Genomic DNA, 55,633 nt, shown 5'->3' with positions numbered 1-55,633 from the left:
ATGCGCCATCCGGGCACTGGCAGCCCGTGATCAACCGTTGGTGGCGGTGCTGTGGGGTCGCGATGCCGCCACTCTCAAGCCATGGCTGACGCAGCACTGCGCGGTGATCGAATCAGCGCATCCGTCGCCTCTGTCGGCGAGCCGGGGGTTCTTCGGGTCGCGGCCGTTCAGCCGCGCCAACGAATTACTGCGGGGGATGGGCGCCGAGCCGCTCGACTGGCGACTGCCCTGAGACGATGCGGGTCGCATGGCGACCCGAGGAGGAGCAGGGCGACCAGATCATGCCCTGAGACGATGCGGGTCGCTTGGCGACCCGAGGAGACAGACGACGAGACAGAGACGATAGGGGCGGGTACTAGCCCCGGCTGACCTTGCCGGCCTTCAGGCAGGAGGTGCACACGTTGACACGGTGCTTGTTGCCGCCCGGGCGGTCGGTGGCGCGGACGCTCTGGATGTTCGGATTCCAGCGTCGGTTGGTCCGGCGGTGAGAGTGCGACACCGCTTTGCCGAACCCGGGACCTTTCCCGCAGACATCGCAGACGGCAGCCATGACGAACTCCTCAAATCTCGAGAGGCCAGCTACCGCACGCACGGGTGGCCTGGGAACTGGACCAGAATACCGTCGTCGGGATTCGAATGCCAAAATGCCCCCTCCGCGCCGCCCCGGACCCCGCGCCGCGACGTGGGTGAACGCCTGCATAAAAGCGTCGCCCGATCTGGCTAGGCTGACGCCGACGGGGTGACCAGGGCAGCAGACCCGCCCAGCGAGCAGGAGGTGCCGATGCCGGATCGGCGGCTGGACTCCTCGGCCCTGTATGACTGGGCGGATTCCGCCGTCGGCTCGCTGATCGCCCATACCGACGAGATCAACCGGCTCAATGTCTTCCCGGTCGCCGATGCCGATACCGGGACGAACATGCTGTTCACCATGCGTGCGGCGGTCGCCGAGGCCAAGACTGCCGGGGCCGGTGATCCGACCGGGATGACGGCGGCGCTGTCCCGGGGGGCGGCGCATGGCGCCAGGGGTAACTCCGGGGTGATCCTGTCCCAGATCCTGGCCGCACTGGCGGATGTGACCGCGGCCGCAGCGGCCCAGACCGACCTCGCCGACCTCGGCCCGGCCCTGCTGGGCGCGGCGCTGCGACACGCCGTCGCCCTCGTGGTCACCGCGATGGGCGGGCAGCTGGTGCCCGGAACGGTGGTTTCGGTGCTGCACGCAGCCGCCGAGGCGATCGAGACCCGCGCCGATGAGGATGCCCCGCTCGGTGAGGCCCTGGTGGCCGCGGGTGAGGCCGCCGCCACCGCCCTGGACCACACCCCCGAACAACTCGACGTGCTGGCCGACGCGAACGTGGTGGATGCCGGCGGACGGGGGCTACTGGTGCTGCTCGACGCCCTCACAGCCACCGTCACCGGGGACGTCCCGCACCGGCGGGTCTATCCCGGTGCGCGCATCCCGCACGCCGTCGAGGGGGTCGGCGCGGCTGAACAGGCGCCCGAGTTCGAGGTCATGTATCTGGTCGGCGAGTGCGATCACGATGCGCTGACCCGGTTGCGCGGCGCACTGGAGGAACTGGGCGATTCGGTCGCGGTCGCGGCGGCCGCGGCCGGACGGCACTCGGTGCACGTCCACACCGACGACGCCGGGGCCGCGATCGAGGCCGGTATGGCCGCCGGGGCGGTCAGCCGGATCCGAGTCTCGGCACTGACCGGTGGCCGGGTGTCGCCGGGTGGCTGGTCCCGGGAGCGGGCTGTGCTGGCCGTCGTCGACGGCGATGGCGCCGCCGAATTGTTCGGATCCGAGGGCGCCTTCGTGGTGCGCCCGGACGCCGATCTGGTGGACCCGGCCAACGGGGTCAGCGCCGCCGAACTGTTGCGGGCGGTGGTCGACACCGGCGCGGCGCAGGTGATGGTGCTGCCGAACGGCTATGTCGCCGCCGAGGATCTGGTGGCCGGTTGCACCGCCGGCATCGGCTGGGGGATCGACGTCGTACCGGTGCCCTCTGGGTCGATGGCGCAGGGCCTGGCCGCACTGGCGGTCCACGACCCGAGCCGGCAGGCCGTCGACGACGGTTACGCGATGGCGCGGGCCGCCGCCGGATCCCGGCACGGTTCGGTACGGGTGGCAGAAGAGAAGGCACTGACCTGGGCCGGCACCTGCGAACCCGGGGACGGGCTGGGTATTGCCGGTGACGAGGTGCTGGTGGTGGCCGACGACGTCGGCGCTGCCGCCATCGGGCTGACCGACCTGCTGCTCGGCTCGGGTGGTGAGTTGGTCACCCTGCTCATGGGCGCCGGTGCCGACCTGGCCGTTGCCGACGCATTGGCCGAACACCTGCGCCGCCGCCATCCGGGAACCGAGTTCACCAGCTACCGCACCGGCCACCGCGGCGACGTCCTGCTGATCGGGGTCGAGTAGCGATGGCGACTCTCACCGATCGGCTCGACGGGTTGCTCGGCGCCAAGGCTGCCGGGGCGCTGGCCGAGGTCTTCGGCATCCGCACCGTCGGCGATCTCCTTCGTCACTACCCGCGCAAGTACAGCCAGGGCATGACGGTGCGGGGCGAGGACGACGAACTGCCCGAAGAGGGCCAGCACATCACCTTCGTCGGCGAAATCGAGAAGGCCGAGGCGCGCTGGACCAACCGCACACCGAAGCGGGAGTACCTCGTTGTCACGCTGAGCAATCGCCGGCCCAAGGTGACCGCCACCTTCTTCAACGCCAAATACCTGAAGAAGCAACTGGTGGAGGGCACCCGGTTGATGCTGTCCGGGGAGGTCGGGTACTTCCGCAGCACGATGCAGCTCACTCACCCGGGGTACCTGGTGCTCAATGCCCCGTCGGGCCGCATCGGCGGCACCAAATCCTTGCGCACCATCGCCGCGACGGCGCAGAGCGACGACGGCGAATTCGACATGTCGGTGTTCGAGCGGGATTACTTTCCGATCTACCCGGCCAGCGCCAAATTGCAGAGCTGGGATATCTACGCCTGTATCCGCCAGGTCCTCCAGGTACTCGACCCCATCGATGATCCGCTGCCGGAATCCTTTGTTGCAGAACATGATCTGGTCTCCGAGGACACCGCGCTGCGGGCCATCCATATCGCGGAGAAGGAGGTCGACCGGGATCGCGCCAGAGTGCGGCTGACTTTTGACGAGGCCGTCGGAATGCAGTGGGCGCTGGCGCGCCGGCGCCACAGCGAGCTGTCCCAGTCCGGGCCCCAAGCGCCGCGGCGTGCCGACGGACTGACAGCGGCGCTGCTGGATGGCCTGCCATTCGAATTGACCGCGGGTCAGCACGAGGTGCTCGATGTCATCGCGGGCGAACTTGGCACCGCCAGGCCGATGAACCGTTTACTTCAGGGCGAGGTCGGGTCCGGCAAGACCATCGTCTCGGTGCTGGCCATGCTGCAGATGGTTGACGCGGGATACCAGTGCGCCCTGCTGGCGCCCACCGAAGTTCTTGCCGCCCAGCATTCCCGGTCGATCCGCGATGTGCTCGGTCCGCTGGCGATGGCCGGTCAGCTCGGCGGTGCGGACTCCGCCACCCGGGTGAGTCTGCTCACCGGGTCGATGTCGGCGGCGCAGAAGAAGCAGGTTCGCGAGGAGGTGGCCTCCGGAGCGTCCGGCATCGTGATCGGCACGCACGCACTGCTCCAGGATGCCGTCGAATTCCACCGGCTCGGCCTCGTCGTCGTCGATGAACAGCACCGCTTCGGAGTCGAGCAGCGAGACCGCCTGCGTGCCAAAGCCCCCGAGGGCCTGACGCCCCACCTGTTGGTGATGACCGCGACCCCGATCCCGCGCACCGTCGCGTTGACAGTGTTCGGTGACCTGGAGACCTCGACGCTGCGTGAGCTTCCGCGCGGTCGTCAGCCGATCGCCACCAACGTCATCTTCGCGAGGGAGAAGCCTCAGTGGCTACCGCGGGCGTGGCAGCGGGTGGCAGAGGAGGTCGCCGCCGGGCGGCAGGCCTACGTTGTGGCATCGCGCATCGACGAATCCGATAAGGAAGACACTGCTGAATCGGCGGAAGAGAAAGGGCCGCCGCCGATTCCGGTCACCACCCTCTACGAGCATCTTCGGCATGGGCCGCTGGCGGGTCTGCGGCTGGGGCTCATGCACGGGCGCCTGCCGGCCGATGAGAAGGACGCGGTGATGGCCGCCTTCCGGGCCGGCGAGATCGACGTGCTGGTGTGCACCACCGTGATCGAGGTCGGGGTGGACGTACCCAATGCGACTGTGATGGTGGTGATGGACGCCGACCGGTTCGGCATCAGTCAGCTCCACCAGCTGCGCGGCCGGATCGGCCGGGGGTCCCATCCAAGCCTGTGCCTGCTCGCCACCAAGTTGCCGGAGTCTTCCAAGGCCGGTGAGCGACTCAAGGCGGTGGCCCGCACCCTGGACGGTTTCGCCCTGGCGGATCTTGATCTTGCCGAGCGGCGCGAAGGAGATGTTCTGGGGCACAGCCAGTCCGGTCGTCCCATCACACTGCGGTTCCTTTCGCTGGCAGAGCATCTCGATGTGATCCTCGCCGCCCGGGAATTGTGCGAGTCGGTCTACCCGGTCAGCCCGCAGGACCGGGGACTGGCCGTTCTGTCCGAGCAGTTCACCGGAAGTGACCGGATCGATTTCCTGGACAAGTCGTGAAGCGTGGAACGCTGCTCCTGCTGGCCGCAGTCGCGTCGATCGCCGTGATCGTCGCGGCACAGGTGCTCATCGGCGAGCGCAGCCGTTCCGCCTCATCCGATCCGGTCACCGGCCCCCCGACCGTGCGCCCCGGCACCGACGTTCTGGCCGGGGTCGCGACGGTTGATCAGCGGGTGCGCGGCGGTGATTACCGGCGGACAGCGTTCGGCGACGCGTGGGACGACAACACGACCGCGCCGGGTGGGCGCAACGGCTGTGACACCCGCGACGACATCCTCGACCGCGATCTGACCGATAAGGCTTTTGTCGTCACCAAGCGGTGCCCGCAGGCGGTGGCCAGCGGGTCGCTGCGCGACCCGTACACCAACGCCACCATCGCGTTCACCCGGGGCAATCAGGTCGGCGCCGCGGTCCAGATCGACCACATCGTGCCGCTGGCCTATGCGTGGGATATGGGCGCCCGGGACTGGACCGACGATATGCGCAAGCGGTTCGCCAACGATCCGGCCAATCTGCTGGCGGTGGCGGGACGGGCCAATCAGGACAAGGGCGATCTGCCGCCGGGGGAGTGGATGCCGCCCAACACCGCGTTTCACTGTCAGTACGCGATGGCGTTCATCGCGGTGATCCGCGGGTATCGCCTTGCGGTGGAGGAGCTTTCAGTCCACCGGTTGCGCGACGCGGCCGGTAGCTGCCCGGTCGGCTGAATCAGCCCGCACGGCGCGACGCGGTGGCCGAACCGGCAGCACGTTTTGCGGGGCTCTTGGCGATGGTCGCGGCGCCGCTGCGGTCTGCCTTCCGGGTCGCTGCGGCCCGGCCCGGGATCTTCCCCGCGGCCGGCACGACCGGTGTCACGGCGATCGCGGTGGCGACGGCGTTGGTCATGGCGATCATCGAGCCCACGATGCCCGGGCCGGGCCCGGCACCGATGTAGACGGGCACCGCCGGCAGGAACGGGTCGACTACGACCAGGGCATCCAGTCCCAGGGCGTTGAAGAGCGAGGAGCCGGTGCTCAACAGGCCACCGACGGAGATTCCGGCGCTGATCAGCGTCGAGGGAGCCGGAATCAACGGGGCCACAAGTGAAGTCAGGTCGATCGTCTGCCCGCCGTTGAGGAACGCATTTGTCATGGCCGCCGGAATGTTGATCACCTCGTTGAGTGCGCCGATGAAATCGGCGGTCTGCAACGCCGCGACAGCGCTGCTGATGCTGCGCTGCAGGGCCAGCGCGGGGCCGATCACCGGGCCGAGGAATCCCATGAACAAGCCGCTGGCCGAGCTCGTCGTGAAGTCGAGCTGGGGAAAGCGGGCCAATTGCGACAGCAGTCCGTACGCGGTCAGGTGCGTCAGGTCGAGGGTGTTGATATCGGCGGCGGCCGGTGCGTTGACGGCATTGGACGCGTTGGCGCTTACCTGCTCGAGGATCGTTCCGATGTCGGGAAGCTCGGAGAAGTACACGCCGAGGTTGGTGATGACCTGTTCGGCGATCGGGAACGGCGTCGCCGACCAGGCTGCGAACAGACCGGACAGGTTGGCCGCGGCAGTCTGGACTGTCTGCACCCACGGGGTGATCGGGTCGAACGCCGCGACGAGGTTGACGGGCTGAGTCGAGGGTGCCGCGAAGATCGGGGCGGCCCTCGCGGTCAACGGCTGCACGGGTCCCAGGGCGATGGCGCCGGCGCCGATCACCGCCACCGCTGCGGTGCGATACGAATGTCGGGATATGTGCATGGTGTGGCCCCCTGATGTGGTGATTACCCCGGCGGTTCCGGAACGCCTACGGACTCGGCCGGAACCGGGTGCCGTCGTCGAGTCCGTTGATGGTGTCCATCTCCGCATCGGTCAGAGCGAAGTCGAACACGTCGAGGTTCTCGGCCAGCCGGACCGGAGTAGAGGCCCGCGGGATCACCACATTGCCCAATTGCAGGCTCCAGCGGATCAGCACCTGCGCCGGCGACTTACCGTGCGCCGCAGCCACTGACGCGATCACCGCATTGTCGAGCAGCTTGCCGGTTCCCAGCGGGGCGTAGGCCTCGGTGAGGATGCTGTGCTGGGCGTTCGCGGCCCGCAACGCCGACTGATTGAGCAGCGGATGCAATTCGATCTGATTGACCGCGGGGGTGAAGAAAGTCAGGTCGATGAGGTCAGCGAGGTGCTCGGGCGTGAAGTTGGCGACCCCGATCGAGCGGGTGAGTCCGACCTCCTTGGACTTCATGATCCCGCCCCAGGCGTCGATGTACTTGCCGTTCTCCTCGACCGGCCAGCCGACCAGATAGAGATCGACGTAGTCCAGGCCCAGCCGCTCCAGGCTCGCCGCCAACGCATCCTGGGAGGACTGGAAACCCTGATCGGCGGGTGCCATCGTGGAGGAGATGTAGAGCTCCTCGCGCGCGATGCCCGACGCCGCGACAGCCCGTCCGACCGCCTCCTCATTGCCGCCACCCGCGGCGGCGTCGATCAATCGGTAGCCGGCCGCCAGCGCTGCGGCCACCGCCGCCTCGACCTCGGCCGGCGGCAGGTCGGCGACAGCGACCCCCAGGGCGGGGATCGCATGGTCGTCGTTGAGCGGGACGGTGGGAATCGCGGCCGTCGTCGTCATGTCACCTACCTGTGTTTACGGTGAATCTTCGAGTCACCGATTCGGGTGCGATAGTACCCAGCGGGAAATAGATTTGGTCAGCGCCTGCGCTCCCCGCGTCGTGACTCGCCTGATCCGCACCAGAAGGAGATGACCGTGACAGTCAAGGACAGGGCCCTGGCCGTCGGAAACCGCTTGGGCGTCAAGCTGATTCCGCGCCTCCCCAACGCCGTCAAACGACTGCTCTCCGGCGGCAAGGCGGTGACGCTGGACGGCAACACCCTGGATCCGTCCATTCAGATGATGCTGGCCGCGCAGCGTGCCACCGGTATCAACGGTTTGGTCGTCGCCGGCGATGCGGTCACCACCCGGCTGAAGAATCGTGAACTCACCGCCAGCCTCGATGAGCCCGGCCTGCGGGTCGCCGAGATCCGGGATATCACGATCCCGGGACCGGCCGGGCCGATCGGCGCCAGGCACTACCGCCCGCACACCGCGGACGGTGAGCGGCCGCCGCTGGTCGTCTTCTACCACGGTGGCGGGTTCGTCTTCGGTGATCTCGACACCCACGACGCGGCCTGTCGGCTGATCTGCCGGGACGGCGCGGTGCAGGTGCTGGCGATCGACTACCGGCTGGCTCCGGAGCATCCCGCCCCGGCCGCCGCCGATGACGCGCACGCGGCCTACCTCTGGGCGCGCGCCCACGCCGAGGAACTCGGCGCCGACCCCGACCGGGTCGCGGTTGCCGGCGACAGCGCCGGTGGCAACCTGGCCGCCGTGGTGAGCCGGATGGCCCGGGACGCCGGCGATCCGCTGCCGACGCTGCAGTGGCTGATCTATCCGGTCACCGATATGCGCGGCGGGAGCCGATCGCGGAGCATGTTCTCCGACGGCTTCCTGCTGACCAAATCCGACATGGATTGGTTCCAGGACTCCTACCTGGAGAAATCCGGTCTGGACGTCACCGACCCGATGGTGTCGCCGCTGCTGGCCGCTGACCTGTCGGGGTTACCGCCGGCGCTGGTGACCACCGCCGGCTTCGACCCGCTGCGCGACGAAGGCGAGCAATATGCGGCGAAGATGCAGGAAGCAGGGGTCACGGTGGATCTGCGCCGGGCACCCGGGATGACCCACGCCTTCCTGAACCTCAACGTGCTCGGCGGCGGGGTGGCCGACGCCAACGCCCGGATGATCTCCGCGCTGCGGGCCCACCTGGCACGCGCCTGACCCAGGCATTTCCGGCCGCTACGGGACGCGCCGGTACTCTGGAAGCGCCCGTAACCATCGACAGCGAGGATCAGCCGAGCCGTGGCCAGCAATAAGAAAAGCGCACCCCGCTACGACCTGAACGCCCAAACCCGCAAGCGTGACCTGGCCGTCCGGCTGGGTCTGACGGCGGTCGTCGTCCTGTTCGCGGTCGGATTGGTGCTCTACATCGTCATGGGCCGCGAGAAGGTCAATGCCGATGACTCCCGGGCCGTGCAGATCTCGTCGGCCGCGCTGATCAAGAAGCCCGACAGCACCGAGCCGAAGGCAGTGCTGGCCATCTACGAGGACTTCCAGTGCCCGCACTGCCGGGACTTCGAGAAGACCTTCGGCGCGACGATCAACAAGATCGTCGAGAGCGGCGCGGCGGCCGTCGACTACAACTTGGTCGCGATCCTGAACAAGTCCAACGGCGGATACTCCGCACGGGCCGCGAACGCCGCGTACTGCGTGGCCGATGAGAACAAGGACGCCTTCGTACGGTTCCACTCCGCACTGTTCGCCCAGCAGCCCGAGGAAGGTTCCGGCACCGGACCCGACAACACCGCGCTGATCGAGACTGCCCGGCAGGCCGGCGTCACCGGGGGCGTCGCGGACTGCATCAACAAGGGCAAGTACTCGGATATGGCCAAGGGACTCGCGGCCGCATCCAAGATCACCGCCACCCCGACCATCCGGCTCAACGGCCAGGACATCAGCCCGGCCACGCCCGAGGAGTTGATCGCAAAGATCACCCAGATCGTCGGACCGGTGCCGGCCCTGAAGGCTCCCGCGCCCGCAGGCGCATCGCCGGCCCCCGGGGCGCCGGCGCCCGCCGCGCCGAAACCGTGAGCACGGTGACCGCGGCGGACGAGCAGTCCGGGCCCGCGGGGTCGGTGCACGACACGGGTGCGCGGGTGTCGCGCGCCAGCGCGTGGTGGATCCTGACCGCCGGAGTGATCGGCCTGATCTCATCGGTCACGCTTGTGGTCGACAAGATCGCAATGCTCAAGGACCCGACGTTCGTGCCGAGTTGCAGCATCAACCCGGTGGTGGCCTGCGGATCGGTGATCAACACCCCGCAGGCCTCGGTGTTCGGACCACCCAACCCGCTGATCGGTGTCGCGGCGTTCTCCGTCGTGATCGTGACCGGGGTGCTGGCGGTGGCGAAGGTGGCGCTGCCGCGGTGGTACTGGACCGGCCTGATGATCGGCACCGGTCTGGCTACGGCGTTCGTGCAGTGGCTGAAGTACGAGACGCTCTACGAGATCGGGGCGCTGTGCCCGTACTGCATGGTGGTTTGGGCGGTGACCATTCCGCTGTTCGTGGTGGCCACCTCGATCGCGCTGCAACCGCTCGCCGGTAACCGGGTTGCTCGCACCCTGTACGACTGGCGCTGGCCGCTCGTGGCGCTGTGGTTCACCGCGGTGATCCTGGAGATCCTGGTCCGGTTCTGGGACTACTGGTCGACCCTCATCTAGAACCGTGACGCGGATCGTCGCCGGGGCAGCGGGCGGGCGCCGCCTGATCGTGCCTCCCAGGGGCACCCGGCCCACCACCGACCGGGTGCGAGAAGCCGTGTTCAACGTGCTGTCGGCCCGGATGGATTTCGGCGGAGTGCGGGTGCTGGACCTCTACGCGGGCTCCGGGGCACTGGGACTGGAGGCGCTGTCCCGCGGCGCCGCATCGGTGATCTTCGTCGAGAGCGACCGCCGGGCAGCCGACGTCATCACGCGCAATATCGCCACCGTCGCCCTGCCCGGTGCGGTGGTCCGGCGCGGCGCGGTCGCCACCGCCCTGGCGGCCGCCGGAACCCCGATGGATCTGGTGCTCGCCGATCCGCCCTATGACATCCCGGCCGGCGAGGTCGAGGCGGTGCTGTCGCTGCTGGACCGCAACGGATGGGTGGCCGCCGGCAGCGTGGTGATGGTGGAGCGACCGGCCGCCTCGCCGGTACTGGCCTGGCCCGCGGGCTGGACGGTCTGGCCGGAGCGTCGCTACGGGGACACCCGCATCGAGGCGGCTTCCTGCTAGCGTTCACCGTCATGAGCGGCGCGGTCTGCCCCGGGTCCTTCGATCCGGTGACGCTGGGACATATCGACGTCTTCGAGCGTGCCGCCGCACAGTTCGACGAAGTCATCGTCGCGGTGCTGTTCAACCCCAACAAGTCGGGCATGTTCGACGTCGACGAACGCATCGCGATGATCGAGGAGTCCACCGGCCATCTGCCCAACCTGCGCGTCCAGCGTGGTCGGGGACTGGTGGTCGACTTCGTCCGGTCATGCGGCTTCACCGCCATCGTCAAGGGCCTGCGTACCGGGACCGATTTCGAGTATGAACTGCAGATGGCCCAGATGAACAAGCATGTGGCCGGCGTGGACACCTTCTTCGTGTGCACCGCGCCGGAGTACTCCTTCGTCTCGTCGTCATTGGCCAAAGAGGTGGCGGGTCTCGGCGGTGACGTCTCGGCTCTGCTGCCGGAGGCCGTCAACAAGCGCCTGCAGGCCAAGCTCTCCGGTCGCTGAGCCTCGACTTCCCCCGAGGTTGATCGGCGACACACCGCGCCGCCATCGCATTCACAGGCGTAACACCAGGCACACTGGTCACTACCAACAACCGCCGGGAGGGCGCCGTGTACCGAGTTTTTGAAGCGCTCGACGAACTGAGCGCCATCGTCGAAGAGGCCCGTGGCGTGCCGATGACCGCCGGGTGCGTGGTCCCGCGCGGCGATGTGCTCGAGCTGATCGATGACATCAAGGACGCCATCCCGGGCGAGCTCGACGACGCCCAGGACGTGCTGGACTCGCGCGACTCCGTGCTGCAGGAGGCCAGGGAGCACGCTGACTCGACCGTGGGCGGCGCCAACGCCGAGGCCGAGTCGTTGCTCAGCCATGCCCGCGCCGAGGCCGATCGCCTGCTGGCCGACGCGAAGTCCCAGGCCGACCGGATGGTTTCCGAGGCCCGCGCGCACAGTGAGCAGATGGTCGGTGAGGCCCGCGAAGAGGCGTCCAGGCTCGCCACGACCGCCAAGCGTGACTATGAGGCGGCGACCAGCCGGGCCAAGGCCGAGGCCGACCGCCTGGTGGAGAACGGCAACATCTCGTACGAGAAGGCCGTCCAGGAGGGCATCAAGGAGCAGCAGCGGCTGGTCTCGCAGACCGAGGTCGTCGGAGCTGCCAACGCCGAGGCCACCCGTCTGATCGACACCGCTCACGCCGAGTCCGACCGGCTGCGCGGTGAGTGCGATATCTACGTCGACAACAAGCTGGCCCAGTTCGAGGAATACCTCAATGGAACCCTGCGCTCGGTGAGCCGCGGCCGGCATCAGCTGCGCACCGCTGCGGGGACCCACGACTACGTGCAGCACTGACCCGCGTCGGCCCTGACCTTTCGGGTGCGTCGCTCGCCGTAGAATCCCCCCATGGCGACGCACCCGAGAACTCCGCAATCGCCATTGATGTTCGATGTCTCCCGGCTCGGACGGCGCCCCGGATCGATGATGGTGGTGCAGGAGACTGTGCAGAGTCCGGCCCGAATCGGGCTGGACCTCATCGCGATCCAGCCCGGTGATGACATCGACCTCGATCTGCGTTTCGAGGCGGTCTCCGAAGGTGTGCTCGTCTCCGGAACCGTGTGTGGCGCCACCAGCGGGGAGTGCTCGCGCTGCCTGGGCCCGGTCACCGGTGACATCGAGATCGAGCTCACCGAGCTGTTCGCCTACCCGGAGAGTCTGACCGAGTCCACCACCGAGTCCGACGAGGTCGGCCACGTCATCGACCACACCGTCGACCTCACCCAGCCCATCGTCGACGCCGTCGGCCTGGCCGTCCCGTTCGCGCCGGTGTGCGCGGAGGACTGCCCGGGACTGTGTCCGAAATGCGGCGTCGCCCTGGCGGCGGCCGAGCCGGGCCATCATCACGATGAGATCGACCCGCGCTGGGCCAAGCTGGCGAACATGCTGCCGCCCGACCCGGAGAGCCCCGCTCCATGACCGCGCCGCGGGAGAACCTGCTGGACGCACTCGGCGTGGAGTTGCACGGCGACCTGCTGACCCTGGCGCTGACCCACCGAAGTTATGCCTACGAGCACGGCGGTCTGCCGACCAACGAACGCCTGGAGTTACTCGGCGACGCGGTCCTGGGCCTGGTGATCGTTGAGGAACTCTTCCGGCGCCATCCGGAGAACTCCGAGGGTGACCTGGCCAAGCTGCGCAACAGCATCGTCAACAGCCAAGCGCTGGCCGGGGTGGCCCGGGGCCTCACCGACGAGGGCCTCGGCGCGTACCTGCTACTGGGCCGCGGGGAGCTCAACACCGGCGGTCACGCCAAGGCCAGCATTCTCGCCGACACCCTGGAGTCTCTGATCGGTGCGATCTACCTGCAGCACGGACTCAGTGGAGCCCGGGCGGTCATTCTGCGGCTGTTCTCCTCGCTGCTGGCGACCGCGCCGACGCTGGGTGCCGCCCTGGAATGGAAGTCCAGTCTGCAGGAACTGACGTCGACACGCGGCCTGGGTGTGCCGCGCTACGAGGTCAGCGCCGAAGGTCCCGATCATGACCGCCGGTTCAATGCGGTGGTCTACGTCGGCGGTGAGCCGTACGGCAGCGGGGAGGGCAAGTCGAAAAAGGCTGCCGAGACCGACGCCGCCGCTCAGGCCTGGACCGCTCTGGACGCCGAATCTCTTCCGCACACCGCCGACCTGGATGCCTAGGCTTGCCTGAGCTTCCCGAGGTCGAAGTGGTGCGCCGCGGACTGCAGGCACATATCGCGGGTAGGACCATCACCGCGCTGCAGGTGCATCATCCCCGCGCGGTCCGTCGGCATGAGCCCGGCGCTGCGGACCTGACCGCACGACTGCTCGGCGCCCGGATCGCCGGCACCGACCGGCGCGGGAAGTACCTGTGGCTGAACCTTGATGACGGTGACACCGCACTCGTCGTGCATCTCGGGATGAGCGGTCAGATGCTGCTCGGTCCGATCACCAGGACCGAGCATCTGCGCATCGCGGCAACCCTCGATGACGGCACCGCGCTGAGCTTCGTCGACCAGCGCACCTTCGGCGGCTGGCAGCTGGCGGAGGTGGTGACGGTAGACGGAAATCGGGTGCCCGAGCCGGTGGCCCATATCGCCCGGGATCCGCTGGACATCCTTTTCGATCGTGAATCCGTGGTGAATGTGTTGCGCCGCAAGCATTCTGAGATCAAGCGGCAACTGCTGGATCAGACCGTGGTGTCCGGAATCGGCAACATTTACGCCGACGAGGCACTGTGGCGGGCCGGGGTCAACGGGGCGCGCATCGCCGAGAAGCTCACCCGGCGTCAGCTCGGCGAGGTGCTCGGCAGTGCTGCGGACGTGATGCGCGAAGCGCTGCGGGAGGGCGGCACCTCGTTCGACTCGCTCTATGTCAACGTCAACGGCCAGTCCGGCTACTTCGACCGCTCACTGAATGTCTACGGTCGCGAGGACCGCAACTGCCGGCGCTGCGGCGCTGTGATCCGCCGGGAGAAGTTCATGAACCGGTCGTCGTTCTACTGCCCGGTCTGCCAGCCCCGGCCGCGGGCGGGTGGAACGCGGGCGGGTAGAACAAAGCCATGACAACGGAGCTTTGGGTCGAGCGCACCGGGATTCGCCGCTACACCGGGCGCAGCAGTCGGGGTGCGCAGGTGCTGATCGGCTCGGATACCGACGAGGGCGTCTTCACGCCCGGCGAGCTGCTCAAAATCGCCCTGGCCGGTTGCAGTGGGCTGTCCAGCGACCAGCCGTTGCGCCGGCGCCTCGGGGACGACTACCCGGCCGTCATCCGGGTCTCCGGTGATGCCGACCGCGACGCCGAGCGTTACCCACTGCTGGCCGAGCGGCTCGAGATCGATCTGTCCGGGCTGACAGCTGAGGAGAAGGACCGGCTTCTGCTGGTGGTCAACCGGGCCATCGAGCAGGTCTGCACGGTCGGCCGGACGCTGAAATCCGGCACTGAGGTCACCCTGGAGGTCGTGGAGACCGCCCGGTGACCGACCAGGCCCGGCTGACGGCCTGGGTTCACGGGCACGTCCAGGGCGTCGGTTTCCGCTGGTGGACCCGGTCCCGGGCGCTTGAACTGGGGCTGACCGGCTACGCGGCCAATCAGGTTGACGGCCGGGTGCTGGTCGTCGCGCAGGGCAACCGGGCGGCCTGCGAGCAGTTGTTGAGCCTGCTGCGCGGCGGGGACACGGCTGGTTCGGTGGACACCGTGGTGGCCGAACTCGGCGATCCGGGCGAACCGCTGCAGGGGTTCCGCGAGCGCTGATCCGCTCGCCGGTAGGGTTCTGCGACGTGTACCTCAAGAGTCTGACGCTGAAGGGCTTCAAATCCTTCGCATCGCCGACGACTCTGCGTTTCGAGCCGGGTATCACCTGCGTCGTGGGCCCCAACGGCTCCGGTAAGTCCAATGTGGTCGACGCGCTGACCTGGGTCATGGGTGAGCAGGGCGCCAAGACGCTGCGCGGCGGCAAGATGGAGGACGTCATCTTCGCCGGCACCTCCTCGCGTGCCCCGCTGGGCCGCGCCGAGGTCACCCTGACCATCGACAACTCCGATAACGCGCTGCCGATCGAGTACTCCGAGGTATCGATCACCCGGCGGATGTTCCGCGACGGCGCCGGTGAGTACGAGATCAACGGCCAGAGTTGCCGTCTGCTCGACATCCAGGAACTGCTTTCCGACTCCGGTATCGGCCGGGAGATGCACGTCATCGTCGGTCAGGGTCGGCTGGCCCAGATACTGGAGTCCCGTCCCGAGGATCGCCGCTCCTTCATCGAGGAGGCCGCCGGCGTCCTCAAACACCGCAAGCGCAAAGAGAAGGCGCTTCGCAAGCTCGACGCCACCTCGGCCAACCTGTCCCGGCTGACGGACCTGACCACCGAACTGCGTCGTCAGCTCAAGCCGCTGGGCCGCCAGGCCGAGATGGCGCGCCGCGCCCAGACCATCCAGGCCGACCTGCGGGACGCCCGGCTGCGGCTGGCCGCCGATGACCTGGTGGCGCGTCGCGCCGAGTTCACCGGCGTCGACGATATCGAGACCACCCTGCGCCGTGAGCACGACGAGGCCGTTGCCCGGTTGGCGCAGGCATCCGAGCAGCTGGCCGCCGATGAGGCCGCGGTGGCCTCACTCTCGGAGCGCACCGAGGCCGCGCAGCAGACCTGGTTTCGGCTCTCGGCCCTGGCCGAGCGGGTCAGCGCCACCGTCCGCATCGCCACCGAGCGCGCCCAGTACCTGGAGACCGAGCCGGCGGCCACCACCGGACCCGACCCCGATGAGCTCGATCTGCAGGCCGACGAGATGGCCGAGCAGGAGCGCCAACTGGTCGCCGAACTCGCTGAGGCGCGGTCCCGGCTGGATTCCGCCCGCACCGAACTGGCCGCGCGGGAGAGTGCGGCGACCGAATCCGAGCGTGCGCATCTGGCCGCGGTGCGAGCCGAGGCCGATCGACGCGAGGGTCTGGCCCGGCTGGCCGGGCAGGTTGAGACCGCACGCGCACGGGTGGAGTCCATCGACGAAGGCGTCGCCCGGCTGAGCACCGCCATCGAGGAGGCCTCGGCCCGCGCGCAGCAGGCGCAGGCCGAGTTCGAGATCGTGCAGAGCAAGGTCGACGAACTCGACCAGGGCGAACTCGGCCTCGACGAGCACCACGATCGCACCATCACCGCGCTGCGCCAGTCCGACGCCCGGGTTGCGGAGTTGCAGACCGCCGAGCGCGCCGCCGAACGGCAGGTTGCCTCACTGCGGGCCCGTATCGAGGCCCTCTCCGTCGGCCTGGACCGCAAGGACGGCGCTGCCTGGCTGGTCGAAAATCGCAGCAGTGCAGGACTTTTCGGCAAGCTTGCCAACCTGATCAAGGTCAGGTCCGGCTATGAGACCGCGCTGGCTACGGTGCTCGGTGCCGCGGCCGACGCGGTGGCAGCAGACGGTTCCGGATCCGCGCGTTCGGCTGTACGCGCGCTCAAAGACGCCGACGGTGGTCGCGCGGCGATCGTGCTGGCCGATTGGCCGGCACCGCCCGGCCGCGACCATGGCGTCCTGCCGGCAGGTGCGCACTGGGCCATCGACCTGGTCGAGCCCCAACCGCGGTTGCGCGGTGCGATGACCGCGATGCTCTCCGGTGTCGCAGTCGTCGACGATCTGGAAGCCGCACTGGATCTGGTGGCCGCCCGGCCACAGTTGCGTGCGGTGACCGCCGACGGCGATCTGGTCGGGGCGGGCTGGGTGGACGGCGGCTCGGATCGCAAGCCGAGCACGCTGGAGATCATCGGCGAGATCGAGAAGGCCAAAACCGAACTGATCGCGGCTGAAATCCAGGTCTCTGAGCTCAACGCCGCACTTGCCGGTGCGGTCACCGAGCAGACCAGCCGCCAGGACGCCGCCGAGGAGGCGCTGGCAGCGCTCAACGAGTCCGACGCCACCATCTCGGCGATCTACGAACAGCTGGGCAGGCTCGGCCAGGACACCCGGGTGGCACAGGAGGAGTGGCGGCGTCTGCACACCCAGCGCGCTGAGCTCGAGGCCGGACGTGAGCAGACCGTCGAGGAGCTCACCGGTCTGGAGAACAGGTTGCACGCGGCGCAGGAGACGCACTCCGGCGTCGAGACCTCACCGGGTGAGCGCCAGCAGATCCAGGCCGCGGCAGAAGCCGCCCGCGGCGTCGAGGTCGAGGCACGGCTGACCGTGCGCACCGCCGAAGAGCGGGCCAATGCTGTTCGCGGACAGGCTGATTCGCTGCGCCGCGCGGCTGCCGCAGAGCGTGATGCGCGAGTACGCGCGAGTGCGGCACGTGCCGCCCGTCAGCATGCCGCCGAGGTGGCGGCGGCGGTGTCGGAGGCAGGGCATCGGGTCGCAAGCCATCTGAGCGGAGTCGTTGCGGCATCCTCGAGGGTGCGCGATCAGTTGGCCGCGGAGCGCCTGCAGCGTGCCGGCGGGATGACGTCCGCTCGCGAAGAGGTCACTGCGCTCAACGCGAAGATCGCCACGCTGACCGAATCCCTGCACCGCGATGAGGTCGCCAAGGCGCAGGCCGAACTGCGTATCGAGCAACTCGAGTCAATGGTGCTCGAGCAGTTCGGCATGGCGGCCGACGACCTGATCGCCGAGTACGGTCCCGAGGCGACGCTGCCGCCCTCGGAACTGGAGATGGCCGAGTACGAGCAGGCCCGTGAACGCGGCGAGCAGGTGAGCGCGCCGGCTCCGATGCCCTACGACCGGGCGACCCAGGAACGCCGCGCCAAGCGAGCCGAGCGGGAACTGGCCGAACTCGGGCGGGTCAATCCGCTCGCACTCGAGGAGTTCGCCGCCCTGGAGGAGCGCTACAACTTCCTGTCGACCCAACTCGAGGACGTCAAGGCCGCCCGCAAGGACCTGCTCGACGTCGTCGCGGAAGTCGACAACCGGATCCTGGAGGTCTTCACCCAGGCCTACGTCGACGTCGAGCGTGAGTTCTCCCAGGTGTTCGCGACGTTGTTCCCCGGCGGCGAAGGCCGCCTGCTGCTGACCGATCCCAGCGACATGCTGACCACCGGTGTGGAAGTCGAAGCCCGCCCGCCCGGCAAGAAGGTCAAGCGACTCTCGCTGCTCTCCGGTGGCGAGAAGTCGCTGACCGCGGTGGCGATGCTGGTGGCGATCTTCCGCGCCCGGCCCTCGCCGTTCTACGTCATGGATGAGGTCGAGGCGGCGCTCGACGATGCGAACCTGCGCCGGCTGATCGGATTGTTCGAGCAGCTGCGGACGCAATCCCAGCTGATCGTCATCACCCACCAGAAGCCGACCATGGAGATCGCCGATGCGCTGTACGGCGTGAGCATGCAGGGTGACGGGATCTCGGCGGTGATCTCGCAGCGGATGCGCGGGGAGAATCTCGCCGCTGGGGTCTAACCCTCCGAGATCGACATCACGGTTGTGGTGGCCGCCTCGGCGCGCAGCCCTCAGGTCGGTTTCGGTGTGAGGCTATTTGGACGTCGAGGTCGAGTTCTTCGTATTCGTGCCGCCGCTGCCACTGGTAGTGCCCCCGCTGCCGTTGGTGGTCCCGCCAGTGGTTTGGCCCCCGCTGGTGGTGCCGCTACTTCCGTTGGTGCTGCCCGCACCTCCGGTGGTTGTCCCGCCGGTGGTTGTTTTGCCGCCGCCGCTGGTGTTGGTGTTGGTGTTGGTGTTGGTGCTGGTATTGGTACTGGTGTTGGTGTTGGTGTTGGTGGGGATCTTGTCGGTAGGACTCGAAACGGTCCCGGTGAACGTACCGGGGGAGGGCGAAACGATTTTCGGACCCGGGCCTGGAAGGGGATCGAGGTTGATCGGGCCGCCAGGGGTGGCGGGGGCATCGACGATCCTCGTGGGGGCGGTGACGACGGGCGCGGTGTCGACCTGGGGGTCAGGGGCGGCGCCGTTCGGATCCGATTCCGGGACCATCACCGAGCCGATTGGGGCAGGAGGCGGAGCGACGTCCGGATCGGTATTCGGAAGCACATGCACCGGTGCCGAGCCGGGTATCGCGCCGCTGCGAGTCGGCGCGGCCTGCTGGGTCGGCACCGCCGGCAGAACCGTGCCGGCAACCGGCACCGATTGCGAACGGCCAACTGCCGGAGGGGCATTGACGGCCCGCGGTATCACCGGAAGCGGTCCTTCACTCGAATCGGTGCCGACGTCGACCACCTTGGAAGCCGGGTCCTCAGGCCGCGCGAACCAGCTGATCACCAAACTCAGGCACAGCAGCGCGATGCCGACGATGGCGACCCGCTTTCCGATCTGCGGGGAAGCCCCGGAAGTACCGGACGATTCGGCGGCGTGGCCGGACGCCTCGGCCAGGGCCGAACTCGCGGAGGTCAGCTGCACGCGGTCCAATGTCTGATGACGCAGCCAGACCGGGGCAGGGATGAAGACCGCGGATCCGCCGAGCAGGGCGACGGGGTTTACGTGCCTGCTCTGTTCTTGCTCGCAGGTTGCGCAGGAGTCGATATGGCGGGCCATGCGCTTGCGCATGAGAACGGAGAACTGTCCGTCCCAGCCTTTGAGGATCACTGCCAACTCGGGGCACGCATTGGGATCGGCTTGCGCATTGCGGGCCACTAAGAGGGCGCCCAGACAACGTTCGACCGTCTGGCGCAGCCGGAACATCATGGTGTTCGCACTCGTCAGCGTCACGCCGAGGGCTTCCGCGAGGTCGGGGCCGTCCAGGCCGTGCCGGTAGGACAGATCCAGCAGTTCGCGGTCGCGATCTGAAAGTCCCCCCGCAGCATCGGCGACCAGGCGGGCTAATTCGCTCTGTCCGGCGAGTGTTTCCGGGCTTGCATCGTGAGAGACCATGTCAGGCAATTCATCAGAGACCTCCTCGCGGTAGCGATGCCGAAGACGGCGCATCGCATGATGGCGGGCGATCGAATACAGCCAAGGGCGAAGTTTGTCGGGTTCGCGCAGACCTGTGAGTCCCGTCGCGGCGGCGCAAAAGGCATCCTGCACGCAGTCTGCTGCGGCGTCGCGGTCCCCGATCAGTCCGACACAGAAGTCATAGAGTCGGTCCGCGTAGCGGTCGTAGATTTCAGCGAATGCCGGTCGATCGCCATCGGCGGCCGCGCGCGCCAGATCGCCATCGCTGACGCCGGTGTGCAACTCGAGTGCCTCGGTCATGACGCGGACCCCCTGTCCGACTTTGCTTCCAAATAGCGTAAACCCGCACCCGGTCCGGTACCAGCGAACATCGCCCGCCGATACCGGACCGCAGTGCTTTCACCAGACGAGCTGGGAGATTTGCGGTGCCGCATTGGGGCACTCGACGGTGATGTTCCAGGTCGAGTGGGTGGGAAAGCTGGGGAACCACAGGCGGGACTGGCTCACGGCCCCTGGTCCATTCTCCGGCAGGTAGAACGGGACGTTGATCGCCGGCAGAGGCTTGCCGATCGGGTTGCCCACCACCGAGGAGTTGAACAGGCACCAGCCGCTGGGTGCGGACTCTCCTGCGGCGTTCGGCCAGGTGGTGACCATGACGTCCACGCCGCCGGGGCTGGGATTGGCACCGGCGTTCATGCTCGCCTGCGCCGTACCCGCTCCGGGGAACAACATCGCCGGGGCCGCCACGACGGCGGTCATCGCGGCGACCTTGGCAAGGATCGAGGTGGTGGTCATGGGGTTCTCCTTATTCGTCTTCGTAGCCCCGGTTGGGCTGCTTTCACAGGTAGGTGCACGAACCCCGCACGAATCGCACACTTTTTCGGAAATGTTTTTCCGGTCGCTTGAGCAGCTGTTTTCAGCCGGGGTCCGAGCGTGGGTGAAAAAGCCCAAAAAAGCGTGCGAGTAGCACTCCTTGGTTGCACCTACCTGTGAAAGCAGCCCAACCGGGGCTGCCAACAGGCACAGGAGAACCCCAGGATGAGCTTTTCCATGACAGATCAAACGGCCGATTCAACAGCCGCAAACCCGAGCGCGTGGGCCGCGGAGCGTGCAGAAGATACCCAGTCGGCGACTTTCAGGGCGTTGGCGTGGTCGCAGGATGACGACAGCGCCGCCGAGCCGCTGCAGTACACCGGTGAGGAACACCAGCGGTACACGGAGCCGGAGGCGGACCCCGCCGAATCGCCGTCAGCGGCGCGGTCCCACCGGGCGACGCTGCTCTATGGAATCGTCGCGGGCTTTGCCGCGGCTGCGGTCTCCGGATTGTTGTTCACCGTGATGAACAACGAAGATGCACTCCCGCCAATGTCCACGAACGGCAGCCAGCCCGTGACGAATTTCGTGAACTCGCAGCCCGAGATCGAGACCGTCCCGATCCGGCCGTCCTCACCGGCCCCGCTAAAGACCGCGGCAGCGACGGCACGGGTCGTATCGCCGGTAGCCGTGCCCTCGCGCGCTTTCGCCGCCCCGGCACCCGAGCTGCAGACGTCGTCTGCTTCGGAGCCCGACGTGCCCGCGGCCACGGCCCCCCTAACCGATGCTCCCGCGCCCGAGGTTCGGGCACCCGCGCCCGCAGCCCCCGCGTCGGCAAAGCCCGAGTTCACCCCGCCGGGCACCAAGCCACCGGTGTGGGTGCCGCCGGTCACACCGCAGAATGTTCCGCATCCGGTGGGTCCACACACCTTCGACATCCCGGACCTCCATCTGCCAACGGGGACCGATTTCGGAGTCATCGCGCCGGCCACGCCCACCGCACCGGCAGAGTCGGACTCGGTACTTACCTTGAATCTGGGCGCCATGCCGGTGGTCATCCCGACGCTCGCCGCCGGGGGCGTTCGTTAGTCCGGACGCATCGGTGTGAGGCTGATCCGGCGGAGTTCAGCGATATCGGACGCGCCCGCGCAGTGCAGGCTGATCTGCAGTTCCTCAATGAATCCGCCCAGGACGTCGACGACCGCTGCCGCCGACTCGATCGCCGGCGCCAGCAGGGGCCGGGCAATCGCCACCACATCGGCGCCCAGGGCGATCGCCTTGGCGGCGTCCATGCCGGTGCGGATTCCGCCGGAGGCCATCAGTGGCATCCCGGGCAGAGTCGCGCGCACCTCCATCAGGGCCTGAGCGGTCGGCACGCCCCAGTCGGCCAGCGCCGGGTTACGCACCTCGCCGTAGCGCACCACCTGCTCCACCCGCGCCCAGGACGTGCCGCCCGCGCCGGCCACGTCGACCGCGGCGATGGGCAGGCCGCGCAGCTGCTCTGCGGCGGCCGCACCGATCCCGTGACCGACCTCCTTGAGGATCACCGGGTAGTCAAGGTCTGCCGTCAGCCGGGCCAGCCGGTCCACCGACCCGGTGAAGTCGGTGTCGCCGCCGGGCTGCATGGCCTCCTGCAGCGGATTGGTGTGCACCGCCAGTGCGTTGGCGCCGACGACGCGCAGTGCGGCATCGAGTGCGGGGGTGATCGCCGCCGACACCTGGGCCAGCCCGATATTGCCGATCAGCAGCACATCCGGGGCCAGGTCGCGGATCTCGAAACTAGCCGACGCGGCGATTGCGGCGGGGGCATCACCGAGCATGATCCGCTGAGAGCCCAGCATCATGCCGACCCCGAGCTTCTGGGCCGCCTCGGCCAGGTTGCGGTTGATGGTGCGGGCGAGTTCAGCCCCGCCGGTCATGGCGCCGATCAGCACCGGGGCCCGCATCGGCACGCCGAGAAAGCGGGTGCTCAGATCGACGGCGGCCAGGCTGGTCCGGGTAAGCGCGTTATACGGCAGGTCGAACCGTTCGAAGCCCGTGGTGAGCGTGCCGTGGTCGACCGGACCGGTCAGGCAGGCGTCGATATGACGGAGTTTGCGGGCGCTGAGCCGGTTGTCGGCGTTCATCGTGGACCCTGAAACAATGGCGACGTGTCCCAGGGTCTCTGGATCGCTATCGCGGTCATCGCTGTCCTCATTGTCGTCGGGCTGGTCATCGGGTCGTTGCTGTACCGGCGGCGCCAGGTTAGCTTGCGCCGTGGTCCGGATGCCATCGAGGCTGCCACACCGGTGGACAGGTCCGGCGGGTATACCGCCTCCTCAGGCATATCCTTCACACAATCGTCAGGACCTTCGCCGGTCCCTTCGCCGGCCGCCAAGCCGGTCGCTAAGCTCGACACCACCGGTTTGCCAGGAGTCGGTGACGACGCCGCCATCCCGCGTGATTCGCTCAAGCGGCCGATAGCGCAGGTCCACCTTCCCGAGCCCCCGGTCATCGAGGAGCCCGCTGCCGCGCCCGCTGTCGTTGATGCCGGCGCCATTGCGCCTCCGGTGTCTGATGTCGGCGCCATTGCGCCTCCGGTGTCTGATGTCGGCGCCATTGCGCCCCCGGCCGGCCGGCTGGAGCGACTGCGGGGCCGCCTTGCGAAATCCCAGAACGCGTTCGGTCGCAGCATGCTGGGCCTGCTCGGCGGCGGCGATCTCGACGAGGCCTCCTGGGACGAGGTCGAGGACACCCTGCTGATCGCCGACCTCGGGCCGACCGCCACCACCTCGATCACCGCCCACCTAAGGGAAAAGCTGGCCAGTGGCAACGTTCGCAGCGAGGCCGAGGTGCGTGCCATCCTGCGCGAGGTGCTCATCGAAGCGCTCAATCCGGGGATGGACCGTTCGATCAAGGCCCTGCCGCACGCGGAGAAGCCGTCGGTGCTGCTGGTGGTCGGCGTCAACGGAACCGGTAAGACCACCACGGTGGGCAAGCTGGCCCGGGTGCTGGTGGCCGACGGGCGCCGCGTCGTACTCGGTGCGGCCGACACCTTCCGCGCCGCCGCCGCCGACCAATTGCAGAGTTGGGCTTCGCGGGTCGGCGCCGAGGTGGTGCGTGGCGCGGAGGGCGCCGATCCGGCGTCGGTGGCATTCGATGCCGTCGACCGCGGGATCGAAATCAGTGCCGACGTCGTCGTCATCGATACGGCCGGGCGGCTGCACACCAAGACCGGACTGATGGACGAACTCGGCAAGGTCAAGCGGGTCGTCGAGAAGCGCGCCGCGGTCGATGAAGTGCTTCTGGTCCTGGACGCGACGATCGGTCAGAACGGACTCGCTCAGGCCCGGGTGTTCGCCGACGTCGTCGACATCACCGGGGTGGCGCTCACCAAGCTGGACGGAACGGCCAAGGGCGGCATCGTCTTCCGCGTTCAGCAGGAACTCGGCGTGCCGGTCAAGCTGGTCGGGCTCGGCGAGGGTCCCGACGATCTGGCCCCATTCGAGCCTGCGGCGTTCGTCGACGCCCTGCTCGGCTGACCCGTGTAACACAACGGCAACCTAAGCCGGCAATCCGTTCACATCAGCGAAACACCAAGGCAGTCCCACGGATACAACCACTGCGCATTGTCTGGTCTAAGTCGTCGGTGCTAGGCCGCGACGCGAAGGAAAGGGACAGCGAGTGGATGGATTCCCGGTAATGGGAGCCCCGGACACCGGTGACACCGCGTGGTTGCTTGCGAGCGCCGCGCTGGTCTTGCTGATGACTCCGGGCCTGGCATTCTTCTACGGCGGCATGGTGCGCGCCAAGGGCGTGCTCAACATGATCATGATGAGCATCAGCGCCATGGGTGTCGTAACGGTGCTCTGGGTGCTGTACGGCTACTCGCTGGCCTTCGGCAATGACGTCAACAATCTCTTCGGCGATCCAGGCCAGTATTTCGGGCTCAAGGGACTGATCGGCGGTAACGCCGTAGTTGAGGTGATCGCTGATCCGAGTGCCGGCATTGAGGCGGTCGAAGCGATCGGCATTCCACTGGCCGGCACGATTCCGCAGACGGTGTTCGTGGCCTTCCAGTTGATGTTCGCCATCATCACCGTTGCCCTGATCTCCGGCGCGGTGGCTGACCGACTGAAGTTCGGCGGCTGGCTGGTCTTCGCCGGACTGTGGGCCACGTTCGTGTACTTCCCGGTTGCGCACTGGGTCTTCGCGTTCGACGGCGTCACCGCCGAGACCGGTGGCTGGATCGCCACCAAACTCAAGGCTATCGACTTCGCCGGTGGCACCGCGGTGCATATCAACGCCGGTGTCGCCGGTCTCGTGCTGGCCATCATTCTCGGTAAGCGCGCGGGCTGGCCGGGAATCCCGATGCGTCCGCACAACCTGCCCTTCGTGATGTTGGGTGCGGGCCTGCTGTGGTTCGGCTGGTACGGCTTCAACGCCGGTTCGGCGGTCTCCTCCGGTGGTCTGGCGGGCACGACGTTCATCACCACCACGATCGCCACCGCTGCTGCAATGCTGTGCTGGCTGCTCACCGAGCGTATTCGTGACGGTCATGCCACCTCGTTGGGTGGGGCCTCGGGTGTGGTGGCCGGTCTGGTCGCCATCACTCCGGCCTGCTCGTCAGTGAATGTCGTCGGCGCTCTGGTCATCGGGGCCACCGCAGGTGTGCTCTGTGCCCTGGCGGTCGGTCTGAAGTTCAAGTTCGGCTTCGATGACTCTCTCGACGTTGTCGGCGTACACCTCGTCGGCGGTCTGGTCGGCACCCTGATGATCGGTCTGGTCGCGGCTCCCCAGGCTCCCGCTGCGGTGGCCGGCCTCTTCTACGGTGGCGGCACCGACCAATTGTGGCGACAGGCGGTAGGCGCCTTCGCGGTTCTGGGGTACTCGGCGGTTGTCACGGCTATCTTGGCCTTGCTCCTGAAATTCACCATCGGACTGCGGCTTGACCGCGAGGACGAGGCGGGTGGCATCGACGAAGCCCAACACGCGGAAACCGCGTACGACTTCGCGATCACGTCCACCGGTTCCGTCTTCCCACGTCAAGGCTCGGAGGTTTAAGGGTTATGAAGCTGATCACTGCGATCATCAAGCCGTTCACGCTGGAGGACGTCAAGACCGGCCTGGAAGAGATGGGTGTCCTGGGTATGACGGTCAGCGAGGTCCAGGGCTACGGACGTCAGAAGGGCCATACCGAGGTCTACCGCGGCGCGGAGTACTCGGTGGATTTCGTCCCGAAGGTCAGGGTCGAGGTCATCGTGGACGACGCCGCGGTGGACAAGGTGGTCGACGCCATCGTGTCCGCTGCCCGCACCGGCAAGATCGGTGATGGGAAGGTCTGGGTGAGCCCGGTGGAGACCATCGTCCGAGTCCGGACCGGGGAGCGGGGAACCGACGCGATCTAGGTCCGGCCGCGCAGGCGGGCCGCGTACGTCACGACACGCGAGGGGACGCCAGATGACAAAGCGAACGGAAGGTTCGGTGGCGGGGTCACAGCACCCCGCCACCGACCTCGCGGCGGCCAACCGCCAGTTGCTCAACGGCAGTCAGCGCCATCTCGATGCCGCTGAACTACGCGAGGCACTGCTGGATCTACACGAACTGTGGCTGACCGCCAAGGCTGCCGAACTGGGGATCACACCGGGGAGCGGCTTCGCTCTGGTGGCCACCGGAGGCCTGGGACGCAGGGAGTTTGTTCCCTACTCGGATCTCGACCTGATGCTGCTGCATGACAACCAGCCCGCGGATGTGGTCAGTCAGGTCGCCGAATCGCTGTGGTATCCGTTGTGGGACGCCAATATTCGGCTTGACCACAGCGTGCGGACGGTCTCGGAGGCTCTGCAGGTGGCCGCCACCGAGATCTCGGCGGGTATGGCCATGCTGGAAGTGCGGCACATCGCCGGTGACAGTGATCTGTCCTCACTGCTGATCGGCGGCGCCCGTCGTCAGTGGCGCGCCGGTATCGCCGCGCGTTTCGACGAGGTGGTCGAACACAACCGAGCTCGCTGGCAGCGCAGCGGGCAGATCGCCCACCGCGCCGAGCCCGATCTCAAGAGCGGGATGGGCGGCCTACGCGACGTCCAACTTCTCAATGCGCTGGCGATCGCCCAACTCGCCGATGTCTATCCGAGCCTTGCTGCGGACTCGCCGGCCGGGTCCCTGGCCAGCGCGCATCTGGCACTGCTCAATGTCCGCACCGAACTACACCGGGTGTCCAAGCGCGGCCGTGACCAACTGATGGCCCAGTTCGCCGACGAGGTGGGCGCGGCGCTGCGTATCGGGGACCGGTTCGATCTGGCCCGGATGCTGTCGGATTCCGCCCGGACGATCAGTTACTACGTGGAGGCCGGACTGCGCACGGCTGCCAACGCGCTTCCGAAGCGGGGCCTTTCCGCGCTGCGGCGGCCGGTCCGGCGGCCGATGGACGAGGGTGTCGTCGAGCAGTCCGGTGAGGTGGTTCTTGCGCGTGACGCGCGTCCGCAGCGCGACCCCGGTCTGACACTGCGGGTGGCTGCGGCCTCCGCGAGCACCGGCATCCCGATCGCGGCATCCACACTGGGCAGGCTGGCCGACACCGCGCCGGAGTTGCGCGCGCCGTGGCCGCGCGACGCGCTCGAAGACCTGCTGGTGCTGCTCAGTTCCGGTCCCACCGCGGTGACCACGATCGAGGCACTGGACCGGACCGGCCTGTGGGGTCGGATCTTCCCGGAGTGGGGGGCGGTGCGCGATCTGCCGCCGCGGGATCCGGTGCATACCTGGACCGTCGACCGTCATCTGGTCGAAACAGTCTCCAGGGCAAGCGCTTTCACCACCCGGGTATCGCGCCCCGACCTTCTTGTCCTTGGTGCGCTGCTGCACGATATCGGCAAGGGCCGCGGCGGCGATCACAGTGTGATCGGAGCGGAACTCGCCGAGCGGGTGGGCACTCGGCTGGGCCTGTGGCCGTCGGACGTCCGGGTGCTCTCGGCGGTCGTGCGTCACCATCTGCTGCTGCCGACCGCCGCAACCCGGCGCGATCTGCAGGATCCCGGCGTCATCGCCGATGTTGTGGAGGCACTCGGCGGCGATCCTGTGCTGCTGGAGCTGCTGCATGCGCTTGCCGAGGCCGACTCCCTGGCGACCGGGCCGGGGGTGTGGGGCGACTGGAAGTCGGCGCTGATCGGCGATCTGGTGCGTCGCTGCCGGATGGTGATGGGCGGTGAGCCCGACCTGGAGCCCGAGCCGATCGCCGATGAACTCCTCGCGCTGGCAGGCGATGGCACCGTGCACGTCGAGATGAAGCCGGGTGAGTGCCCGCACACCTACGAGGTCGCGATGATCGCGCCGGATCAGCGCGGTCTGCTGTCCAAGGCGGCCGGTGTGCTCGCGCTGAATTCGCTGGCGGTGCATTCGGCGTCGGTGAACAGCGCCCTGCTCTCCGATCGGGCCTCGGCCATCAACTCCTTCGTGGTGTCGCCGCAGTTCGGTGAGCCGCCGGTGGCCGAGTTGCTGCGCCAGCAGTTCATCGGGGCCCTCAACGGCGGGCTGGACGTCATCGGAGCGCTGGAGAAGCGCGACCGGGAAGCCGCCCAGTACGGCACCGGCCGCGTCGGTGAACACAATCCGGCAGTACCGGCAGCGCCGGTGGCGCCACCGCTGATCCGCTGGCACGAGGGCACCGGGCCCGACCGTCCGCTCGTCGAGGTGCGGTCGAGTGACCGAACGGGTCTGCTGGCGGTCCTGACGGCGGTGTTCGAGCGGGCCGGGGTCGACATCGACTGGGCCAAGATCACCACGTTGGGTGCGTCGGTGATCGATGTGTTCGCCATCTCCGCGCCGGCGTCCGACGCGGCCCGTGAGGCGCTGGAGAGTGAGCTGTACGCGGTGCTGCCCACCCCGCCGCGTGCTGAACCGGCCCAGGAAGCGGGCTGAGCTATCCGCTAAACGCGCCGGTCGCGCTCACAGTTAGGCTTGCCGGGTGTTTGAATCGCTCTCCGACCGGTTGACCGGTGCGCTGGCCGGCCTGCGTGGCAAGGGTCGGCTGACCGACGCGGACATCGACGCGACCGCCCGCGAGATCCGGCTGGCGCTGCTCGAGGCCGACGTGTCGCTGCCCGTGGTCCGAGACTTCATCAACCGCGTCAAGGAGCGGTCCAAGGGCGCCGAGGTCTCCGGGGCGCTCAACCCGGCCCAGCAGGTCGTCAAGATCGTCAACGACGAACTGGTCGGAATCCTCGGTGGCGAGACCCGCCAACTGGCGTTCGCCAAGACCCCGCCGACGGTCATCATGCTGGCCGGTCTGCAGGGCGCCGGTAAGACCACGCTGGCCGGGAAGCTGGCCAAGTGGCTCAAGGGGCAGGGCCACACCCCGCTGCTGGTGGCCTGCGACCTGCAGCGGCCCGGCGCGGTCAGTCAGCTGAAGATCGTCGGTGAGCGCGCCGGAGTCAGCGTGTTCGCCCCGCACCCCGGGACCAGCGCCGATGTGAGCGAGAGCGATGCGGCCGGAGTGGATGCCCCGGTCGCCGTCGCCGCCGCCGGCCTGGCCGAAGCGAAAGCCAAGCATTTCGACATCGTCATCGTCGACACCGCCGGCCGCCTCGGTATCGATGACGTGCTGATGGCCCAGGCCGCCGCGATCCGGGATGCCGTGACACCCGACGAGACGCTCTTCGTCCTCGACGCGATGATCGGCCAGGACGCGGTGGCCACCGCCGAGGCCTTCGGCGCCGGCGTCGGCTTCACCGGCGTGGTGCTGACCAAGCTCGACGGCGATGCCCGCGGCGGAGCGGCGCTGTCGGTGCGGGAGATCACCGGCGTACCGATCCTGTTCGCCTCCACCGGCGAGAAGCTCGAGGATTTCGACGTCTTCCATCCGGACCGGATGGCCAGCCGCATCCTCGGGATGGGCGATCTGCTCTCGCTCATCGAGCAGGCCGAGCAGGTCTTCGATGCGCAGAAGGCCGAGGAGGCCGCCGCCAAGATCGGCTCCGGAGAGCTGACGCTGGAGGACTTCCTCGAGCAGATGCTGGCGATCCGCAAGATGGGCCCGATCGGCAACCTGCTGGGAATGCTTCCCGGCGCGGCAGGCATGAAAGATGCCCTGGCCGCCGTCGATGACAGCCACCTCGACCGGCTGCAGGCCATCATCCGCGGCATGACGCCTGCCGAGCGCGCAGACCCGAAGATCATCAACGCCTCCCGGCGGCTGCGAATCGCCAACGGCTCGGGGGTGAACGTTTCGGAGGTCAACCAGCTCGTCGACCGGTTCTTCGAGGCGCGAAAGATGATGTCGCAGATGGCCGGTGCGATGGGAATGGGATTCGGCCGGCGATCGTCGAAGAAGAGCGCCAAGGGCAAGAAGGGCAAGAAGGGCGGACGGGGGCCGACGCCGCCGAAGGCCCGCAATCCGTTGCTTGGTGGCGGCATGCCGGACGGTTTCCCCGATCTGTCGCAATTGCCCGAGGGCCTCAACGAACTGCCGCCTGGTCTGGCCGGCTTCGACCTGTCGAAGCTGAAGTTCCCCAAGAGCTAAGCCCCCCATGCACGTTCTGCACGTCCGCGGTCGCGGACTTCCCGATGGCGAGCCGGTTGAGTGGTGGATCGCCGACGGAATCCTCACGTCCGAGCGGGTTGCCGGAGCACAGACGATTTTCGACGGTGGTTGGATCATTGCGGGACTGGTCGACGCGCACTGCCATGTCGGCCTGGGGCCGCACGGGGCCATCGATTTCGACGAGACGATCACCCAGGCCGAGACAGAGCGGGATGTGGGCGCGCTGCTGTTGCGCGACTGTGGTTCACCGGTCGACACCCGGAGTCTCGACGGACACGCTGATCTACCCGAAATCATCAGGGCCGGAAGGCATTTGGCCCGACCGAAGCGGTATATGCAGGGCTATGCCATCGAACTGGAAGACGAGTGGCAGCTTCCCGATGCGGTGGCCGAGCAGGCCCGCCGTGGCGACGGATGGGTGAAACTCGTCGGTGACTGGATCGACCGCTCGGTGGGCGATCTGGCTCCACTGTGGTCCGATGACGTCCTGGTTGCGGCGATCGCAGCCGCCCATGCCGAAGGAGCCAGAGTCACCGCGCACGTCTTCGGTGAGGACGCACTGCCCGGTCTGATCAGGGCCGGTATCGACTGCATCGAACACGGCACCGGGTTGACCGAGGACACCGTCGCGCTGATGGCCGAGCACGGCACCGCACTGGTGCCCACGCTGATCAACATCGAGAACTTTCCCGACTTCGCCGATGCCGCAAGCAAGTACCCGGTCTATGCGACCCACATGCGTGATCTCTACACGCGGTGTCCGGGCCGGATAGGCGCGGCCCGCGAAGCCGGGGTGCCGATCTATGCCGGTAGTGATGCCGGCGGCAATATCGCGCACGGGCGTATCGCCGAGGAGGTGGCGGCGCTCGCCGGGATCGGGATGACTCCGACGGAGGCTCTCGGTGCTGCCAGCTGGGATGCTCGAAAGTGGTTGGGGCGTCCGGCATTAGCCGATGGTGCACCTGCAGACCTGTTGTGCTTCATCGATGATCCGCGCGGTGGGCCGCAGGTGCTGTCCCGGCCGGACCGGGTGATCCTGCGCGGTCGCGTTTACTGACTGAAGCCCCAGTCCAGCAGCGCCCGGCCTTGATCCCACAGATCGTCTTTGCCGTACATCATCACCGCGACCAGTAGCCGGCCGTCGCGCTGCGCCATCGCAACGTAGGTCTCCTGGGCGAGATTGGTGTAGCCGGTCTTGCCGCCGATGAAGCCGGGGTAGCTGGGTAGGAGACGATCATGGCTGGCTATCGTCTTGAAGCCGCCCGAGCCGTTCGGGAACTGTGCGGACGACTGATGAATGATCTGAGCGAACAGCGGATATTTCAGCGCGGCCCGGTAGATCACCGCGAGGTCCTGTGCGGTGGTCACCGACTCCCAGCCCGGTCCGTCCAGACCTGACGGCGACCCGGCCCGGGTGGCGCGCGCGCCGACCTGGACTGCCTTGAGATTCATCTTCTGCACCGCCACCGCGGTGCCGCCCAGCATCTCGCCGAGCAGGTTGGCGGCGTCATTGCCGGAGACCATCAGCAGAGCGTCGAGGAGCTGACGGGTGGTGTAGACGGCGCCGGGCACCAACCCCACGCAGGAGCACTCGACGTCGGTGCTCGACGATGTCGCTCGCACTGCGGCCGCCGGGTTGATCTGGTCGAGGACCACCATCGCCAGCAGTGCTTTGATCGTGCTGGCGGGTGCCAGCGGGGTGTAGGCGTCCTGGCCGCCGAGGATCCGGCCACTGACCATGTCGGCCACCAGCCAGGCCGGCGCCGGACCCCTGGGTGCGTTCACCGCCGCGATCTGCAGGTCAGGCTCGGCTCCGGCGAAGGCAGGGGAGAGAACTGTCAGCAGCCCGGCCACGGCGACGGCTGCTGCGTGGCGTAACCCCATTCCGCCGAGGCTAACGATTCGCGGTGTCGATGCGGTCTCCGTTGAGCGGCGAACTCGACATCCGGTAAACAACGAGGTCCGGCCCGCCACGACAAGGGGGGACGTGGCGGGCCGGTCTCTGGTGGAAGGCGTTCAAAGTCGTGTGTCGACGAAACCCAGACCCCGTTTTTATCCCACCAAGGGAAAAGATACTGTCGAGCACGGATTTTTGGAGGCGAATCATCCCCGTCCGGGCGGGCGTCACCGATCGTTCACGGTGTCGGTGGCCGGTGCCGTGGTCGCACCGGGGGTACCGCCCGCATCGGGTCTAGAGCGCGGCGACGGACTCCGAGCGGTTCTGGGCGAATCCCCAGTCCAGCAGCATTGTGGCCTGATCCCAGTAAGTGGGGCCGCCCGCGTGCACCAGGCCGTACATCATCGCGATCACCAGGCGGCGGCCGTCGCGGTCGGCGGCGCCGACATAGGTTTTCCGGGCGGCGTCGGTGAATCCGGTCTTACCGCCGATCGCACCGGGGTAGCGCGCCAGCAGTTCGTTCTGGTTGACCAGCAGCCGCTCACCGGTGTCGGTGGGAAACGGTGCCGCCGGCTCGGCGGTGATCTGGGCGAATACCGGGTTGGCCATGGCGGCCCGGAAGATCGCGGCCAGGTCGTGCGGTGTGGTCCAGCCCGCTCCACCGGGCCCGTCCAGCCCGGAGGGGCTGGTGGCGTGGGTGTTACTCGCCCCGATGGCAGCGGCCTTGGCGTTCATCTTGTCGACGGCCACGTCAAACCCGCCGAGCATGTCGGCCAGGGTGTTGGCCGCATCGTTGCCGGACACCAGCAGGGTGGCATCGAGTAGCTGGCGCGCGGTGTAGACGTGGCCGGGTTTGATTCCCGCACAGCTGCATTCGACATGGGTGTTGGCCGGGGAGGCCGCCACCGTGGAGTCCAGATTCAGCTCATCGAGCGCGGTGAGCGCGAGTAGCGTCTTGATGGTGCTGGCCGGGGGATGGGGTTCGTACATACCCCGGCCCGCCAGTACCTGGCCGGTGTCCATATCGGCGACGATCCAGGTTGCCGCGGGGCCGTCGGGGATGCTCACCGAGCCGACCGGTTGGATATTGGGCTCGGCGCCGGCCGGGGTGGCCAGAACCGCGGAAGTCGCGCTGATCGTCAGCGTCGCCGCCAGGGCGCAGAGAAGCCGTGCCATGGCGGTCACCCTAACCCGGGTGCTCCGGCGCCGGGATCGGTGTTGAATGTTGACCCATGCTGAGCCTCGCGGAAATCTCTGACCGGCTGGAGATCCAGCAGTTGCTGGTGGACTACTCGACGGCCATCGACCAGCGCCGATTCGACGACCTGGACCGGATCTTCACTCCCGACGCTCATATCGACTACACCGCAATGGGCGGTATCGAGGGCCCGTTTCCCGAGGTCAAGGCTTGGCTGGCGAAGGTTCTGCCGAATTTCCCGGCTTACTACCACCTGATCGGCAACTTCGACATCCGGCTGTCCGGTGACACCGCCACTGGCCGGACCATGTGCTTCAACCCGATGAAGCTCTCGGGTCCTCGGGGGCAGGAGCGAAGCGACTCGGGAGTCAAAACCGACGGCCAGATCATGTTCTGCGCGCTCTGGTACGACGACGAGTTCGTCCGCACCGCCGACGGGTGGCGGATGACCCGGCGGGTGGAGGCCAAGTGCATGGACAAGATCTTCTAGGCGATTTCCGGCAACAGCCCCTGGTCTGGCAGAATCCGACCTGGCCACGCGAGGCAAAACCGGATTCCGGCATCCCGCCGGTGATCGCTGAATTGCAGCGTGAGACTAGAGGAGTAGTTCATTCATGGCTGTCAAGATCAAGCTCACTCGGCTTGGCAAGATCCGCAATCCCCAGTACCGCATCGCTATCGCTGACGCCCGCAATCGCCGGGACGGTCGCTCGATCGAGGTAATCGGCCGGTACCACCCCAAGGAAGACCCGAGCCTGATCGAGATCAATTCCGAGCGGGCCCAGTACTGGCTGTCTGTCGGCGCTCAGCCGACCGAGCCCGTGCTCAAACTGCTCAAGATCACCGGCGACTGGCAGAAGTTCAAGGGCCTGCCCGGAACTGAGGGCACGCTGCAGGTCAAGGCGCCCAAGCCCAGCAAGCTGGAGCTGTTCAACGCCGCGCTGGCCGCCGCTGACGGCGCCCCCACCGGTGAGGCCTCCCAGCTGAAGAAGAAGAAGGCTCCGGCCAAGAAGGCTGATAAGGCCGAGGAGGGGGCCGAGAAGGCCGACGAGGCTGTCGCGGAGGCCCCGGCCGCCGAGGAGACTCCGGCTGCCGTCGAAGAGGCCCCGGCTGCTGAGCCGGCTGCAGAGGCTGCCGAGCCGGCCGCTGAGACCACCGAAGAATGAGCGCTGCGGTAGTCGATGCCGTCGAGCACCTGGTTCGCGGGATCGTCGACAACCCCGATGACGTTCGCGTCGATCTGGTGACCAACCGTCGCGGCCGGACCGTCGAGGTGCACGTGCACCCCGAGGACCTCGGCAAGGTGATCGGCCGTGGTGGCCGCACCGCCACCGCCCTGCGCACCCTGGTCGCCGGGATCGGCGGCCGCGGTATCCGGGTCGACGTGGTGGACACCGACCAGTAGTGGAGCTGGTGGTCGGAAGGATCGCCAAGGCACACGGGGTCACCGGCGAGCTCGTGGTCGATGTTCGCACCGACGACCCCGACGAGCGCTTCGGCGCGGGAAAAACTCTGCGGCTCAAGCGACCCCGTGGCGGGTCGGAGTCGGCCGTCGTCCTGGAATCGGTGCGTCCGCACGGTGGGCGCCTGCTGGTGCGGCTGCCCGGTGTGACCGATCGGGACGGCGCTGACGCCCTGCGCGGGTGTCTGTTCGTCGTCGACTCCGCCGATCTGCCGCCGATTGAAGATCCGGACGAGTTCTACGATCACCAGCTCGAGGGTTTGGCAGTACAGACTGTCGACGGCTCACCGGTCGGCACAGTCCTCGAGGTTCTGCACACCCCTGCCGGCGAATTGCTATCGGTGCGCAAGGAATCCGGCGACGAGCTCCTTGTGCCCTTCGTCAGCGCGATCGTCACATCGGTGTCGCTGGCCGACGGGGTCGTGGTGATCGATCCGCCGGAAGGACTGCTGGATCTGGAGTCGCTGTGATGCGTGTCGACGTCATCACCATCTTCCCCGACTATCTCGATCCGGTTCGGCAATCTCTGCCCGGCAAGGCGATTGAGGCCGGGATCGTCGACTTCGCCGTCCACGATCTTCGACGGTGGACTCATGACGTGCATCGTGCTGTCGACGACGCGCCGTACGGCGGTGGTCCCGGAATGGTGATGAGGGCTCCGGTCTGGGGTGCCGCGCTCGACGAGATCTGTTCTGCGCAAACGCTTCTGGTGATTCCGACCCCCGCCGGCCGGTTGTTCGGGCAGGCCGACGCCGAGCAGTGGGCCGGCGAGGAACATCTGGTGTTCGCCTGCGGGCGCTATGAGGGAATCGATCAGCGGGTCGCCGACGATGCCGCCCGACGGATGCGGGTCGCGGAGGTCTCTATCGGCGATTACGTCCTGTCCGGCGGTGAAGTGGCAACACTGGTGATGATCGAGGCGATCGTGCGGCTGATGCCGAACGTCATCGGCAATCCGCTCTCGCACCAGGATGATTCGCACTCGACGGCCGGGCTGCTCGAGGGGCCCAGCTACACCCGACCGCCGGTCTGGCGCGATCTCGAAGTCCCACCGGTGTTGCTCTCCGGGGATCACGCCAAGGTGGCACAGTGGCGATACGACCAGGCGATGGAGCGCACTCGGCGGCGCCGACCCGACCTGCTGGGGGATTGAGCCCGGTTAGATCCGGCCGGCCGGGAACATCGTCTTGAGGGCTTGGGTGACGGTGTTGCGCGCGGTGGCGTCATCGACGGGCTGCATGGAGGCGACCGCCATCACATAGCGGCGGTCCGCACCGATCACGCCGGTGGACAGGTGCAGCCAGTTGGGTCCGTTCCAGCAGCACATCCAGCCCTGCTTCACCGCGACCGGTTCGGCGAACAGCCCGTCGGGGATGCCGAACCGCTGTGGGTAGCCGTCGGCGCCCAGCGGCGACGATGCGGCCAGGTTGGCCAGCATCAGGTCAGCCTGCGGCCGGGGGAGCCCGCCGGAACCGTCCAGCAGCATCGTGTAGTAGCGCACCAGGTCAGTGGTGGTGCTCATGGTGTTCCACCAGTTGCCGTCGTAGGGCACGGTGGTGCTGGTCAGGTGATAGCGGGCGGCCACCCGCTTGATGACGGCGTTGCCGCCGTCCCGGGACCAGAATTCGTCGGCGGCCCAGTCGTCGGAGGAGCGCAGCATCGTCTCGAGGAGATGCCTGTCGCCGGCGGTAAGGGGACTCTTGCGCTGCGCCGCCTGAATCAGCATGTCATCGGCGATGAACAGCTTGGCCACCGAGGCAATCGGGAAGGGGGCCTTATCGCCGCTGGTGACAAGTCGGCCGGTCTGGCGGTCCAGCAGTGCCAGGCTCATATCGGCGCCGCTCACCTGGGCCGCGGCGGTGGCTTTGTTGGCCAGCGCGGTGAAGTTCACGGGCGGAGGGGTGACGACCGCGGGAACGCTGGTCACGGCGGTCGGGCGGGCTGCCAGCAACGACACCGGCTCGGCGTGACTGGTGAAGATTCGACCGCTGACCTGGGCGGAGGATGCGCCGAGTAGGAGCACAGCCAGTGTGGCGAGCAATCCCGAGAGGAGTTTCGAGCGACGACGTCGCATGATCCCCTCCCTGACTTGGCGGCAAGCTGATTAGGGCCACCCCAGTCGAAGCCCGGTCGGCTAAGGGTAGCGGTGGTCTCAGTAGACCGCACAATTGCTCGAATCAGTCACACACCCACTCGGCGGGTCGTGCGATTTCGTCGGTCGCGGCGCATCTGGCACAATTGGGGAGTTGCCTGCGCGGGCCGGAGGAATCCGCCTGCTGCGACAAACAACCGACCACCAGCTCGGCGATGTCAGGCGTCCATGCCCGGACCTCCGCCCGCAGCTCGACCGCAAGAGGAAGTGTCACCGAGATGAACACTCTGGACTTCATCGACCAGGCGTCGCTGCGCGACGACGTCCCGGAATTCGGGCCCGGCGACACCATCAACGTTCACGTCAAGGTCATCGAGGGCAACAAGTCTCGGATCCAGGTCTTCAAGGGTGTCGTCCTGCGTCGCTCCGGTGGCGGCGTCCGGGAGACCTTCACCGTGCGCAAGGAGAGCTACGGGGTCGGCGTCGAGCGCACGTTCCCGGTGCACTCGCCCAATGTCGACCACATCGAGGTGCTGACCCGTGGCGACGTCCGCCGGGCCAAGCTGTACTACCTGCGCGAGCTGCGGGGCAAGAAGGCCAAGATCAAAGAGAAGCGCTGAGCTTCGACATGCCGCTGCCACAAGCGCGGTGCCTGGTTGATCCTGGCGCCCCGCTGGCTACGCTGATCGCGTGACCTCCACCCCGAAATCCGACGACGAGCGCAAGCCCGTCACGGAGTCCTCGGAGGCCCCGGAGGCCCCGGAGCTTCCCAAGAAGAAGTCGGCTCTTCGGGAGGGCGCGGTTCTGGTCGGAATCGCGCTCGTCCTCTACTACGTGATGCTGACCTTCATCGCTCGGCCCTATCTGATTCCGTCGGAGTCGATGGAACCGACCCTGCACGGCTGCAAGGGCTGCGTCGGTGACCGGATCATGGTTGACAAGGTGACCTACCGGTTCAGCTCCCCGGAACCCGGCGATGTGGTCGTGTTCAAGGGTCCGCCGAACTGGAACGTCGGTTACAAGTCGATCCGTTCGGACAACCCGGCGATCCGGGCGGTGCAGAACGCGCTGTCGTTCGTCGGTTTCGTCCCGCCCGACGAGAACGACTTGGTCAAGCGGATCATCGCGGTAGGTGGTCAGACCGTTGCGTGCCGCGCGGACACCGGGCTGACCGTCGACGGTAAGGAGCTCACAGAGCCCTATATCGACAAGACCACGATGATGGCCGACCCCGTCGTCTACCCGTGCCTCGGCAATGAGTTCGGCCCGGTGAAGGTTCCCGACGGGCGGCTGTGGGTGATGGGGGACAACCGCACCCATTCCGCGGACTCCCGGGCGCGCTGCACCAGCACCCCCGCCGATGCGCAGAAGGGCATCATCTGCACGGGTGACCCGATGGCCGGCACCGTCCCGGTGGACGACGTCATCGGTAAGGCCCGCTTCATCGCCTGGCCGCCGTCGCGTTGGGGTGGTGTTTCGTCGGTCGACCCCCAGCAGGGTTGAGATGCCTTCCAGGAAGGCGGATGTGACCATGTGGCCGCCTCGCACCGTCATCCGGCGGTCGTCGGGGCTCAGGACACTGGAGTCGGCGCTCTATCGCAGCGGGTTGGGCCCGGTCGCCGGTGTCGACGAGGTGGGTCGGGGTGCCTGCGCGGGCCCACTGGTGGTCGCCGCCTGCGTTCTGGGCCCGAACCGGTTCGAGAGTTTGTCCGCGCTCGACGATTCCAAGAAGCTGACCGCCAAGGCCCGCGAGGAACTCTTCCCGCTGATCCGCCGCTACGCACTGGCCTACCACGTGGTGCTGATCCCGGCCGCCGAAGTGGATCGGCGCGGGGTGCACGCGGCCAATATCGAGGGTATGCGGCGTGCGGTCGCCGGACTGTCGTTGCGGCCCGGGTACGTGCTCTCCGACGGTTTCCGGGTGCCCGGGCTGCCGATGCCCTCGCTGCCGGTCGTGGGCGGGGACGCGGCGGCGGCCTGTATCGCGGCGGCGAGCGTGCTGGCCAAGGTCAGCCGGGACCGCATCATGGTCGCGATGGACGACGAACATCCTGGTTACGGATTCGCCGTGCATAAGGGCTACAGCACCGCGGCCCATGGTGCGGCACTGGCCGAGCGAGGCGCCTGCGCCCAGCATCGGCAGTCGTTCATCAACGTCCGACGGGTGGTCGGGTTCGCAGTGGGCCATGATGGAAGTACGCCGTTTGATATGACCGGACAAAAAGGACAGCTGAGCTGATGAGTGCCGAGGATCTCGAGAAGTACGAAACCGAGATGGAGCTGTCGCTGTACCGCGAGTACAAGGACATCGTCGGACAGTTCAGCTACGTCGTGGAGACCGAACGCCGCTTCTACCTGGCCAACAGTGTCGAGTTGGTGCCGCGCAACACCGAGGGCGAGGTGTACTTCGAGTTGCGGCTGGCCGACGCCTGGGTGTGGGACATGTATCGGCCGGCCCGATTCGTCAAACAGGTTCGGGTGATCACCTTCAAGGACGTCAACATCGAAGAGGTCGAGAAGCCGGAGTTGCGGCTGCCCGAGTAGCTGTGCATCGACGGCGCGCTGGGGATGGTCCGGGCATGTTGACGCCCGACTGAACCGGTCCGTCGGTCATCCGGCCCAGTGTGATCGCATGACGACACGCACTGAACTCGGCGCGCTGGGCGAGCAGATCGCCGTCGAGTATCTGCAGAGCCTGGGTCTGCAGATCGTGGCGCGCAACTGGCGATGCCGCTACGGCGAATTGGACGTGATCGCAGCCGACGGTTCGGACACCGTCGTCTTCGTGGAGGTCAAGACCCGCACCGGCAACGGTTTCGGCGGTGTCGAGCAGGCCGTGACGCCGGCGAAGGTGCGGCGGCTGCGGCGGCTGGCAGGGCTGTGGCTCGCCGGTCAGGACAGCGGGTGGGCGCAGGTGCGCCTCGATGTCATCGGGGTACGTACGGGCCGACAGCGCGACCCTGAGGTGTTGCACCTGCGGGGAGTCGGCTGATGGCGCGGGTCCGCTGATGGCATTGGGGCGAGCGTTCTCGGTTGCGGTCCGCGGCTTGGATGGCGATATCGTCGAGATCGAGGCTGACATCACCTCCGGTCTCCCCGGTGTTCATCTGGTCGGTCTGCCCGACGCCGCACTGCAGGAGTCCCGGGACCGGGTTCGGGCGGCGATCACCAATTGCGGTCGTAGTTGGCCGATGTCGCGGCTGACGCTGGCGCTGTCGCCGGCGACGCTGCCCAAGACCGGATCGCTCTACGACATCGCTTTGGCTGCGGCCATCCTTTCGGCGGGGCGCAAGGCGCCGTGGCCGCGACTGGAGAAGACGGTGCTGCTGGGCGAACTCGCACTCGACGGACGCGTGCGTCCCGTCCACGGCGTGCTTCCTGCGGTGCTGGCCGCCAAGGCGCAGGGGTGGCCGGTGATCATCGTCCCGGTGGGCAACCTCGCCGAGGCGGGCCTCGTCGACGGCATCGAGGTGTTTGGCGTGCGAACGCTGCGGGATCTCCTGCACTGGCTGGACAGCGGCGCAGGTCTTGATCCACGGGTCGGAATGCCGCCGCAGGCCCATGAGGAAGTCGCCGACCTGGCCGACGTGGTGGGGCAGAGTCAGGCCCGCTTCGCCGTTGAGGTCGCTGCCGCCGGGGCCCACCATCTCATGCTGACCGGACCCCCGGGTGTCGGGAAAACCATGCTTGCCCAACGACTTCCGGGTCTGCTGCCCGATCTCACCGAGAGCGAGGCGTTGGAGGTGACGGCCATCCATTCGGTGGCGGGCACGCTCTCGTCGCGCACCCCGCTCATCACCCGGCCTCCGTTTATCGCTCCGCACCACTCGTCGAGCGTGGCCGCCCTGGTGGGCGGCGGCGCGGGGATGGCCAAGCCCGGGGCGGTCAGCAGGGCGCACCGCGGTGTGCTCTTTCTCGACGAGTGCGCCGAGATGGGGATCAGCGCGCTGGAGGCGCTGCGAACACCGGTGGAGGACGGCGAGGTCCGGATCGCCCGCCGGGACGGGGTGGCGCGCTACCCCGCGCGGTTCCAGCTCGTGCTCGCCGCCAACCCGTGCCCGTGCGCGCCGGCCAACCCGCAGGACTGCATCTGTTCGCCGCCGCAGCGGCGGCGCTATCTCGGCAAGCTCTCGGGTCCGTTGCTCGATCGGGTTGACCTACGAGTCCAGATGCACACCGCACGGGCCGGGGCCTTCGCACCGGAGGCCGCCGAGCCCAGTTCGCAGGTCAGAGCGCGGGTGGCGGCGGCCCGCGCCGCCGCCACCGAGCGGTGGCTCCCGCATGGGGTCAGCACCAACGCCGAGGTCACCGGAGCGGTGCTGCGCCGGCACTTCCGCCTCGGCGAGGCCACGATGGCGCCGCTGAAGTCCTCCCTGGATCGGGGAATCATCAGCATCCGCGGGGTCGACCGGTCCCTGCGGATGGCCTGGACTCTCGCTGATCTCGGGGGTCGCACCGCGCCAAATCGCGACGACGTGGCCATAGCGCTCAGCTTCCGGCAGGCCGGGGTCACACCGTGAGTACAGACGTCCGGCTGCAGGCTTGGGCCTACCTTTCCAGGGTCACCGAATCGCCCTGCGCTGAACTCGCCGCCCTCGTCGCCGACATCGGTCCCGAGGAGGCAGCGCAGCGGGTCCGACGCGGCGCGGTCGGTCCGGAGCTGGCCCGCAGAACCGAGGGCCGTCGCGAACTGGACTGTGCCGCCCAGGATCTGGAATTGCTGCACCGCCGCGGTGGCCGACTGCTCACCGCCGACCATGACGAATGGCCGGTCCTGTCGTTCATCTCCTTCGGTGGAGCACCGGTGCGCGACAAGCCGCAGGGTCGCCCGCCGTTGGCGCTGTGGACCATCGGTCCGCTCCGACTGAATGAGGTGACCGAACGGGCCGCCGCGATCGTCGGCACCAGGGCCGCAACCGCCTACGGCGATCATGTCGCCGCGGAATTGTCGGCCGGACTGGTGGAGCGTGATGTCGCGGTGATCTCCGGTGGCGCCTACGGCATCGACGGGGCAGCGCATCGCGCAGCCCTGGCCGCCGACGGTGCGACGGTGGCTGTGCTGGCCGGTGGTGTCGACATCCTGTACCCGGCGGGCCATTCCGCACTGCTGCACCGCATCAGCCGCGAAGGGTTGCTGATCAGTGAGTATCCGCCCGGTATCCGCCCGGCGCGGCACCGGTTCCTGACCCGCAACAGGTTGGTCGCCGCGCTGTCGTCGGCGACCGTGGTGGTGGAGGCCGGTCTGCGCAGCGGTGCGGCCAGTACCGCGGCATGGGCCCGGGCGCTGGGCCGGGTGGTGTGCGCGACCCCGGGTCCGGTGACCTCCACCGCCTCGGCGGGCTGCCACACGCTGATCCGCTCCGGTGCAGAGCTTGTCACCAGGGCCGCGGACATCATCGAAATCATCGGCCGCGCAGGTGAGTTCGCCGACGAGCAGCCGCATCCGACTCAGCCCCTCGACGCGCTGACCGACACCGAGCTCAAGGTCTACGAGGCATTGCCCGGCCGCGGGGCGCGCACGCCCGACGAGATCGCGGTGGCGGCCGGTCTGCCTCCCACCGCCGTGCTGGGTCCGCTGGCGATGCTGGAGATCGCCGGCCTGATCGAATGCCGGGACGGGAGGTGGCGGCTGACCCGTACCCGCGTCTAGGTCTGACCCGCCGGGACCAACCCGTCGTCCGGTGATCCGCCCTCGTCACGGACCGGGTTGAAGACGTCCGGAATCCGCTCCGGGTTCCATCCGGTCACATGATTCATCCGTTCGGAATAGGACGGACGAGACCTGATTTTCAGTGGCCACCAGAACCACGGGCCGAGGATGGCCGCGATGGACGGCGTCATCAGGGAGCGCACTATCAGCGTGTCGAGCAATAGGCCGATCCCGATCGTCATACCGCCCTGGCCGACATTGAGCAGGTCGCCGGAGATCATCGACCCCATGGTGACTGCGAACACCAGACCGGCGGCGGTGACCACAGTTCCGGTACTGCCCATCGAGCGGATGATGCCGGTGTTGATGCCGGCGCCGATTTCCTCCTTGAATCGCGACACCAAGAGCAGGTTGTAGTCGCTGCCGACGGCCATCAGGATGATCACCGCGAACGCCAGCACGATCCAGTTGAGTTCGATCCCGACGATTCGTTCAAAGATGAACACCGACAGGCCGAATGCGGCGCCCAGTGAAATCACAACGGTTCCGACGATCACCATCGATGCCACCAGGGCCCTGGTGATGACGAGCATCACGATGAAGATCAGCGTCAGCGCGGCGAAGGCCGCGATCATGGTGTCGTACTTGGCGCCGGACTGGATGTCCCGGTAGGTGGCCGCGGTCCCGGCCAGGTAGATCTGCGAGCCTGCCAGCGAGGTTCCCTTCACCGCCTCATGCGCCGCGACGAGTTCGTCGTCGACAACCGCGATTCCCTCCTCGGAAGCAGGGTTCGCATCGTGGGTGATGATCAGTCGTGCCGCCTTGCCATCCGGAGACAGGAACAGTTTCAGACCCTTCTGGAAGTCGGGGTTGGCGAACACCTCCGGCGGCAGATAGAAGTAGTCGTCGCTCTTGGACGCGTCGAACGCCTGACCCATCGCGGTGGCGGTGTCGGTCATCTGCTGCATCTGCTCGATGAGTCCGTCGAAACTGCTGTGGATCGTCTGCAGGGTCCCCTGCATCATCGTCGCAGTCGCGATGATCGGCGGAAACTGGGCGACCATCTTCGGGAACAGGGAGTTCATATCGCCCATTCCGCCGACCATCTGATCCATGCCACCGATCATCGCGGTCATGTCGGTCTGCAGGGATGCCATGTTGTCGCTGAACTTCGAGACGCCATCTGTGGCGTCGAAGGCGGCCTTGATGCCCTCGCACACCGTGATGTTCAAACAGTTCGGTTCCCAGTAGAAGTAATTCCGGATCGGACGCACCGCATCGTCGAAATCAGCGACGCGGTCACGCATCTCATCCAGCGTCGACTTCATCACAGTCATGTCCGCGACGCTGCGCTGACCGGAAGCCACCATCCCATTGGCGGACTCGACGCTTGCGTTCATCGCCCCCGACATCCGGGTCATCAGGTTCTGCATCTCGGTCATCGATCCGATCATCGCGCCGAGATCGTCCGACATTCCGCTGATGTCACCGACACGTTGCTTCAGGAACTGCAGATTCTGCGTGATCGGCACCGAGGACATACTGATCTGGTACGGGATCGAACTGTGTGCGATCGGCGAGCCCAGTGGCCGGGTGATGCCCTGCACCATTGCGATACCCCGGATCCGGAACAGCGCCTTGGTGATTCGATCCAGCACGATCATGTCGGTGGGGTTACGCATGTCATGGTCAGCCTCGACGGTGAGGATGTCCGGATTGAGGCGCGCGGTGCTGAAGTGCTTCTCGGCCGCGGTGTAACCGAGATTGGACGGGACGTCGGCGGGAATGTAGCGCCGGTCGTCGTAACTGGTCTTGTAGCCGATCATGGCCAGGATGCCCAGCAGCACGACCGAGGTCGCCACGGCAAGGATCGGTTTGGGCCAACGGACTGTGGCCGTGCCGACCTTGCGCCAGCCCTTGGTCTTCATCATCCGCTTGGGATCCAGCAGCCCGAACCGGCTGCCCACGACGAGAATTGCCGGCGCGACGGTCATGGCGGCGGCCACCACGATGATCAGGGCCAGGGCCGACGGGTAGGCCAGTGAGTTGAAGTAGGACAGCCGGGTCAGCCGCAGGGTCAGCATGGCGCCCGCGATGGTCAATCCCGAGCCGAGGATGACATGGCCGACGCCGTGGAACGCGGTGTAATAGGCCGATTCCGGATCTTCTCCGTTCTGGCGGGCTTCGTGGTAGCGGCCGATCAGAAAGATGGCGTAGTCGGTGCCGGCGGCGATCGCGAGTGCCGTCATCAACGGAACCGAGAACGTCGAGAAGTCCATCAGGCCGAGCTTGCCGACCACCGCGACCGTGCCGCGGGCGGAGCCCATCTCGATGCCCACGATGGCCAGAATGAGCAGAACAGTGCTCACCGACCGGTAGACGATGGACAGCATGATGGTGATGACGATCATCGTGACGACGGTCATCTTGATCATGCCGCTGTCACTGGCCTCGAGTGAGTCCGTGGTCAGCGGGGCCGGGCCCGTGACATAGGCCTGCAGTCCCGCCGGGGGCGGGGTTTCGTGGATGACTTCGCGAATCGCATCCACGGACTTGTTGCCCTGCGTGCTGCCCTGGTCTCCAGCCAGGTTGAGCTGGACGTAGGCGGCCTTACCGTCGCTGCTCTGCACGCCGGCGGCCGTGATCGGGTCGCCCCAGAAATTCTGGACGTGCTGCACGTGCTCGGTGTCAGCCTCGAACTTGGCAACGAGGGTGTCGTAATACCGATGCGCGTCCTCGGCGAGCGGTTGGGCGCCGACGAGAACGACCATGGCGATGCTGTCGGAGGTGGACTCCTGGAATTTCGCGCCCATCCGCTTGGCTGCGATCACCGCCGGTGCGTCCTGGGGCGACATCGACACGGCGTTGGCCATACCGACCTTCTCCACCTGCGGGACAAGCAGATTCACCGCCGCGGTGTAGGCAACCCAAATGAGGATGAGGGGAACCGCCAGAGCGCGGATGGTGCGGGGGACGAACGTGCGGGAGTCGCTGCCCGAACCTTTGCCGTGGGCGCTCATGCGGCTTTGTCCAGACAGAAGGCCTGGGCGTCACGGCCCTCGGCTTGATCTTCGGCGACCAGCTTGTCGTTGACCAGGATGCGGCAGCCGAGTGCGGCGGTATCACCCTGGGCGACCACATTGGCCAGCACGCCGGGATCGGTGGTGCTCACAGTCACCGACCACGGCAACGCCGTGAATCCCGCTTCCACGGTCTCGCCGGTGACATCGAGGTAGCTGACCCGCCCGGTTGCGTCGGGGGGCCCGACGATCTCATAGGTCACCCGCTTGACGTTGATCGGCTTGGGGACGTCGGCCGGAAGCGATGCTTCGACATAGGGCTTGTCGGAGTCGAAGAAGGTGCGCAGCCTGGCGACGACGGCGGCCGAGGCGAGGACGGCGACGGTGACCATCGCGAGAACCCAGAACCGCTTGAGCAGGCCCACGAGGGACTTGAGGTACGTCTTCATCGTTCGATCACGTCTTAGTAATACCATACCCCCCATGGTATATGCGAATACCCAAGGGGGTATGCTGGAATCGACCCTTAGGAGAGGAAACCCCATGTGTCGTGCGACGAAGTGCCGCGTCTGCGGTAAGACCACCTGGGCCGGCTGCGGACAGCATGTCGAGATGGTCCGGCGCAGCGTGCCGGCCGCCGACTGGTGCGGCGGCGGTCATTCCAAAGACGAACTACCGCCGCGACGGTGGAGCCTGTTCCGGAAGAAGGGCTGATGCGATCGCCCGCCGGCGCCGGAATGACCCTGGCCCTGGCCCTGTTCGCCGGGGCGACTCCCGGTGTGGCCAGGGCCGACGCCACCGACGACTATCCGATCCCGCACCGGATCATCGTCACGGCGTGTACGGCAGAACAGATCATGGCCGCGGTCCGGGATGTGCGGCCGGTCTACTACGAGCGCTACATGATCGACTACAACAACAAGTCCGTTGAGATTCAGCAGGCCTCCCGCGACTTCATCCACGATTTCTTCGGGAAAACCCCGGAACAGCGCAGGGCCTGGTCAGAGGAGATGGCGACCGATATCTACTCCGATCCGCTGGTCTTTCAGTGGCCCAACCACGCGAAACTGTTCTTCAACAACAAAGGCGTTGCGGCGCGCGCCACCGACGTCTGCGATCAGTACCCGCCCGGGGACATGTCGGTGTGGCAATGGTGATTAGGCCGGAATTTCTGCGACCGTAGGGGAGTGGACGCCGATGTTGACGCAGCGGACCGGTTCGCAGCGGTGCTTGAGGAATACGCCGAGCATCTCGCCCTGGAACGCGGCCGCTCCGAACACACCCGCCGGGCGTATCTGACCGACCTGCGTTCGCTGTTCGCCTTCCTCGAGACCCGGGCGCCGGGTGCGGGCCTGGACGCGCTGAACCTGCCGGTCCTGCGCGGCTGGCTGGCGGCGCAGGCAGCCGGCGGCGCGGCCCGCACCACCCTGGCCCGGCGCACCTCGGCGGTGAAGACCTTCACCGCCTGGGCCAGCCGCCGCGGCCTGATGGCGGCAGATCCGGCGACCCGGCTGCAGATGCCCAAAGCGCGTCGAACGCTGCCCGCCGTCCTGCGCCAGGATCAGGCGCTGGCCGCACTGCACGCCGCCGACCTGGGCGCCCAGCAGGGCGATCCGCTGGCGCTGCGCGATCGGCTGATCGTCGAGATGCTCTACGCCACCGGCATCCGGGTCAGCGAACTGTGCGGGCTTGACATCGACGACGTCGATACCGGCCGCCGGGTGATCCGGGTGCTCGGCAAGGGCAACAAACAACGGACCGTCCCGTTCGGTACCCCGGCGCTGAGCGCGCTGCAGTCGTGGCTGCGCGACGGTCGACCCGAACTGGTCGCCGTCGATTCGGGACCGGCGCTGCTGCTGGGCCCGCGTGGCGGCCGGCTGGATCCACGGCAGGCCCGCACGGTCGTGCATCAGACCATCGGCGCGGTCGACGGCGCACCCGATATGGGTCCGCACGGTCTGCGGCACAGCGCGGCGACCCACCTGCTCGAGGGCGGGGCCGACCTGCGGGTGGTGCAGGAGATCCTCGGGCACTCCTCGCTGGCCACCACCCAGCTCTACACCCACGTGACCGTGGCGCGGTTGCGCGCGGTGCACGACCAGGCGCACCCGCGGGCCTAACCGGAACCCCGGCCGGCCAGCGGCTTGAGCCGGATCGGTGTCACCGTCAGCAGGCCCATCGGGTCGACATAGTCGGCCCGCGCCGCAGGTCCCCACATGGCGCCCCAGTGCAGGCAGGCCGGCACCGGACAGCCGGCATGCCCGGCGAGCAGCCGGCCCAACGGGGTCGAGGCGTCCACCCGCTGTCCGGGCCGAACCGACGGTTCGACCGGCTCGTAGCTGCTCCGGAGTCCGCCGGGATGGTCCACCGAAATCACCGGCCGCCCGGCCAGCACCCCGGCGAACACCACGACGCCCGGGCCCGCCGCATACACCGGCTGACCTGGGGAACCGGCCAGGTCGACACCCCGATGGCCGGGCCGCCAGTCCGGCGTCGGGGCATCGAACGGGCGGGTGATCTGCGGGGTGCCCGGCCGAAGCGGCCACGCCAGGCGCCCGGCGTCAGCCCGGCACGTCGGAGACAACGCGAGGAGCACACTCAGTACCGCCGCCACCAACCGCATCGGGTCAGTTCAGCACCCCTGCGCCGGAGATGCCGTCATGGTGCTCGCCGATTGGGTATCAGCAGGTGGCTGTGTGTAAACTCAGGCACGCAATTCGCGTCAGCGGATTGACTTCGCGCGCCTGATGGCAGGGTCGCCAAGCGACAGCTGCCCGCGCATGCCAGTTGGTCCCGTTCCGGCGGGTTGGTATGCGCGCAGACGCCAGGGCATGGCTTCACACGAAGCCGTGCGACAACCGACATAAAGGAATACACGACATGGCTGTCGTAACAATGAAGCAGCTGCTCGACAGCGGCACCCACTTCGGGCATCAGACCCGACGCTGGAATCCCAAGATGAAGCGGTTCATCTTCACCGACCGCAACGGCATCTACATCATCGATCTGCAGCAGACGCTGACCTTCATCGACAAGGCCTACGAGTTCGTCAAGGAGACCGTCGCGCACGGCGGCTCGGTGATGTTCGTCGGCACCAAGAAGCAGGCGCAGGAATCGATCGCCGAAGAGGCCACCCGCGTCGGCATGCCGTACGTGAATCAGCGCTGGCTCGGCGGCATGCTCACCAACTTCTCCACCGTGCACAAGCGCCTTCAGCGGATGAAGGAGCTGGAGGCCATGGAGCAGACCGGTGGCTTCGAGGGTCGCACCAAGAAGGAAATCCTGATGCTGACCCGCGAGAAGAACAAACTGGAGCGGTCCCTCGGTGGTATCAGGGACATGAACAAGGTGCCCTCGGCGGTCTGGGTCGTCGACACCAACAAGGAGCACCTCGCCGTTGCCGAGGCGCGCAAGCTGAACATCCCGATCATCGCGATCCTGGACACCAATTGCGATCCCGATCTGGTCGATTACCCGATTCCGGGTAACGATGACGCGATCCGGTCGGCCGCCCTGCTCACCAAGGTGATCGCCTCCGCGGTGGCCGAGGGTCTGCAGGCCCGCGGTGGTGCCGGTGCCGGCGACAAGTCCGGCTCCGACGCAACCGCGGCTGAGCCGCTGGCCGAGTGGGAGCAGGAACTGCTCGCCGGTGCGGCCATCGAGGCCGCCCCGACCGAGGCGGGTCCGGTGGCCTCCGAGTCGGTCACCGAGACCGTCACGATCGTCGAGGAAGGCTGAGATGGCGGACTACACCGCAGCCGACGTCAAGCGGCTTCGTGAGCTCACCGGCTCGGGAATGATGGACTGCAAGAACGCGCTGACCGAGACCGGCGGCGATTTCGACAAGGCCGTCGAGGTGCTGCGCATCAAGGGCGCCAAGGACGTCGGCAAGCGTGCGGAGCGCGCGACCGCCGAGGGTCTGGTGGCGGCCAAGGGCGGCGCTCTGATCGAGCTCAACTCCGAGACCGACTTCGTGGCCAAGAACGCCGAGTTCCAGGCACTGGCAGATCAGGTCGTCGATGCCGCCCTGGCGTCGAAGGCCAACGATGTGGAGTCGCTCAAGGCCGCCAAGATCGGCGACCACACCGTCGAAGAGGCCATCGCCGCGCTGTCGGCCAAGATCGGCGAGAAACTCGAGTTGCGCCGTGCGCAGTACTTCGACGGCAAGGTCGAGACCTACCTGCACAAGCGGGCCGCCGATCTGCCGCCGGCGGTCGGTGTGCTGGTCGAGTTCGAGGGCGGTGACACCGATGCCGCCCATGCGGTGGCCCTGCAGATCGCCGCGCTGAAGGCCAAGTACCTCACCCGTGACGAGGTACCCGCCGATCTGGTGGCCGCCGAGAAGCGGGTTGCCGAGGAGACCGCCAAGTCCGAGGGTAAGCCCGAGGCCGCGCTGTCGAAGATCATCGAGGGTCGCGTCAACGGGTTCTTCAAGGATGTCGTGCTGCTCGAGCAGCCGTCGGTGTCGGACAACAAGAAATCGGTCAAGGCTCTGCTCGACGAGGCGGGCGTGACCGTCACCCGATTCACCCGCTTCGAGGTGGGGCAGGCTTAGCGGGCCGGCCGATCATGCGGCGCGTCAACGCCTTCGGAGACGATGCACTCGGCGATCTCGACGCCGTGGCAATGGTCGATGCCATGCGCACCGGCCGGGTCTCGGCGGCTGAATTCGTCGACGCGGCCATCGCGCGCGCCGAGAAAGTCAACCCGGTCCTCAACGGCTTGGCGCATGAGAACTTCGCGCGCGCCCGCATCCGTGCGGGCGTCCGCGAGGGTGGTTACTTCGACGGGGTGCCGACCTTCATCAAGGACAACGTCGACGTCGAGGGCATGCCGACCAGACAGGGCGCCGACGCCTGGGATGCCCGCCCGCAACCCGGACACGGTGACTTCGCCAGATTCTTCCTGGCGACCGGCCTGATCGCGATCGGTAAGACGCAGCTGTCGGAGTTCGGCTTCAGTGCCGCCGCCGAGCACCCGCGTCTCGGCGCGGTTCGCAATCCGTGGGACACCGACTACACCGCGGGGGCCTCGTCCTCGGGCTCGGGTGCCTTCGTCGCCGCCGGTGTGGTCCCGATCGCGCACGCCAACGATGGCGGCGGGTCGATCCGGATCCCGGCCGCCTGCAACGGTTTGGTCGGGCTCAAACCGTCCCGCGGCCGGCTCCCGCTGGACAAGATGTCCCGGCAGATGCCGGTGCGGCTGGTCAACGACGGTGTGCTGACCCGCTCGGTGCGCGACACCGCGGCGTTCTACCGCGAGGGTGAACGCATCTGGCGCAACCGGGCTCTGCCGCCGGTGGGCGCGGTCACCGGTCCGGGCGTCGACCGGTTGCGGATCGCCGTGGTCACCCGCTCTGTGGGACGGGACTGCAGCCCGGTCATGCGGGACCACACGTTGCGAACCGCCACCCTGCTCGAGAGCCTCGGCCATCGCGTCGAGTATCTCGACGACAACCCGGTCCCGGACTCCTTCGTCGACGACTTCCTGGTCTACTGGGCGTCGCTGGCGATGGCGTTGGTGCGCACCGGACGGCGCAGCTTCGGCAAGTCCTTCGACCGTTCCCGGTTGGACAATCTGACGCTGGGACTGGATCGGCACGCCACCCGCAACCTGCACCGCCTGCCGATGGCGATCACCCGGTTGAGCCGGTTACGCAAGATCACCGACCGCTTCTATCGCGACCACGACATCCTGCTGACACCGACACTCGCCGACGAGACCGTTCGGATCGGTCACCTCGATCCGACCGCGGACTATCAGCAAGTCATCGACCGTCTCGTCGAATGGGTCGCGTTCACGCCATTGCAGAACGCCACCGGGGAGCCGGCCGTGTCGCTGCCGATGGCGCAATCGGCGAACGGGTTACCGGTCGGCATGATGTTCGCCGCGCCCCTGGGTCACGAACGCCGGCTGCTGGAGCTGTCCTACGAACTCGAATCGGCCGCACCGTGGCCGGGGATTCAGGACTAGACGGCGGCCTGGTACCTATCGACGATGTCGTCGAGCAGTTCGTGCAGACGGCTCACCTCATCGTGGGGTGCGATGGATGACACCAGCATCCGCCACGACCTGGCCAGCCGGACGTAGGGGTCGTCGCCGCAGGCCGCCGAGACCAGGTGTGAGCCCAGGATGCCGGCCCAGATCGCTTCGCCCACATCGACGGGATCGACATCGGGGCGCAGCCCGCCGGCCCGTGCGACCCCGCCGGCCATTTCGACGAAGGCCGCGGTCCACCCGGTGTAGACCCGGGACCCGGCGCTGCTCACCTGATTGAGGGCCTGGGCGAGCTGCTGGCCGATCTGGGTGGCGGGATCGCGATGCATCAGGCCCTGGACGGCGAACGTCGATGCGATGATGCCGTCCAGAGTCGGTGCGGCGGCATCGAAATTCTCCTCGACGGCGGTCACGGTCCGGTTGTTGAACTCGTCGATGATCGCCGTGGCGACGGCTTCTTTGGAGTCGAAGTGGTAGTAGAACGCGCCTTTGCTGACCCCGGCCCGCTGCAGGACACCGGCGAGTCCGGTTTCGCCGTAGCCGATCTGGCCGAACAACTCGACGGCTGTTTCGATGATCTTGCGACGCGTTGCCTCAGCGCGGGCTTGCAGTGCCACCCTTGCTCAACTCCCGTTCCCAGTCTCGCGGACCGTAGCTTGCAGACCGTAGCTTGCAGACCGCATTAGGTCCCCCGAGTGCAATCCTCAGACTAGCCCCATGGCGAATCGGTGAACCCCCGCGACCGGCCGCAGGCCCGATGAGGCAGGATGATCTTGCTGTTCCGGAGGTTTCTCCGGGATGCGAGCCATCCCCGAGATGCCGCCAGCCCGACGATGGTGAGGAGTCCGATGGGCGAGCCGACGATCAACGGCACCGGACCGCAATCCCGGCCCGGGTATTCGCGGGTGCTGCTGAAACTGGGTGGGGAGATGTTCGGCGGCGGGGCCGTCGGCCTCGATCCCGACGTCGTCGCCCAGGTTGCCCGGCAGATCGCCGAAGTGGTGCGCACCGGTGTGCAGGTCGCGGTCGTCATCGGCGGCGGTAACTTCTTCCGCGGCGCACAGTTGCAGCAGCGCGGTATGGAGCGGACCCGGTCGGATTACATGGGCATGCTCGGCACCGTGATGAACAGCCTTGCGCTCCAGGACTTTTTGGAGAAGGAAGGTATTGCGACCCGGGTTCAGACCGCCATCACGATGGGTCAGGTCGCCGAGCCGTATCTACCGCTGCGGGCCCGTCGTCACCTGGAGAAGGGCCGGGTTGTCATCTTCGGCGCCGGTATGGGCCTGCCGTACTTCTCCACCGACACCACCGCCGCGCAGCGCGCCCTGGAGATCGGGGCCGAAGTGGTGCTGATGGCCAAGGCGGTCGACGGGGTGTTCACCGACGACCCCCGGACCAACCCGGACGCCACGATGATCACCGAGATCAGCCACCGGGAGGTGATCGACCGCGGGCTCGGGGTCGCCGACGCCACCGCCTTCAGCCTCTGTATGGACAACGGAATGCCGATCCTGGTCTTCAACCTGCTGACGAACGGGAATATCGCCCGGGCCGTCGCGGGTGAGAAGATCGGGACACTGGTAACGAGCTGACGCTCACCACCTGACGGGAGAACCGATGGAGCCGCGCCAATGATCGACGAGGCACTCTTCGATGCCGAGGAGAAGATGGAGAAGGCGGTGGCCGTCGCCCGCGACGATCTGGCCTCGATCCGGACCGGTCGGGCCAATCCGGGTATGTTCTCCCGCATCGTCATCGACTACTACGGGTCCCCCACCCCGATCACGCAGATGTGCAGCATCAACGTGCCCGAGGCCCGGATGGTGGTCATCAAGCCCTACGAGGCCGGTCAGTTACGTGCCATCGAGGAGGCGATCCGAAACTCCGACCTGGGTGTCAACCCGACCAATGACGGCAACATCATCCGGGTGTCGATCCCTCAGTTGACCGAGGAGCGTCGCCGGGACCTGGTCAAGCAGGCCAAAGGCAAGGGTGAGGACGCCAAGGTCTCGGTGCGCAACGTCCGCCGCAAGGCGATGGAGGAGCTGGCTCGCATCAAGAAGGACGGCGAGGCCGGCGAGGACGAGGTCGGCCGCGCCGAAAAGGAACTCGATAAGAGCACCCACACCTACACCACGCAGATCGACGAACTCGTCAAGCACAAAGAAGGCGAGCTGCTGGAGGTCTGAGGACCCGGCAGACGATCACCGTGGCGCACACCCCTCCACAGAGCCAATCCCCGCCGGCGAAGACATCCAAGGCCGGCCGCAACCTCCCCGCCGCTATCGGCGTCAGTGTGCTGCTCGGCGCATTGGTGATCGGCACATTGGTGTTCGCGCCCCGCGGCTGGGTGCTTGTGTTGTCGGTGGCGATGGCAATCGCGACCCATGAGGTCGTCAAGCGGTTGCGCGAAGCGGGGTATTCGATCCCGCTCATCCCGCTGCTGCTGGGTGGGCAGGCCATCATCTGGCTGACCTGGCCGTTCGGCGCAGCCGGCGCGCTGGGCGGATACGGCGGGACGGTACTGGTCTGCCTGATCTGGCGGCTGCTGAGCCAGGGCCTGCAGAGCCAGCCGGTCAACTACCTTCGCGATGTCGCTGTCACCATCTTCCTCGCCACCTGGATTCCGCTGTTCGCCGCGTTCGCCGCGCTACTGGTGTACCCGCCCGACGGCTGGGCTCGGGTGCTGACCTTCATGTTCGGGGTGGCGTTCTCTGATATCGGCGGGTACGCCGCCGGGGTGCTGTTCGGTAAGCACCGGATGGTGCCGGCGATCAGCCCGAAGAAGTCCTGGGAGGGTCTGGCCGGCTCGCTGATCATCGGCACCACGGCTGCCGTGCTGGCGGTGGTTTTCCTGATGCACCGGCCGTGGTGGGTCGGGGTGCCGCTGGGGATCATGCTCGTCATCACCGCCACCCTGGGCGACCTGGTCGAGTCGCAGGTAAAACGTGACCTCGGCATCAAGGACATGGGCACGCTGCTGCCCGGGCACGGTGGCCTGATGGACCGGATCGACGGGGCACTGCCCTCTGCGGTGGCCAGCTGGATCGTCCTCAGTCTGCTGGCCTGATACTGAACGCGTGAAGCAGGACCTGGTTTTCGAAGCGCCCCGACGCGGCATGCCGGCGCGGCATTTCGCCGACCTCGACACCGATGGTCGGGTGGCCGCGGTTACCGAACTGGGCCTGCCGGCGTTCCGCGCCAATCAGTTGGCCAACCAGTACTACGGTCGGCTGGTTGCCGACCCTGCGCTGATGACCGATCTCCCCGCCGCTGTTCGCGACACGGTGGCCGCGGCGTTGTTCCCACCCCTGCTCTCGGTGGTCCGTGACGTCGAGTGCGACGCAGGGGAGACGCGAAAGACGTTGTGGCGCGGTAACGATGGAGCCACCTTCGAGAGTGTGCTGATGCGCTACGCCGACCGCAACACGGTGTGCATCTCGTCGCAGGCCGGCTGTGGGATGGCGTGTCCGTTCTGCGCAACGGGTCAGGGTGGGCTGACCCGCAACCTCAGTACCGCCGAGATTCTCGAACAGGTCCGCGCCGCCGCGGTCACACTGCGTGACCTTCACGGCGAGAGGCTGTCCAACATCGTCTTCATGGGGATGGGGGAGCCGCTGGCGAACTACGCCCGCGTGGTGGCCGCGGTCCGGCGGATCACGGCGGGGCCGCCGGAGGGTTTCGGGATCTCCGCCCGCTCGGTGACGGTGTCGACCGTCGGCCTTGCGCCGGCCATCCGCAAGCTGGCCGACGAACGGCTCGGGGTGACGCTGGCGGTGTCACTGCACACCCCCGACGACGAGTTGCGCGACACCCTGGTGCCGGTCAATGACCGCTGGAAGATCGGCGAAGTGCTCGATGCCGCCCGGTACTACGCCGATGTCACCGGCAGGCGGGTGTCGGTCGAATACGCACTGATTCGCGATATCAACGATCAGGGCTGGCGCGCTGACCTTCTCGGCAAGAAGTTGCATCAGGCGTTGGGGCAGCTGGCCCACGTCTACCTGATCCCGCTCAATCCGACGCCGGGCAGCCGGTGGGACGCCAGCCCGAAACCGGTCGAGCGGGAGTTCGTGCGACGGGTGCGCGCGCAAGGGGTGACGTGCACGGTCCGGGACACCCGGGGTCGGGAGATAGCGGCCGCGTGTGGACAGCTGGCCGCCGAAGGCGGGTAG

58 protein-coding genes (1 of these 58 cut by a window edge) are annotated in these 55,633 nt (G+C 67.4%); 45 read left to right on the top strand and 13 right to left on the bottom strand.

Features of this window, described 5'->3' with window-relative positions:
- Positions 1-232, top strand: partial view of a uracil-DNA glycosylase gene (locus ACR2JI_RS15205; protein ID WP_526391400.1) — the 3' portion only. Its footprint begins 449 nt before the window's first position; 232 of the gene's 681 nt are visible here — the last part of the coding sequence; the start codon falls outside the window, past its left edge; the stop codon is at positions 230-232.
- A gap of 123 nt (positions 233-355) precedes the next feature.
- On the opposite strand, the gene rpmB is transcribed toward ACR2JI_RS15205, so the two are convergent.
- Positions 356-550 carry a 50S ribosomal protein L28 gene (rpmB, locus tag ACR2JI_RS15200; protein WP_526391398.1) on the bottom strand — a complete coding sequence of 65 codons (195 nt, stop codon included), beginning with the start codon at positions 548-550 and terminating at the stop codon, positions 356-358.
- 231 nt (positions 551-781) lie between these two features.
- Here rpmB and fakA point away from each other — a divergent pair, with 231 nt between their 5' ends.
- Genes fakA through ACR2JI_RS15185 form a run of 3 tightly spaced genes read left to right on the top strand, consistent with a single transcriptional unit; the run spans position 782 to position 5,357 of the window.
- Positions 782-2,419 (top strand): fatty acid kinase ATP-binding subunit FakA, encoded by a 1,638-nt coding sequence (fakA, locus tag ACR2JI_RS15195; RefSeq protein WP_526391434.1) that lies wholly within the window; start codon positions 782-784, stop codon positions 2,417-2,419.
- A 2-nt stretch (positions 2,420-2,421) separates the two neighbouring features.
- Entirely contained in the window at positions 2,422-4,650 is a 2,229-nt protein-coding gene (gene recG / locus ACR2JI_RS15190) for an ATP-dependent DNA helicase RecG (protein ID WP_526391396.1), read from the top strand.
- Positions 4,647-5,357 carry a GmrSD restriction endonuclease domain-containing protein gene (locus tag ACR2JI_RS15185; RefSeq protein WP_526391394.1) on the top strand — a complete coding sequence of 237 codons (711 nt, stop codon included), beginning with the start codon at positions 4,647-4,649 and terminating at the stop codon, positions 5,355-5,357. The genes recG and ACR2JI_RS15185 overlap by 4 nt, the downstream gene beginning before the upstream one ends.
- A gap of 1 nt (position 5,358) precedes the next feature.
- Here the strand turns inward: ACR2JI_RS15185 and ACR2JI_RS15180 are convergent, their stop codons facing one another.
- Positions 5,359-6,381 (bottom strand): hypothetical protein, encoded by a 1,023-nt coding sequence (locus ACR2JI_RS15180; RefSeq protein ID WP_526391392.1) that lies wholly within the window; start codon positions 6,379-6,381, stop codon positions 5,359-5,361.
- A 46-nt stretch (positions 6,382-6,427) separates the two neighbouring features.
- Complete coding sequence (locus ACR2JI_RS15175) at positions 6,428-7,249, bottom strand: aldo/keto reductase (RefSeq protein ID WP_526391390.1); 822 nt, start codon at positions 7,247-7,249, stop codon at positions 6,428-6,430.
- An 84-nt stretch (positions 7,250-7,333) separates the two neighbouring features.
- On the opposite strand from ACR2JI_RS15175, the gene ACR2JI_RS15170 reads away from it, so the two are divergent.
- From ACR2JI_RS15170 to smc, 12 genes are all read left to right on the top strand, one after another.
- On the top strand, positions 7,334-8,455 hold the full coding sequence (locus tag ACR2JI_RS15170) for an alpha/beta hydrolase (protein ID WP_526391432.1): 1,122 nt from the start codon (positions 7,334-7,336) through the stop codon (positions 8,453-8,455).
- 81 nt (positions 8,456-8,536) lie between these two features.
- Positions 8,537-9,325, top strand: a complete 789-nt coding sequence (locus ACR2JI_RS15165) for a DsbA family protein (protein ID WP_526391388.1) — start codon at positions 8,537-8,539, stop codon at positions 9,323-9,325.
- Positions 9,322-9,954, top strand: a complete 633-nt coding sequence (locus ACR2JI_RS15160; protein ID WP_526391386.1) for a vitamin K epoxide reductase family protein — start codon at positions 9,322-9,324, stop codon at positions 9,952-9,954. The genes ACR2JI_RS15165 and ACR2JI_RS15160 overlap by 4 nt, the downstream gene beginning before the upstream one ends.
- 4 nt (positions 9,955-9,958) lie before the next feature.
- Positions 9,959-10,507: a 16S rRNA (guanine(966)-N(2))-methyltransferase RsmD gene (gene rsmD, locus ACR2JI_RS15155; protein ID WP_526391384.1), complete on the top strand. Its 549-nt coding sequence runs from the start codon at positions 9,959-9,961 to the stop codon at positions 10,505-10,507.
- An 11-nt stretch (positions 10,508-10,518) separates the two neighbouring features.
- Entirely contained in the window at positions 10,519-10,998 is a 480-nt protein-coding gene (coaD, locus tag ACR2JI_RS15150) for a pantetheine-phosphate adenylyltransferase (protein ID WP_526391382.1), read from the top strand.
- A gap of 107 nt (positions 10,999-11,105) precedes the next feature.
- Positions 11,106-11,843, top strand: a complete 738-nt coding sequence (gene sepIVA, locus ACR2JI_RS15145; RefSeq protein ID WP_526391380.1) for a cell division protein SepIVA — start codon at positions 11,106-11,108, stop codon at positions 11,841-11,843.
- A 51-nt stretch (positions 11,844-11,894) separates the two neighbouring features.
- Positions 11,895-12,464, top strand: coding sequence for a YceD family protein (locus ACR2JI_RS15140; protein WP_526391378.1), 570 nt, complete (start codon positions 11,895-11,897; stop codon positions 12,462-12,464).
- A complete protein-coding gene (gene rnc / locus ACR2JI_RS15135; RefSeq protein WP_526391376.1) occupies positions 12,461-13,183 on the top strand; it encodes a ribonuclease III in 723 nt (240 codons plus the stop codon). The genes ACR2JI_RS15140 and rnc overlap by 4 nt, the downstream gene beginning before the upstream one ends.
- 2 nt (positions 13,184-13,185) lie before the next feature.
- On the top strand, positions 13,186-14,067 hold the full coding sequence (mutM, locus tag ACR2JI_RS15130; protein ID WP_526391374.1) for a bifunctional DNA-formamidopyrimidine glycosylase/DNA-(apurinic or apyrimidinic site) lyase: 882 nt from the start codon (positions 13,186-13,188) through the stop codon (positions 14,065-14,067).
- On the top strand, positions 14,064-14,480 hold the full coding sequence (locus ACR2JI_RS15125; RefSeq protein WP_526391372.1) for an OsmC family protein: 417 nt from the start codon (positions 14,064-14,066) through the stop codon (positions 14,478-14,480). Before mutM ends, ACR2JI_RS15125 begins: the two co-directional genes overlap by 4 nt.
- The gene (locus tag ACR2JI_RS15120; protein WP_526391370.1) at positions 14,477-14,755 is read left to right on the top strand and encodes an acylphosphatase; all 279 of its coding nucleotides are present in this window, start codon (positions 14,477-14,479) and stop codon (positions 14,753-14,755) included. Before ACR2JI_RS15125 ends, ACR2JI_RS15120 begins: the two co-directional genes overlap by 4 nt.
- A 26-nt stretch (positions 14,756-14,781) precedes the next feature.
- Complete coding sequence (smc, locus tag ACR2JI_RS15115) at positions 14,782-18,369, top strand: chromosome segregation protein SMC (protein ID WP_526391368.1); 3,588 nt, start codon at positions 14,782-14,784, stop codon at positions 18,367-18,369.
- A gap of 72 nt (positions 18,370-18,441) precedes the next feature.
- On the opposite strand, the gene ACR2JI_RS15110 is transcribed toward smc, so the two are convergent.
- Together ACR2JI_RS15110 and ACR2JI_RS15105 are read right to left on the bottom strand one after the other, a co-directional pair.
- Positions 18,442-20,112: an RNA polymerase sigma factor gene (locus tag ACR2JI_RS15110; protein WP_526391366.1), complete on the bottom strand. Its 1,671-nt coding sequence runs from the start codon at positions 20,110-20,112 to the stop codon at positions 18,442-18,444.
- 99 nt (positions 20,113-20,211) lie between these two features.
- Positions 20,212-20,607, bottom strand: coding sequence for a hypothetical protein (locus ACR2JI_RS15105; RefSeq protein ID WP_526391364.1), 396 nt, complete (start codon positions 20,605-20,607; stop codon positions 20,212-20,214).
- A 255-nt stretch (positions 20,608-20,862) separates the two neighbouring features.
- Here ACR2JI_RS15105 and ACR2JI_RS15100 point away from each other — a divergent pair, with 255 nt between their 5' ends.
- Positions 20,863-21,714 carry a hypothetical protein gene (locus tag ACR2JI_RS15100; protein WP_526391362.1) on the top strand — a complete coding sequence of 284 codons (852 nt, stop codon included), beginning with the start codon at positions 20,863-20,865 and terminating at the stop codon, positions 21,712-21,714.
- On the opposite strand, the gene fni is transcribed toward ACR2JI_RS15100, so the two are convergent.
- On the bottom strand, positions 21,711-22,751 hold the full coding sequence (gene fni / locus ACR2JI_RS15095; protein WP_526391360.1) for a type 2 isopentenyl-diphosphate Delta-isomerase: 1,041 nt from the start codon (positions 22,749-22,751) through the stop codon (positions 21,711-21,713). The genes ACR2JI_RS15100 and fni overlap by 4 nt on opposite strands.
- Before the next feature lie 24 nt (positions 22,752-22,775).
- Between fni and ftsY the strand changes: the two genes are divergently transcribed.
- The 6 genes from ftsY (at position 22,776) to ACR2JI_RS15065 (ending at position 31,196) form a co-directional block, all read left to right on the top strand.
- Positions 22,776-24,146 (top strand): signal recognition particle-docking protein FtsY, encoded by a 1,371-nt coding sequence (gene ftsY / locus ACR2JI_RS15090; protein WP_526391358.1) that lies wholly within the window; start codon positions 22,776-22,778, stop codon positions 24,144-24,146.
- Positions 24,147-24,288: 142 nt separating this feature from the next.
- Positions 24,289-25,668, top strand: coding sequence for an ammonium transporter (locus ACR2JI_RS15085; protein WP_526391355.1), 1,380 nt, complete (start codon positions 24,289-24,291; stop codon positions 25,666-25,668).
- 5 nt (positions 25,669-25,673) lie between these two features.
- A complete protein-coding gene (locus ACR2JI_RS15080) occupies positions 25,674-26,012 on the top strand; it encodes a P-II family nitrogen regulator (RefSeq protein WP_526391353.1) in 339 nt (112 codons plus the stop codon).
- Positions 26,013-26,064: 52 nt separating this feature from the next.
- Positions 26,065-28,518 (top strand): [protein-PII] uridylyltransferase, encoded by a 2,454-nt coding sequence (locus ACR2JI_RS15075; RefSeq protein ID WP_526391351.1) that lies wholly within the window; start codon positions 26,065-26,067, stop codon positions 28,516-28,518.
- Positions 28,519-28,564: 46 nt separating this feature from the next.
- Positions 28,565-30,118: a signal recognition particle protein gene (ffh, locus tag ACR2JI_RS15070; RefSeq protein WP_526391349.1), complete on the top strand. Its 1,554-nt coding sequence runs from the start codon at positions 28,565-28,567 to the stop codon at positions 30,116-30,118.
- A gap of 7 nt (positions 30,119-30,125) precedes the next feature.
- Positions 30,126-31,196, top strand: a complete 1,071-nt coding sequence (locus ACR2JI_RS15065; protein ID WP_526391347.1) for an amidohydrolase family protein — start codon at positions 30,126-30,128, stop codon at positions 31,194-31,196.
- On the opposite strand, the gene ACR2JI_RS15060 is transcribed toward ACR2JI_RS15065, so the two are convergent.
- Together ACR2JI_RS15060 and ACR2JI_RS15055 are read right to left on the bottom strand one after the other, a co-directional pair.
- Positions 31,190-32,023 (bottom strand): D-alanyl-D-alanine carboxypeptidase family protein, encoded by an 834-nt coding sequence (locus ACR2JI_RS15060; protein WP_526391345.1) that lies wholly within the window; start codon positions 32,021-32,023, stop codon positions 31,190-31,192. The two genes, ACR2JI_RS15065 and ACR2JI_RS15060, sit on opposite strands and share 7 nt — an antisense overlap.
- Positions 32,024-32,330: 307 nt before the next feature.
- On the bottom strand, positions 32,331-33,212 hold the full coding sequence (locus ACR2JI_RS15055; protein ID WP_526391343.1) for a D-alanyl-D-alanine carboxypeptidase family protein: 882 nt from the start codon (positions 33,210-33,212) through the stop codon (positions 32,331-32,333).
- Between the two features lie 56 nt (positions 33,213-33,268).
- Between ACR2JI_RS15055 and ACR2JI_RS15050 the strand changes: the two genes are divergently transcribed.
- The 5 genes from ACR2JI_RS15050 to trmD all read left to right on the top strand — a co-directional run bounded on the left by ACR2JI_RS15050 (position 33,269) and on the right by trmD (position 35,849).
- Positions 33,269-33,724, top strand: a complete 456-nt coding sequence (locus ACR2JI_RS15050) for a nuclear transport factor 2 family protein (protein ID WP_526391341.1) — start codon at positions 33,269-33,271, stop codon at positions 33,722-33,724.
- 124 nt (positions 33,725-33,848) lie between these two features.
- The gene (gene rpsP, locus ACR2JI_RS15045) at positions 33,849-34,400 is read left to right on the top strand and encodes a 30S ribosomal protein S16 (protein ID WP_526391339.1); all 552 of its coding nucleotides are present in this window, start codon (positions 33,849-33,851) and stop codon (positions 34,398-34,400) included.
- Positions 34,397-34,639: an RNA-binding protein gene (locus tag ACR2JI_RS15040; RefSeq protein ID WP_526391337.1), complete on the top strand. Its 243-nt coding sequence runs from the start codon at positions 34,397-34,399 to the stop codon at positions 34,637-34,639. Before rpsP ends, ACR2JI_RS15040 begins: the two co-directional genes overlap by 4 nt.
- Positions 34,639-35,166: a ribosome maturation factor RimM gene (gene rimM / locus ACR2JI_RS15035; RefSeq protein ID WP_526391335.1), complete on the top strand. Its 528-nt coding sequence runs from the start codon at positions 34,639-34,641 to the stop codon at positions 35,164-35,166. Before ACR2JI_RS15040 ends, rimM begins: the two co-directional genes overlap by 1 nt.
- Positions 35,166-35,849 (top strand): tRNA (guanosine(37)-N1)-methyltransferase TrmD, encoded by a 684-nt coding sequence (gene trmD, locus ACR2JI_RS15030; RefSeq protein WP_526391333.1) that lies wholly within the window; start codon positions 35,166-35,168, stop codon positions 35,847-35,849. Before rimM ends, trmD begins: the two co-directional genes overlap by 1 nt.
- Before the next feature lie 6 nt (positions 35,850-35,855).
- Here the strand turns inward: trmD and ACR2JI_RS15025 are convergent, their stop codons facing one another.
- Positions 35,856-36,770: a serine hydrolase gene (locus ACR2JI_RS15025; RefSeq protein ID WP_526391331.1), complete on the bottom strand. Its 915-nt coding sequence runs from the start codon at positions 36,768-36,770 to the stop codon at positions 35,856-35,858.
- A gap of 296 nt (positions 36,771-37,066) precedes the next feature.
- On the opposite strand from ACR2JI_RS15025, the gene rplS reads away from it, so the two are divergent.
- The 7 genes from rplS to dprA all read left to right on the top strand — a co-directional run bounded on the left by rplS (position 37,067) and on the right by dprA (position 42,438).
- Positions 37,067-37,408: a 50S ribosomal protein L19 gene (rplS, locus tag ACR2JI_RS15020; RefSeq protein WP_526391329.1), complete on the top strand. Its 342-nt coding sequence runs from the start codon at positions 37,067-37,069 to the stop codon at positions 37,406-37,408.
- Between the two features lie 70 nt (positions 37,409-37,478).
- Complete coding sequence (gene lepB / locus ACR2JI_RS15015; RefSeq protein WP_526391327.1) at positions 37,479-38,291, top strand: signal peptidase I; 813 nt, start codon at positions 37,479-37,481, stop codon at positions 38,289-38,291.
- Between the two features lie 28 nt (positions 38,292-38,319).
- Positions 38,320-39,027 (top strand): ribonuclease HII, encoded by a 708-nt coding sequence (locus ACR2JI_RS15010; RefSeq protein WP_526391430.1) that lies wholly within the window; start codon positions 38,320-38,322, stop codon positions 39,025-39,027.
- Positions 39,027-39,332 (top strand): DUF2469 family protein, encoded by a 306-nt coding sequence (locus ACR2JI_RS15005; protein ID WP_526252249.1) that lies wholly within the window; start codon positions 39,027-39,029, stop codon positions 39,330-39,332. Before ACR2JI_RS15010 ends, ACR2JI_RS15005 begins: the two co-directional genes overlap by 1 nt.
- 88 nt (positions 39,333-39,420) lie before the next feature.
- Complete coding sequence (locus tag ACR2JI_RS15000; protein WP_526391325.1) at positions 39,421-39,780, top strand: YraN family protein; 360 nt, start codon at positions 39,421-39,423, stop codon at positions 39,778-39,780.
- Between the two features lie 16 nt (positions 39,781-39,796).
- Positions 39,797-41,308, top strand: a complete 1,512-nt coding sequence (locus tag ACR2JI_RS14995) for a YifB family Mg chelatase-like AAA ATPase (RefSeq protein ID WP_526391323.1) — start codon at positions 39,797-39,799, stop codon at positions 41,306-41,308.
- Complete coding sequence (gene dprA, locus ACR2JI_RS14990) at positions 41,305-42,438, top strand: DNA-processing protein DprA (protein ID WP_526391321.1); 1,134 nt, start codon at positions 41,305-41,307, stop codon at positions 42,436-42,438. Before ACR2JI_RS14995 ends, dprA begins: the two co-directional genes overlap by 4 nt.
- Here the strand turns inward: dprA and ACR2JI_RS14985 are convergent.
- Positions 42,435-45,458, bottom strand: a complete 3,024-nt coding sequence (locus ACR2JI_RS14985; RefSeq protein ID WP_526391319.1) for an MMPL/RND family transporter — start codon at positions 45,456-45,458, stop codon at positions 42,435-42,437. The genes dprA and ACR2JI_RS14985 overlap by 4 nt on opposite strands.
- Entirely contained in the window at positions 45,455-45,907 is a 453-nt protein-coding gene (locus tag ACR2JI_RS14980; RefSeq protein ID WP_526391317.1) for an MmpS family transport accessory protein, read from the bottom strand. The genes ACR2JI_RS14985 and ACR2JI_RS14980 overlap by 4 nt, the downstream gene beginning before the upstream one ends.
- A gap of 94 nt (positions 45,908-46,001) precedes the next feature.
- Here ACR2JI_RS14980 and ACR2JI_RS14975 point away from each other — a divergent pair, with 94 nt between their 5' ends.
- From ACR2JI_RS14975 to ACR2JI_RS14965, 3 genes are read left to right on the top strand one after another with little or no spacing between them, the layout of a single operon-like run.
- Positions 46,002-46,172: a DUF8730 family Cys-rich protein gene (locus ACR2JI_RS14975; RefSeq protein WP_526391315.1), complete on the top strand. Its 171-nt coding sequence runs from the start codon at positions 46,002-46,004 to the stop codon at positions 46,170-46,172.
- A complete protein-coding gene (locus ACR2JI_RS14970; RefSeq protein ID WP_526391313.1) occupies positions 46,172-46,615 on the top strand; it encodes a DUF5078 domain-containing protein in 444 nt (147 codons plus the stop codon). The genes ACR2JI_RS14975 and ACR2JI_RS14970 overlap by 1 nt, the downstream gene beginning before the upstream one ends.
- Before the next feature lie 30 nt (positions 46,616-46,645).
- Complete coding sequence (locus ACR2JI_RS14965) at positions 46,646-47,578, top strand: tyrosine recombinase XerC (RefSeq protein ID WP_526391311.1); 933 nt, start codon at positions 46,646-46,648, stop codon at positions 47,576-47,578.
- On the opposite strand, the gene ACR2JI_RS14960 is transcribed toward ACR2JI_RS14965, so the two are convergent.
- Positions 47,575-48,081 (bottom strand): M23 family metallopeptidase, encoded by a 507-nt coding sequence (locus ACR2JI_RS14960; protein WP_526391309.1) that lies wholly within the window; start codon positions 48,079-48,081, stop codon positions 47,575-47,577. The genes ACR2JI_RS14965 and ACR2JI_RS14960 overlap by 4 nt on opposite strands.
- Positions 48,082-48,338: 257 nt before the next feature.
- On the opposite strand from ACR2JI_RS14960, the gene rpsB reads away from it, so the two are divergent.
- The 3 genes from rpsB to ACR2JI_RS14945 are packed head-to-tail and all read left to right on the top strand — an operon-like array spanning position 48,339 to position 51,431.
- Positions 48,339-49,196, top strand: coding sequence for a 30S ribosomal protein S2 (gene rpsB / locus ACR2JI_RS14955; RefSeq protein WP_526391307.1), 858 nt, complete (start codon positions 48,339-48,341; stop codon positions 49,194-49,196).
- Position 49,197: 1 nt separating this feature from the next.
- Positions 49,198-50,013: a translation elongation factor Ts gene (gene tsf, locus ACR2JI_RS14950; protein WP_526391305.1), complete on the top strand. Its 816-nt coding sequence runs from the start codon at positions 49,198-49,200 to the stop codon at positions 50,011-50,013.
- 14 nt (positions 50,014-50,027) lie between these two features.
- Entirely contained in the window at positions 50,028-51,431 is a 1,404-nt protein-coding gene (locus ACR2JI_RS14945; RefSeq protein WP_526391303.1) for an amidase, read from the top strand.
- On the opposite strand, the gene ACR2JI_RS14940 is transcribed toward ACR2JI_RS14945, so the two are convergent.
- Entirely contained in the window at positions 51,428-52,072 is a 645-nt protein-coding gene (locus ACR2JI_RS14940) for a TetR family transcriptional regulator (protein ID WP_526391301.1), read from the bottom strand. The two genes, ACR2JI_RS14945 and ACR2JI_RS14940, sit on opposite strands and share 4 nt — an antisense overlap.
- A 216-nt stretch (positions 52,073-52,288) precedes the next feature.
- On the opposite strand from ACR2JI_RS14940, the gene pyrH reads away from it, so the two are divergent.
- From pyrH to rlmN, 4 genes are read left to right on the top strand one after another with little or no spacing between them, the layout of a single operon-like run.
- Positions 52,289-53,050, top strand: a complete 762-nt coding sequence (gene pyrH, locus ACR2JI_RS14935; protein WP_526391428.1) for a UMP kinase — start codon at positions 52,289-52,291, stop codon at positions 53,048-53,050.
- A 39-nt stretch (positions 53,051-53,089) separates the two neighbouring features.
- A complete protein-coding gene (gene frr, locus ACR2JI_RS14930) occupies positions 53,090-53,647 on the top strand; it encodes a ribosome recycling factor (RefSeq protein ID WP_526391299.1) in 558 nt (185 codons plus the stop codon).
- A gap of 14 nt (positions 53,648-53,661) precedes the next feature.
- Complete coding sequence (locus ACR2JI_RS14925; protein ID WP_526391426.1) at positions 53,662-54,528, top strand: phosphatidate cytidylyltransferase; 867 nt, start codon at positions 53,662-53,664, stop codon at positions 54,526-54,528.
- A gap of 49 nt (positions 54,529-54,577) precedes the next feature.
- Positions 54,578-55,633 (top strand): dual-specificity RNA methyltransferase RlmN, encoded by a 1,056-nt coding sequence (gene rlmN, locus ACR2JI_RS14920; protein WP_526391424.1) that lies wholly within the window; start codon positions 54,578-54,580, stop codon positions 55,631-55,633.

Origin of the sequence: Mycobacterium sp., from assembly GCF_051006775.1 — a bacterium.
Lineage (GTDB): Bacteria > Actinomycetota > Actinomycetes > Mycobacteriales > Mycobacteriaceae > Mycobacterium.
The sequence above is the reverse complement of the archived record's forward strand: the minus strand, read 5'-3'. Positions and strand labels throughout refer to the sequence as shown.

Coding starts and splice junctions, on each gene's coding strand:
- rpmB (WP_526391398.1), bottom strand. CDS start 550: ATGGCTGCCGTCTGCGATGTCTGCGGGAAAGGTCCCGGGTTCGGCAAA.
- fakA (WP_526391434.1), top strand. CDS start 782: ATGCCGGATCGGCGGCTGGACTCCTCGGCCCTGTATGACTGGGCGGAT.
- recG (WP_526391396.1), top strand. CDS start 2,422: ATGGCGACTCTCACCGATCGGCTCGACGGGTTGCTCGGCGCCAAGGCT.
- ACR2JI_RS15180 (WP_526391392.1), bottom strand. CDS start 6,381: ATGCACATATCCCGACATTCGTATCGCACCGCAGCGGTGGCGGTGATC.
- ACR2JI_RS15175 (WP_526391390.1), bottom strand. CDS start 7,249: ATGACGACGACGGCCGCGATTCCCACCGTCCCGCTCAACGACGACCAT.
- coaD (WP_526391382.1), top strand. CDS start 10,519: ATGAGCGGCGCGGTCTGCCCCGGGTCCTTCGATCCGGTGACGCTGGGA.
- ACR2JI_RS15140 (WP_526391378.1), top strand. CDS start 11,895: ATGGCGACGCACCCGAGAACTCCGCAATCGCCATTGATGTTCGATGTC.
- rnc (WP_526391376.1), top strand. CDS start 12,461: ATGACCGCGCCGCGGGAGAACCTGCTGGACGCACTCGGCGTGGAGTTG.
- ACR2JI_RS15125 (WP_526391372.1), top strand. CDS start 14,064: ATGACAACGGAGCTTTGGGTCGAGCGCACCGGGATTCGCCGCTACACC.
- ACR2JI_RS15110 (WP_526391366.1), bottom strand. CDS start 20,112: ATGACCGAGGCACTCGAGTTGCACACCGGCGTCAGCGATGGCGATCTG.
- ACR2JI_RS15105 (WP_526391364.1), bottom strand. CDS start 20,607: ATGACCACCACCTCGATCCTTGCCAAGGTCGCCGCGATGACCGCCGTC.
- ACR2JI_RS15100 (WP_526391362.1), top strand. CDS start 20,863: ATGACAGATCAAACGGCCGATTCAACAGCCGCAAACCCGAGCGCGTGG.
- fni (WP_526391360.1), bottom strand. CDS start 22,751: ATGAACGCCGACAACCGGCTCAGCGCCCGCAAACTCCGTCATATCGAC.
- ACR2JI_RS15080 (WP_526391353.1), top strand. CDS start 25,674: ATGAAGCTGATCACTGCGATCATCAAGCCGTTCACGCTGGAGGACGTC.
- ACR2JI_RS15075 (WP_526391351.1), top strand. CDS start 26,065: ATGACAAAGCGAACGGAAGGTTCGGTGGCGGGGTCACAGCACCCCGCC.
- ACR2JI_RS15065 (WP_526391347.1), top strand. CDS start 30,126: ATGCACGTTCTGCACGTCCGCGGTCGCGGACTTCCCGATGGCGAGCCG.
- ACR2JI_RS15060 (WP_526391345.1), bottom strand. CDS start 32,023: ATGGGGTTACGCCACGCAGCAGCCGTCGCCGTGGCCGGGCTGCTGACA.
- ACR2JI_RS15055 (WP_526391343.1), bottom strand. CDS start 33,212: ATGGCACGGCTTCTCTGCGCCCTGGCGGCGACGCTGACGATCAGCGCG.
- ACR2JI_RS15050 (WP_526391341.1), top strand. CDS start 33,269: ATGCTGAGCCTCGCGGAAATCTCTGACCGGCTGGAGATCCAGCAGTTG.
- rpsP (WP_526391339.1), top strand. CDS start 33,849: ATGGCTGTCAAGATCAAGCTCACTCGGCTTGGCAAGATCCGCAATCCC.
- ACR2JI_RS15040 (WP_526391337.1), top strand. CDS start 34,397: ATGAGCGCTGCGGTAGTCGATGCCGTCGAGCACCTGGTTCGCGGGATC.
- trmD (WP_526391333.1), top strand. CDS start 35,166: ATGCGTGTCGACGTCATCACCATCTTCCCCGACTATCTCGATCCGGTT.
- ACR2JI_RS15025 (WP_526391331.1), bottom strand. CDS start 36,770: ATGCGACGTCGTCGCTCGAAACTCCTCTCGGGATTGCTCGCCACACTG.
- rplS (WP_526391329.1), top strand. CDS start 37,067: ATGAACACTCTGGACTTCATCGACCAGGCGTCGCTGCGCGACGACGTC.
- ACR2JI_RS15010 (WP_526391430.1), top strand. CDS start 38,320: ATGTGGCCGCCTCGCACCGTCATCCGGCGGTCGTCGGGGCTCAGGACA.
- ACR2JI_RS15005 (WP_526252249.1), top strand. CDS start 39,027: ATGAGTGCCGAGGATCTCGAGAAGTACGAAACCGAGATGGAGCTGTCG.
- ACR2JI_RS15000 (WP_526391325.1), top strand. CDS start 39,421: ATGACGACACGCACTGAACTCGGCGCGCTGGGCGAGCAGATCGCCGTC.
- ACR2JI_RS14995 (WP_526391323.1), top strand. CDS start 39,797: ATGGCATTGGGGCGAGCGTTCTCGGTTGCGGTCCGCGGCTTGGATGGC.
- ACR2JI_RS14985 (WP_526391319.1), bottom strand. CDS start 45,458: ATGAGCGCCCACGGCAAAGGTTCGGGCAGCGACTCCCGCACGTTCGTC.
- ACR2JI_RS14980 (WP_526391317.1), bottom strand. CDS start 45,907: ATGAAGACGTACCTCAAGTCCCTCGTGGGCCTGCTCAAGCGGTTCTGG.
- ACR2JI_RS14975 (WP_526391315.1), top strand. CDS start 46,002: ATGTGTCGTGCGACGAAGTGCCGCGTCTGCGGTAAGACCACCTGGGCC.
- ACR2JI_RS14970 (WP_526391313.1), top strand. CDS start 46,172: ATGCGATCGCCCGCCGGCGCCGGAATGACCCTGGCCCTGGCCCTGTTC.
- ACR2JI_RS14960 (WP_526391309.1), bottom strand. CDS start 48,081: ATGCGGTTGGTGGCGGCGGTACTGAGTGTGCTCCTCGCGTTGTCTCCG.
- rpsB (WP_526391307.1), top strand. CDS start 48,339: ATGGCTGTCGTAACAATGAAGCAGCTGCTCGACAGCGGCACCCACTTC.
- tsf (WP_526391305.1), top strand. CDS start 49,198: ATGGCGGACTACACCGCAGCCGACGTCAAGCGGCTTCGTGAGCTCACC.
- ACR2JI_RS14945 (WP_526391303.1), top strand. CDS start 50,028: ATGCGGCGCGTCAACGCCTTCGGAGACGATGCACTCGGCGATCTCGAC.
- pyrH (WP_526391428.1), top strand. CDS start 52,289: ATGGTGAGGAGTCCGATGGGCGAGCCGACGATCAACGGCACCGGACCG.
- frr (WP_526391299.1), top strand. CDS start 53,090: ATGATCGACGAGGCACTCTTCGATGCCGAGGAGAAGATGGAGAAGGCG.
- rlmN (WP_526391424.1), top strand. CDS start 54,578: ATGCCGGCGCGGCATTTCGCCGACCTCGACACCGATGGTCGGGTGGCC.